The 48,545-nt window shown below is 64.9% G+C and carries 42 protein-coding genes and 3 riboswitches (1 of these 45 cut by a window edge); of the genes, 12 read left to right on the forward strand and 30 right to left on the reverse strand.

Annotated features, from left to right (window positions below):
* Positions 1–601 carry the 3' portion of a cobalt-precorrin-5B (C(1))-methyltransferase gene (locus tag ACFFP0_RS31830; RefSeq protein WP_377266241.1) on the forward strand. Its footprint begins 521 nt before the window's first position, so the window shows 601 of its 1,122 coding nt (coding positions 522–1,122); its start codon lies beyond the left edge, outside the window; its stop codon occupies positions 599–601.
* On the opposite strand, the gene cobM is transcribed toward ACFFP0_RS31830, so the two are convergent.
* The 3 genes from cobM to cbiE are packed head-to-tail and all read right to left on the reverse strand — an operon-like array spanning position 577 to position 3,058.
* Complete coding sequence (gene cobM, locus ACFFP0_RS31835; RefSeq protein ID WP_377266242.1) at positions 577–1,374, reverse strand: precorrin-4 C(11)-methyltransferase; 798 nt, start codon at positions 1,372–1,374, stop codon at positions 577–579. The two genes, ACFFP0_RS31830 and cobM, sit on opposite strands and share 25 nt — an antisense overlap.
* Positions 1,371–1,790: a cobalamin biosynthesis protein gene (locus tag ACFFP0_RS31840; RefSeq protein WP_377266243.1), complete on the reverse strand. Its 420-nt coding sequence runs from the start codon at positions 1,788–1,790 to the stop codon at positions 1,371–1,373. Before ACFFP0_RS31840 ends, cobM begins: the two co-directional genes overlap by 4 nt.
* Positions 1,769–3,058 carry a precorrin-6y C5,15-methyltransferase (decarboxylating) subunit CbiE gene (cbiE, locus tag ACFFP0_RS31845; protein WP_377266244.1) on the reverse strand — a complete coding sequence of 430 codons (1,290 nt, stop codon included), beginning with the start codon at positions 3,056–3,058 and terminating at the stop codon, positions 1,769–1,771. The genes ACFFP0_RS31840 and cbiE overlap by 22 nt, the downstream gene beginning before the upstream one ends.
* Here cbiE and ACFFP0_RS31850 point away from each other — a divergent pair.
* Positions 3,045–3,812: a cobalt-precorrin-6A reductase gene (locus tag ACFFP0_RS31850; RefSeq protein ID WP_377266245.1), complete on the forward strand. Its 768-nt coding sequence runs from the start codon at positions 3,045–3,047 to the stop codon at positions 3,810–3,812. The genes cbiE and ACFFP0_RS31850 overlap by 14 nt on opposite strands.
* Here the strand turns inward: ACFFP0_RS31850 and ACFFP0_RS31855 are convergent.
* From ACFFP0_RS31855 to ACFFP0_RS31885, 7 genes are read right to left on the reverse strand one after another with little or no spacing between them, the layout of a single operon-like run.
* A complete protein-coding gene (locus tag ACFFP0_RS31855; protein WP_377266246.1) occupies positions 3,788–4,552 on the reverse strand; it encodes a precorrin-3B C(17)-methyltransferase in 765 nt (254 codons plus the stop codon). The genes ACFFP0_RS31850 and ACFFP0_RS31855 overlap by 25 nt on opposite strands.
* Entirely contained in the window at positions 4,549–5,301 is a 753-nt protein-coding gene (locus ACFFP0_RS31860) for a precorrin-2 C(20)-methyltransferase (RefSeq protein WP_377266247.1), read from the reverse strand. Before ACFFP0_RS31860 ends, ACFFP0_RS31855 begins: the two co-directional genes overlap by 4 nt.
* Positions 5,298–5,927 carry a precorrin-8X methylmutase gene (locus ACFFP0_RS31865; RefSeq protein ID WP_377266248.1) on the reverse strand — a complete coding sequence of 210 codons (630 nt, stop codon included), beginning with the start codon at positions 5,925–5,927 and terminating at the stop codon, positions 5,298–5,300. The genes ACFFP0_RS31860 and ACFFP0_RS31865 overlap by 4 nt, the downstream gene beginning before the upstream one ends.
* The gene (gene cobG, locus ACFFP0_RS31870; protein WP_377266249.1) at positions 5,924–7,264 is read right to left on the reverse strand and encodes a precorrin-3B synthase; all 1,341 of its coding nucleotides are present in this window, start codon (positions 7,262–7,264) and stop codon (positions 5,924–5,926) included. Before cobG ends, ACFFP0_RS31865 begins: the two co-directional genes overlap by 4 nt.
* Positions 7,261–10,566, reverse strand: coding sequence for a cobaltochelatase subunit CobN (gene cobN / locus ACFFP0_RS31875; RefSeq protein ID WP_377266250.1), 3,306 nt, complete (start codon positions 10,564–10,566; stop codon positions 7,261–7,263). The genes cobG and cobN overlap by 4 nt, the downstream gene beginning before the upstream one ends.
* 38 nt (positions 10,567–10,604) lie before the next feature.
* Positions 10,605–11,642 (reverse strand): cobalamin biosynthesis protein CobW, encoded by a 1,038-nt coding sequence (cobW, locus tag ACFFP0_RS31880; RefSeq protein WP_377266251.1) that lies wholly within the window; start codon positions 11,640–11,642, stop codon positions 10,605–10,607.
* Positions 11,639–12,037, reverse strand: coding sequence for a DUF1636 family protein (locus tag ACFFP0_RS31885; RefSeq protein ID WP_377266252.1), 399 nt, complete (start codon positions 12,035–12,037; stop codon positions 11,639–11,641). Before ACFFP0_RS31885 ends, cobW begins: the two co-directional genes overlap by 4 nt.
* Before the next feature lie 107 nt (positions 12,038–12,144).
* Positions 12,145–12,353, reverse strand: a riboswitch (cobalamin riboswitch).
* A 93-nt stretch (positions 12,354–12,446) separates the two neighbouring features.
* A riboswitch (cobalamin riboswitch) is annotated at positions 12,447–12,644 on the forward strand.
* A 37-nt stretch (positions 12,645–12,681) separates the two neighbouring features.
* Between ACFFP0_RS31885 and ACFFP0_RS31890 the strand changes: the two genes are divergently transcribed.
* Genes ACFFP0_RS31890 through ACFFP0_RS31905 form a run of 4 tightly spaced genes read left to right on the forward strand, consistent with a single transcriptional unit; the run spans position 12,682 to position 15,722 of the window.
* Positions 12,682–12,858 carry a CbtB domain-containing protein gene (locus ACFFP0_RS31890; protein ID WP_377266253.1) on the forward strand — a complete coding sequence of 59 codons (177 nt, stop codon included), beginning with the start codon at positions 12,682–12,684 and terminating at the stop codon, positions 12,856–12,858.
* 12 nt (positions 12,859–12,870) lie between these two features.
* Entirely contained in the window at positions 12,871–13,635 is a 765-nt protein-coding gene (locus tag ACFFP0_RS31895; RefSeq protein WP_377266254.1) for a CbtA family protein, read from the forward strand.
* Complete coding sequence (gene cobO, locus ACFFP0_RS31900) at positions 13,632–14,246, forward strand: cob(I)yrinic acid a,c-diamide adenosyltransferase (RefSeq protein ID WP_377266255.1); 615 nt, start codon at positions 13,632–13,634, stop codon at positions 14,244–14,246. Before ACFFP0_RS31895 ends, cobO begins: the two co-directional genes overlap by 4 nt.
* A 3-nt stretch (positions 14,247–14,249) precedes the next feature.
* Positions 14,250–15,722: a cobyric acid synthase gene (locus tag ACFFP0_RS31905; RefSeq protein WP_377266256.1), complete on the forward strand. Its 1,473-nt coding sequence runs from the start codon at positions 14,250–14,252 to the stop codon at positions 15,720–15,722.
* Here the strand turns inward: ACFFP0_RS31905 and cbiB are convergent.
* Complete coding sequence (gene cbiB / locus ACFFP0_RS31910) at positions 15,706–16,671, reverse strand: adenosylcobinamide-phosphate synthase CbiB (protein ID WP_377266257.1); 966 nt, start codon at positions 16,669–16,671, stop codon at positions 15,706–15,708. The genes ACFFP0_RS31905 and cbiB overlap by 17 nt on opposite strands.
* A 5-nt stretch (positions 16,672–16,676) precedes the next feature.
* Here cbiB and cobD point away from each other — a divergent pair, with 5 nt between their 5' ends.
* On the forward strand, positions 16,677–17,702 hold the full coding sequence (gene cobD, locus ACFFP0_RS31915) for a threonine-phosphate decarboxylase CobD (RefSeq protein ID WP_377266258.1): 1,026 nt from the start codon (positions 16,677–16,679) through the stop codon (positions 17,700–17,702).
* Here cobD and ACFFP0_RS31920 read toward each other — a convergent pair.
* The 3 genes from ACFFP0_RS31920 to ACFFP0_RS31930 all read right to left on the reverse strand — a co-directional run bounded on the left by ACFFP0_RS31920 (position 17,699) and on the right by ACFFP0_RS31930 (position 21,607).
* Complete coding sequence (locus ACFFP0_RS31920; protein ID WP_377266259.1) at positions 17,699–18,685, reverse strand: P1 family peptidase; 987 nt, start codon at positions 18,683–18,685, stop codon at positions 17,699–17,701. The genes cobD and ACFFP0_RS31920 overlap by 4 nt on opposite strands.
* A 16-nt stretch (positions 18,686–18,701) precedes the next feature.
* Positions 18,702–20,243 (reverse strand): L-piperidine-6-carboxylate dehydrogenase, encoded by a 1,542-nt coding sequence (gene amaB, locus ACFFP0_RS31925; protein WP_377266260.1) that lies wholly within the window; start codon positions 20,241–20,243, stop codon positions 18,702–18,704.
* Between the two features lie 68 nt (positions 20,244–20,311).
* On the reverse strand, positions 20,312–21,607 hold the full coding sequence (locus ACFFP0_RS31930; protein ID WP_377266261.1) for an NAD(P)/FAD-dependent oxidoreductase: 1,296 nt from the start codon (positions 21,605–21,607) through the stop codon (positions 20,312–20,314).
* A gap of 99 nt (positions 21,608–21,706) precedes the next feature.
* Between ACFFP0_RS31930 and ACFFP0_RS31935 the strand changes: the two genes are divergently transcribed.
* Positions 21,707–22,630 (forward strand): LysR family transcriptional regulator, encoded by a 924-nt coding sequence (locus ACFFP0_RS31935; protein WP_377266262.1) that lies wholly within the window; start codon positions 21,707–21,709, stop codon positions 22,628–22,630.
* Positions 22,631–22,681: 51 nt separating this feature from the next.
* Entirely contained in the window at positions 22,682–22,918 is a 237-nt protein-coding gene (locus ACFFP0_RS31940; protein ID WP_377266263.1) for an Lrp/AsnC ligand binding domain-containing protein, read from the forward strand.
* 56 nt (positions 22,919–22,974) lie between these two features.
* On the opposite strand, the gene ACFFP0_RS31945 is transcribed toward ACFFP0_RS31940, so the two are convergent.
* The 3 genes from ACFFP0_RS31945 to purU form a co-directional block, all read right to left on the reverse strand.
* A complete protein-coding gene (locus ACFFP0_RS31945) occupies positions 22,975–23,172 on the reverse strand; it encodes a hypothetical protein (RefSeq protein WP_377266264.1) in 198 nt (65 codons plus the stop codon).
* Between the two features lie 423 nt (positions 23,173–23,595).
* Positions 23,596–26,238: an aminotransferase class III-fold pyridoxal phosphate-dependent enzyme gene (locus ACFFP0_RS31950; RefSeq protein WP_377266265.1), complete on the reverse strand. Its 2,643-nt coding sequence runs from the start codon at positions 26,236–26,238 to the stop codon at positions 23,596–23,598.
* A 75-nt stretch (positions 26,239–26,313) separates the two neighbouring features.
* Entirely contained in the window at positions 26,314–27,198 is an 885-nt protein-coding gene (gene purU / locus ACFFP0_RS31955; protein ID WP_377266266.1) for a formyltetrahydrofolate deformylase, read from the reverse strand.
* Between the two features lie 329 nt (positions 27,199–27,527).
* On the opposite strand from purU, the gene ACFFP0_RS31960 reads away from it, so the two are divergent.
* On the forward strand, positions 27,528–28,577 hold the full coding sequence (locus ACFFP0_RS31960) for a glycoside hydrolase family 5 protein (protein WP_377266267.1): 1,050 nt from the start codon (positions 27,528–27,530) through the stop codon (positions 28,575–28,577).
* 3 nt (positions 28,578–28,580) lie between these two features.
* On the opposite strand, the gene ACFFP0_RS31965 is transcribed toward ACFFP0_RS31960, so the two are convergent.
* From ACFFP0_RS31965 to ACFFP0_RS31985, 5 genes are read right to left on the reverse strand one after another with little or no spacing between them, the layout of a single operon-like run.
* Positions 28,581–31,007, reverse strand: coding sequence for a glycoside hydrolase family 2 protein (locus ACFFP0_RS31965; RefSeq protein ID WP_377266268.1), 2,427 nt, complete (start codon positions 31,005–31,007; stop codon positions 28,581–28,583).
* Entirely contained in the window at positions 31,004–31,987 is a 984-nt protein-coding gene (locus ACFFP0_RS31970; RefSeq protein WP_377266269.1) for a DUF1839 family protein, read from the reverse strand. The genes ACFFP0_RS31965 and ACFFP0_RS31970 overlap by 4 nt, the downstream gene beginning before the upstream one ends.
* Before the next feature lie 4 nt (positions 31,988–31,991).
* Positions 31,992–32,900, reverse strand: a complete 909-nt coding sequence (locus tag ACFFP0_RS31975) for an amino acid--[acyl-carrier-protein] ligase (RefSeq protein ID WP_377266270.1) — start codon at positions 32,898–32,900, stop codon at positions 31,992–31,994.
* Positions 32,901–32,955: 55 nt separating this feature from the next.
* Positions 32,956–34,137, reverse strand: a complete 1,182-nt coding sequence (locus ACFFP0_RS31980; protein WP_377266271.1) for an acyl-CoA dehydrogenase family protein — start codon at positions 34,135–34,137, stop codon at positions 32,956–32,958.
* Positions 34,137–34,388, reverse strand: a complete 252-nt coding sequence (locus ACFFP0_RS31985; protein WP_377266291.1) for an acyl carrier protein — start codon at positions 34,386–34,388, stop codon at positions 34,137–34,139. The genes ACFFP0_RS31980 and ACFFP0_RS31985 overlap by 1 nt, the downstream gene beginning before the upstream one ends.
* Positions 34,389–34,568: 180 nt before the next feature.
* A riboswitch (TPP riboswitch) is annotated at positions 34,569–34,701 on the forward strand.
* Between the two features lie 97 nt (positions 34,702–34,798).
* Between ACFFP0_RS31985 and thiC the strand changes: the two genes are divergently transcribed.
* Complete coding sequence (gene thiC / locus ACFFP0_RS31990) at positions 34,799–36,610, forward strand: phosphomethylpyrimidine synthase ThiC (protein ID WP_377266272.1); 1,812 nt, start codon at positions 34,799–34,801, stop codon at positions 36,608–36,610.
* Between the two features lie 740 nt (positions 36,611–37,350).
* Here thiC and ACFFP0_RS31995 read toward each other — a convergent pair.
* Both ACFFP0_RS31995 and epmA read right to left on the reverse strand, forming a co-directional pair.
* Complete coding sequence (locus ACFFP0_RS31995; RefSeq protein WP_377266273.1) at positions 37,351–38,397, reverse strand: lysine-2,3-aminomutase-like protein; 1,047 nt, start codon at positions 38,395–38,397, stop codon at positions 37,351–37,353.
* Positions 38,394–39,464, reverse strand: coding sequence for an EF-P lysine aminoacylase EpmA (gene epmA / locus ACFFP0_RS32000; RefSeq protein ID WP_377266274.1), 1,071 nt, complete (start codon positions 39,462–39,464; stop codon positions 38,394–38,396). The genes ACFFP0_RS31995 and epmA overlap by 4 nt, the downstream gene beginning before the upstream one ends.
* Before the next feature lie 187 nt (positions 39,465–39,651).
* Here epmA and efp point away from each other — a divergent pair, with 187 nt between their 5' ends.
* Complete coding sequence (efp, locus tag ACFFP0_RS32005; RefSeq protein WP_377266275.1) at positions 39,652–40,221, forward strand: elongation factor P; 570 nt, start codon at positions 39,652–39,654, stop codon at positions 40,219–40,221.
* Positions 40,222–40,314: 93 nt separating this feature from the next.
* Here the strand turns inward: efp and ACFFP0_RS32010 are convergent, their stop codons facing one another.
* From ACFFP0_RS32010 to ACFFP0_RS32035, 6 genes are all read right to left on the reverse strand, one after another.
* Complete coding sequence (locus tag ACFFP0_RS32010; protein WP_377266276.1) at positions 40,315–41,748, reverse strand: efflux transporter outer membrane subunit; 1,434 nt, start codon at positions 41,746–41,748, stop codon at positions 40,315–40,317.
* 132 nt (positions 41,749–41,880) lie between these two features.
* Positions 41,881–44,979, reverse strand: coding sequence for an efflux RND transporter permease subunit (locus ACFFP0_RS32015; protein ID WP_377266277.1), 3,099 nt, complete (start codon positions 44,977–44,979; stop codon positions 41,881–41,883).
* Positions 44,980–45,023: 44 nt separating this feature from the next.
* Entirely contained in the window at positions 45,024–46,229 is a 1,206-nt protein-coding gene (locus ACFFP0_RS32020; RefSeq protein ID WP_377266278.1) for an efflux RND transporter periplasmic adaptor subunit, read from the reverse strand.
* 168 nt (positions 46,230–46,397) lie between these two features.
* Positions 46,398–47,006, reverse strand: coding sequence for a TetR family transcriptional regulator (locus ACFFP0_RS32025; RefSeq protein WP_377266279.1), 609 nt, complete (start codon positions 47,004–47,006; stop codon positions 46,398–46,400).
* A 34-nt stretch (positions 47,007–47,040) separates the two neighbouring features.
* Positions 47,041–47,991, reverse strand: coding sequence for a phosphoribosylaminoimidazolesuccinocarboxamide synthase (locus tag ACFFP0_RS32030; protein ID WP_377266280.1), 951 nt, complete (start codon positions 47,989–47,991; stop codon positions 47,041–47,043).
* 49 nt (positions 47,992–48,040) lie between these two features.
* The coding region (locus ACFFP0_RS32035; RefSeq protein ID WP_377266281.1) for a hypothetical protein at positions 48,041–48,545 on the reverse strand (505 nt) is incomplete at its 5' end.

The following is a 48,545-nucleotide window of genomic DNA, read 5'->3' on the forward strand; positions in this document are numbered from 1 at the left end:
GATCCTCGGCACGACCGGGATCGTCATTCCCTTTTCCTGCGCGGCCTGGATTCACTCGATCTGGCGCGGCATCGACGTGGCGCGGGCCGCGGGCCTGGCGCATGTGGCCGGTTCCACCGGCAACACCTCCGAAAAGGCGGCGCAGGCGCATCACGGCCTGCCGGAGATCGCCCTGATCGACATGGGCGATTTCGTCGGCGGCATGCTGAAATACCTGCGGGGCCACCCGGTGCAGAAGGTGACGATCGCTGGCGGCGTCGCCAAGATGACCAAGCTCGCGCAGGGCATGCTCGACGTGCATTCCAAACGCGGCCTTGCCGATCTCGAAGCGCTGGCGAAAGTCGCGGCGGAAGCCGGCGCGGATGCCGGCCTGGTGGAGCGTATCGCGGGAGCGAATACGGTTTCGCATGCCTTCGCGCTTGCCGATGGAAACGGGCTGGCGCTCGGCGACCGGATTGCGGCGCTTGCCTGGAAGGCAGCGGCCAGGGCGCTGCACCACCCCGGGGTCGCGCTGGAAATCCTGGTCTATGATCGCGAGGGCCGGCTGGTCGGGCAGGCCCCGTTCACGCCGTCCGATCATTCGGAATCCTTGCCTGCCTGACCCTGTTCCGCTTGCGGCCAGCCGGGCCGGAAACGGCGTACATAGTCGGCATTGTAAAGCTGGCTCTCGACAAAATCGTCTGCGCCCAGGCCTTTGCCGACGAAAATGATCGCGGTGCGTTCGGCCGGTTCGGCAGCAAGCCTTGCCTCGATGTCCGCCAGCGTGCCGCGAATGATCCGCTCCTCCGGCCAGGAGGCGCGCACCACGATCGCGACAGGGCATTCCGGACCGTAGAGCGGCGTCAGTTCGGCGACGATCCTGCTAGCCGCATGAATGGCGAGGTGGATCGCCAGCGTCGCGCCCGTGGTGCCGAAGGCGGCAAGCGTTTCTCCCTCCGGCATTTTCGAGGCGCGGCCGGAAACGCGGGTCAATACGAGGCTCTGCGCCACCTCGGGAATGGTCAGCTCGCGCTTGAGCGCCGCCGCCGCCGCCGCAAAAGAAGGCACGCCGGGGGTCAGCGTATAGTCGATACCGTGTTTTTCCAGCCGCCGGATCTGCTCGGCCACGGCGCTCCAGACTGAAAGATCGCCGGAATGCAGCCGCGCCACATCCTTGCCGGCCCTGTGGGCGGCCACGTATTCGGCCTCGATATCGTCCAGCGACAGCGAGCCTGTATCGACGATCCGCGCGTTCTTCGGGCACCAGTCGAGCAATTCCTTCGGCATGATCGAGCCGGCATAGAGGCAGACGGGCGAGCGGGCGATGATATCCCGGCCGCGAACGGTGATGAGGTCGGCGGCGCCCGGTCCGGCGCCGATGAAATGCACGGTCATGCGCCGTCCTTCATGAACAATTCCCTTGAGCGCGCCAATGCGCAGGTGGCGCCATCGGCGATCAGCCGGGCGACGATGAGTTGCGATCCTTCTCCCGCCCGGGCCAATGCCGCGGCTTCGGAGAGGCTGGGTGTCGCGGTTCGGGCAAGGCTGTGTTTCGAAACGGTTTTCGTTCGGCCTTCGGCCTGTTTCAATACTGTCTCGTCGACAACATGCAGGGGCAGGGCCAGCATTTCCGCAAGTTCGAGAATGCCCGGTTCGTCACGCTTGATCTCGCCGGTCGCAAGGGCCGCAATGGATCGGCGTGAAATGCCTGCCTCCGCGCAGGCGGCATCGACGGCCGAAAGCAGCGCTCTCGCCGATGTCCCCTTGCGGCAGCCCAGACCCGCGACGATCATGGCTTCGTCCAGTTCCATCGGATGACCGGCATGGCCGGTTTCCAGCCGGACATGGCGCCGAGCGGTGCTGCGCGCGAAATCTCGACGCGGGTCAGATCGCCCCCGAGCCTCTCCCGTGCGGCAAGCAGGACCATTTCCATTTCCAGCGTCACGGCATTGGCGACAAGACGGCCGCCTGGTTTCAAAGCCTCGACGGCAGCATCGAACACGCCCGGTTCGCTGCCGCCGCCGCCGATGAAGATCGCGTCCGGCTGGGGCAGGCCGGCGAGCGCCATGGGCGCTTCGCCCACGACGATCTTGAGCCCCGGCACGCCGAAGGCGGAGGCGTTTCGTCCGATCCGCGCCGCCCGCCGGGCATCCGCTTCGATCGCGATGGCTCGGAGAGACGGATCGGCCAGCATCCATTCGATGCCGATCGAGCCGGACCCTGCGCCGATGTCCCAGAGCAGTTCGCCACGCCGGGGCGAAAGCGCTGCAAGCGTCAGGGCGCGGATCTCCCGTTTGGTGATCTGACCGTCATGCTCGAAGAGCGCGTCGTCCAGTCCGAAGCCGCGCGGCAGAATGCGCGCGTCCGCCTTGGCCGCCACCTCGATGGCGACGACGTTCAAGGTATTGATGTCCTGCAATGCAAATTCGCCGGCCCTGGCCGGCCGGATGCGCTCTGCATTGCCGCCCAGCGCTTCCAGCACGGTCATCCGCGAGGCACCGAAGCCGGTCCCGCAGAGCAAGGCCGCCAGTTCCGCCGGTCCTTTTTCATCGGAAGTCAGGGCGATGATCCGCCGGCCGGGATGCAGGAGTGGCCGGACAAGGTCGAGCGGACGGCCATGCAGCGAAACGGTTTCGATCTCCTGCAGCGGCCAGCCGAGCCGGGAAGCGGCCAGCGAAAAGGCCGAGGGAGCGGGATAGGACGTGAATTCATCCGCCGGAACCTGTCGCGAAAGCGTCGCGCCGACGCCGAAGAAGAAGGGATCGCCGGAAGCCAGCACGCAGACCTTTTGGCCGCGCAGCGTCATGACGTCGCGCATCGCCGCATCGAAAGGCATGGGCCAGGGCCGCGCTTCGCCGGCAATCAGGGGGGTTGCGAGTTCCAGATGCCGCCTGCCGCCAAAAACGACGGAGGCGGAGGCGATCGCCGCCCGGGCGTTCTCGCCAAGGCCCTTCACTCCATCCTCGCCGATGCCGACGATGGACAGCCAGCGGCTTTGCGCTAAAGGTCTTCCGTGCGCTAAAGGTTTTCCGGTTGATTCAGGAGACCCGGATTCAGGAAACAAGGTGAAACACTCCATCCTCATTCTCGGCGGCACGGCGGAGGCACGCAAACTGGCGGAAAGGCTCGCCGGCGATCCGCGGTTCGTGACCGAACTTTCGCTTGCCGGCCGCACGCGCGCGCCGGCCGAACAACCGGTGCCGGTGCGGATCGGCGGTTTCGGCGGCCCGCAAGGCCTGGCGGCCTATCTCGGGGAAAAAGGCATTTCGATCCTGATCGACGCCACGCATCCCTATGCGGCGCAGATTTCCCGCAATGCGGCGGATGCGGCAATGCTTGCCGATGTGCCGCTGGTGGCGCTGCGCCGGTTGCCCTGGCAGCGGCAGGCCGGCGATCGCTGGACCGAGGTCGACGGCGTCCCGCAGGCTGTCGAGGCCCTGGGCTCCGTGCCGCGAAAAGTGTTCCTGACCCTTGGCCGGCAGGAGCTTCTGCCTTTCGAGGCCGCGCCGCAGCACCAATACCTCGTCCGCAGCGTCGATCCCGTGGAGCCGCCGCTCGATATACCGCATGCGACCTATATCACGTCCCGCGGTCCCTTCGCGGAAACGGACGAGGCGCGGCTGCTCAGGGATCACGGCATCGAAGTGATCGTCGCCAAGAACAGCGGCGGGTCGGCGAGCTACGGCAAGATCGCCGCCGCCCGCGCGTTTGGCATCGAAACCGTCCTGATCCGCCGGCCGGACCTGCCCGACGTGCCGTCGGCCGAGACCATCGAGGACATGCTCGCATTGCTGGATGGCGGGCTCGATCATGGCCCGGAACCTTTGAAATAGCGGGGCGAATAGACGATCGGGCGTTTCCCTTCCCGTTCGATCAGTTTCGTTTCCACCGTTCCGACGATCACGCAGGTCGCCATGTCGGCCATGCCGCTTTCGGCCTGCGACAACGGGACGATGCGGATCGCCTCGTCCGGCCGTCCCGCCGCCCGGCCGAAAATGACCGGAACCTCGCCTGGAAGATGCCGGCGCAGCAGCGCCAGGGCATCGCCGAGCTGGTGCGGCCGGGCCTTGCTGACCGGGTTGTAGAAGGCCATGACGAAACCCGCGTCCGCCGCGGCGGCCAGCCGCTTTTCGATCACCGCCCATGGCTTCAGGTTGTTGGAAAGCGAAATCGCGCAGAAATCATGTCCCAGCGGCGCGCCTGCCCGGGCCGCCACGGCGAGCATGGCCGTTATGCCCGGAACCACCGAAAAATCGATATCGCGCCATTCGGCCGGGCCTTCGTCGATCGCCTCGCAGACGGCGGCGGCCATCGCGAAGACGCCGGGGTCGCCCCCCGATACGACGCAGACCCTGCCGCCCTTCGCCGCCATTTCGAGCGCGGCCCTGGCGCGGGCCAGTTCCTCGCGGTTGTCGGAGGCATGTCTTTGCTGGTCAGGCCTGAGGTCCAGGCGATCGATATATGGAAAATAGCCGAAAAAGTCCTCCGCTGCCGCCACTGCGGCAAGCGCTTCCGGCGTCATCTGGTCGGGATTGCCCGGTCCGAGGCCGACGACGGTGAGAGATCCGGTCATCCCGCTTCTCCGGGTCGCGTGCTCCAGCCGGGAACCAGCACGATGGAAAAATAGGGGGCCGGGCTTTCGTCCCGCTCTTCCAGCTTCTGCGCCGCGCCATTCGACATGGTGCCGCGCTCCACATAGAGCGCGCCGGAAAGCTTGCCGACCGAAGCCAGCGCACGGCGGATTTTCGGAAGGTTGCGGCCGACCTTCATGATCACGGCGCCGTCCGTGTCCGCCAGCCGCTCGACGAGTTTTTCCTCGGAAAGCGTGCCGGGCAGCACGCTCAGGATATCGTCGCCCTGCACCAGCGGCAGGCCGGTCATCGACCAGCAGCCGGACATGGCGGTGACGCCCGCCACGACCTCGGCCCGATACCGGTTCTGCAGGCGCACATGCAGGTGCATGTAGGAGCCGTAAAACAGCGGATCGCCCTCGCTGAGCACGACCACGTTCTTGCCCGCATCGAGACAGGCGGCGATATCCTCCGCCGAGCGGTCGAAGAAGTCGGAGATCGGGCCGCGATAATCCGCTCCGTCCTTGTGGGTCTCGGTGGTCACCGGATAGACGAGCGGCAGTTCCAGCGTGCCCGGCCGGATATGGGCTTCGACGATGGCGCGGCCGTTGCCCGTGCCGCCTTTCTTGCAGAAGAAGGCGATGACGTCGGCCTCGCCGATGGCGCGCACCGCCTTCAGCGTCAGCAGTTCCGGATCGCCCGGACCGGTGCCGACGCCAGACAGCCTGCCCTTGAGGATCGCCGCGTTCAAAGGCCCGCCCTCGCCAGTGCGTTGACGCAGGCCGCCGTCATGGCCGAGCCGCCCATCCGCCCGCGCACGACGGCATAGGGAATGCCGAGCGTCGATTCCATCAGTGCTTCCTTGGATTCGGCCGCGCCGACGAAGCCGACCGGCATGCCGATGATCGCAGCCGGACGCGGCGCGCCGGCGTCCAGCATTTCCAGCAGGCGGAAAAGAGCCGTGGGTGCATTGCCGATCGCCACGACCGCGCCTTCCATCTCGTCCCAGAGGTCGAGGGCGGCGGCGGAGCGGGTGTTGCCGATCGTCCTGGCAAGCTCGATGGTGCGGCTGTCGCGCAATGTGCAGAGCACGTCGTTGCCGGCCGGCAGGCGGGCGCGGGTAATGCCGTGCGCCACCATCTCGGCGTCGCAATAGATCGGCCTGCCGTCATAAAGCGCGCCGCGCGCGTGGGAGACGAAATCCTTCGAGAAACGGAAATGTTCCGCGGCCTCCACAAGCCCGCAGGCATGGATCATGCGGACCGCGATCTCGGCCTGCTCGGAGGAAAAGGCCGAAAGATCCGCCTCTTCGCGGATGATTGCAAAGGACCGTTCGTAGATGGCATCGCCTTCGCGGATATAATCGTAGCTGTTCATGGTCGTCCCGGTGTGGCTGCCGCAGCCAGCCTCTCCGGTCCCAACCGGGCCAGGCAGGCAGCGGAATTCTCTCCCTTGCGCCGCTCGGCCCGAACGAGATCGGCGATACGGCGAAGAGAGGCGTTGGTATCGGCAAATGCGACGGAGGCAAAGGGCCGGTCGGCAGCTTTGCCCTGTCCGATCAGGGATGTGCCGTCGCTCGTGCCGCAGAGCGTCAGTGCGGAAGGCTCCGGATGGGCGCAGCCTTTCGGGCAGCCGGTCACATGCAGCTTGAACGATCCGTCGAGCAGATCGGCGCATTGCGTCGCGGCGTCGGCGGCGATGTCGTGGGTGGCAACCCTTGCGGAACTGCAGGCCGGGCTTCCGGGGCAGGCGGCGATATGGCTCCGTGGATCGGTTCCGGAGGTTACGAAGCCGCGGCGGCCGGCGAAAACGGCCAATGCCCTGCAGGCTTGGCGCGCCCCGAAGAAGAGAAGCGAATGATCGAGCGTCGGTTTCAGGGATCGGATGCCCAGTCGTTCGGCCTCGGTGCAAAGCGCGGCAAGGTTCTCCGCCCCCGCCTGGCCAAAGGCCGGACCGATGCCGACGGCGTGAAGGCCATCGGAAAGGGCAAACAGGCCGAAGGGCGAGGCCGGAGCCCCGGTCCCGGCCGTCACCAATCCGGTGCCTGAAAAAACGGGCTCTTCATTTGCCGGGAGGCCGTCGCCAAGGTCGCGGCCGCGCGCCCTGGTTCCCGCCGAAGCCAGCCGGCCCAGCAGATCGAGCGCCGCATCGGCTGCCTGTGTTTCACGTAAAACATTGAAAACACGTCCGGTCGCTTCCGTGCCGCCGAGCAGCAGCTTCCATTCCCGGGAGTTGACAGCCGTCAACCTTATGTCCGCGAGCAGATCGGAAAGCCGTAACCGGCCGCGCCCGTCGACGACGACCGCCATTTTCGGCGCCAGTCCCCCGATACCGCGGGCGCCCTGCCGGATCGCTTCGGCGAGCGGACACGGATCGGCGATCTCGGCATCGTCCATGCCGGCGAGCGGCGGCGTCTCCACGGCAAGCCCCTCGCGCAAGGGCAGGTTCAGGGCGCGGACATCGGCATCCAGAAGAGGCGCGGAGGTTTCCGTCAGGCCCCGGACCTGAAGATTGCCGCGGGCGGAAATATCGAGCATTCCGCTGCCGTGCCTCCGGGCCAGGCGGCAAAGCTCCGCCAGTTGCGCGGGCGTGATCGTATCCGTCAGGGCAACACGGGCAAGCAGCCCGTCGCCGGTCATCATCGGCGTGGAAAGCGCCGGGCAGGCGCCGCGTCTCATGTCCAGAGCCTCGTGGTCGAGCGGGAGCGCGGTCATGCGACTTCTCCCCGCTTGCATTCCCGGGCCAGCATTTCGAGCTCGGCATCAACCGCGTTGCGGCGCGGATGCCAGAGACCTCGGCGGAGCGCCGAGCGGAAACGCTCGCCCATGTAGCGCGCGCCCTCCGGGTTCTGGGAGAGCAGGAAATCCCGCACTGCCTCGTCGCCGAGATAGGCGTCGTAGGTGGCGTCGATCAGCGATTGCGGTATGGCATGGGTAGTTTCGGCAAAGCCGATCAGCCTGTCGACGGTCTCCACCAGTTCTGCCGCACCGCGCGGGCCGTGGCGCATCTGGCCGGCGATGAAGCGCGGGTTGATGGCGCGGGCGCGCACGACGCGCGTCACGGCCTCGGAAATCGAGCGGGCCTTCGGCTTCTGCGGGTCTGTCGTGTCGAGGGCGATCACATCCGCCTTCCCCCCGAGTGCAGCCACCGCCGCCGAAAAGCCGCCGATGAAGGCGACATCGGCCGAGCCGTCCAGAAGGTCGCGGCCGGGATCGTCGCCGGTATGGACCAGCAGGTCGGCATCCTGCACGCGTTCGGCAAAGCGCCCGGAAGCCATCGACGTCATGCCTTCCGCTCCGCCGAAGGCATGACTGGTGGCGTCGAGGTAGAGACGGCCGAGCTCCTCGCGCCGATCCCAGGTGCCATCGGCGAGTTTTTCTTCCAGGCCGGAACCGTATGTGCCGGGCGCCGAACCGAAAATGCGTGGCGGCACATGGCCGCGTTTCCGCGTCTCCTCGGCAAGCGGATTGTCGCCCGGCGCTTCCTCCCGGGCGGCGATGGCGCGCATCGCGGCATCCAGCAACGCGATCAGCGCCGAAAACATGTCGCGGAACAGGCCGGAAATGCGCAAGGTCACATCGACGCGCGGGCGGCCGAGGCTCGCCGGCGGCAGCACCTCGATGCCCGTCACCCGGCCGGTTGCCGCATCCTGTACCGGTTTTGCGCCTATCAGGGCCAGAACCTGCGCCACCTCCTCGCCGCCGCTTCTGAGCGAGGCGCTGCCCCAGAGGTCGAAGACGAGGCTTTTCGGCCAGTCGCCATGATCCTGGCAGTAGCGACGGAGAATTTCGTCGGCGCCCCGCTTGCCGAGTTCGAACGCGGTCGGAGTTGGCAGCGTGCGCGGATCGCTGGCGAAGAGATTGCGGCCGGTCGGCATCACGTCGCGGCGTCCGCGCGCCGGCGCGCCCGAGGGGCCGGGGCGGATATGCCCGCCATCCAGCGCATCGAGCAGGGCCTGCCGCTCGGTTTGCGCACTGGCAAGGCGCAACGGGTCGTCGTCGCCGTCCGCTGCCTCGCCGAAGATGTGCTGGCCGTCCTTGATGGCAAAATCCTTGAGGTCGCAGAGGAAGGCGTCGACGCGGGCCAATGCCGTATCCGGATCGTCGTCGCGGGAGACGCCGGCTTCGGAGGCCAGCCCCGTCTCGCGGGCCGTTTCGACGATCAGCTTTGCCAGCCGGTCGCGGCGGCGGCGGTCGAGACCGTCGGCCTGGGCGTATTCGTCGACCAGCAGCTCAAGCCTCTTCTGCTCTTCCGAAAGGCCCGCGCCGGTGAGGACCGGCGGCAGATGGCCGATGGTGACGGCGGAAATCCGCCGCTTGGCGACCGCTGCCTCGCCCGGATTGGAGACGATGAAGGGATAGACGACCGGCAGGCCGCCGGTGACGATTTCCGGGAAGCAATCCTTCGACAGCGCCACCGTCTTGCCCGGCAGCCATTCGAGCGTGCCGTGCGCGCCGACATGCACCGCCGCGTGCGCCTCAAGCGTATCGCGCATCCACTGGCCGAAGGCGATCAGGGCATGGCGCGGGGGCAGGTCGGGGCTGTGGTAATCGGCGCGGCGGTCGGCGTTGCGGCCGCGATCGGGCGCCAGCGCCACCGTGACATTGCCGAATTGCGCGGCCCGGAAGTGGAAGACGCCGTCTTCCGCATTCTCGTCGGTTTCCGGCGGACCCCAGGCGGTTTCGGCGCCGGCCGCCGGCCGGTAGGCGGAAAGCGGATAGGCCCCGGTTCTCCGGTCCAGCAGGTCGAGAAGGTCTCGCGCGGTCGCCGGAATGCCGGAGATGGAATAGCCGGCTATGGAAAGCGCGCGCAACATGGACAGCACGCTTTGCGGTACGTCCAGCCCGACGGCATAGCCGGTGCGGCCCGGTGCGCCCGGATAATCCGGCATCAGGATGACGATCTTCCGTTCTGCGCGCGCGGCAAGCTTCAGGCGCAGGAAGGCTGCGATGCGGTCGGCCACCTGTTCCAGCCGGTCGGGTTCGGGCCGGTTGACCAGACTGGCGGAATTTTCGCCTGCCTTGAAGGAGATCGCGCCTGCCAGGATGCGGCCGTCGAGTTCCGGCAGGACGACATGCATGGCGAGATCGGCGGGGTTCAACCCCCGGCGGCCTTCCATCCAGCCCTCGCGGCGGGTCGTGGCGACGACCGCCTGGAAGACCGGCACGCCAGCCCGGTCGAAGATCGTTTCGCCCTTGTCGTCCGTGCTGCTGGCAAAGGCCGTCGTCGTAATGATCGCGGCGGGCTTGAGGCCTGTTACGGCCTGTTCGACGAAGGCGACGGCATCCGCATCCTTCAGGCCGCTGACGAAGATCGGCAACGGTGCCAATCCGCGCTTCGCCAAAGCCTCGAACAGGGCATCGACCGGCGCGGCATCGTTGGCGAGCAGCATGGAACGATAGAAGAGGATCGGCAGGCGCGGCGCGCCGGATGCGAAGCCGGCCAGCAGGTCGTCGGCCTCGACGATACCCCGGTCCGGCCTGTAGAAACCGGTTTTCGGCATCGGCAGCGCTTGCGCCAGGGCTTTCGTTTCGCCTTTTGCCAGTGCGGCAAGACGAAGGGCGAGCAGCCGCATGTTGTCCGGCCCGCCCTCGCGGAAACAGGCGAGGATGCCGGCAAGCACCTCTTCCGAAACCGTCGAGGCCCCGGCCAGCCGCTCGTCGCGGATGCTGCATTCGCCGGGGAGCAGGGCCAGGGCGATCCTGTTCCGCTTCGCCAGGCGCGACAGTTCGTCCACCCCATAGGCCCAGCGGTCATAACCGCCGAGGATGCGGACGAGGATGACCTTGGCATGGACTGCCGTCTTTTCCAGCCACAGATCGACCGACATCGGGTGACGGAGGTCGGAGAGGTTGGTGAGGGCGAGGTCCGGCCGATTTTCGGCCCATGCCGCGGCCACGCCGTTCAGGTCGCTGCCGGAAAAGGACAGCACCACCACATCGGCCGGCGACTGGTTGAGGTCGACCGGTTCGATCAGGTCGTCCAGTGACGACGATGTGGTGGCGAGTATGTGCATTCCTTTTTCTCTGCGGGCCTTTTCTCTACGGGCCTTTGTCAGGCGGCCAGCATCCTTTCGATCGCCGCGCGGTCGATGCCCTTTTCGCCGATCACGACGAGGCGGCTCCGGCGGGTTTCGTTCGCGCCCCAGGCACGGTCGAAATAATGGTTCACGCGCGATCCTACCGCCTGGACCTGCAGGCGCATCGGCTTGTTCGCGACTTCGACGAAGCCTTTTATGCGCAGAACGTTTTCTGCCTCCGCCGTCTCGGAGATACGCGCGGCCAGCGCCTCGGCATCCGCCACCGCCGGCAGGTCGACGACGAAACTGTCGAAATCGTCGTGGTCGTGGTCCAGCTCGTCGTCGTGATGGGTCTTGCGGTTCTCGATGTCGTCCTCGACGGCGAGGCCGAGGCCGATCAGCACGCCCGGATCGATTGCGCCGTTTGCGGCAGGCACGATTTTCACCGCCCGCGGCAGATGCGCCTGAACGCGGCCCTTGGCGGCGGCGAGCGAAGCCTGGTCGAGAAGATCGGTCTTGGTCAGCACGATCATGTCGGCGCAGGCGACCTGATCCTCGAACACTTCCTCGACCGGATCGTCATGATCGATCGAACCGTCGGCCTCGCGCTGGGCTTCCAGGGCGTCGTGGTCGTCGGCGACCCGGCCCTCGGCCAGCGCGACGCCGTCCACCACCGCCACCACGCCGTCCACGGTCACGCGCGCCTTCACATCCGGCCACTGGAAGGCCTGGACGAGCGGTTTCGGCAGCGCAAGGCCGGAGGTTTCGATGAGGATATGGTCGACGCGCGGTTCGCGGGACAGGATCTGGTCGATCGCCGGCACGAAATCGTCGGCCACGGTGCAGCAGATGCAGCCGTTGGCGAGCTCGATGATGTTGTCTTCCGGGCAACTCTCGATGCCGCAGCCCTTCAGCACCTCGCCGTCGATGCCGACATCGCCGAATTCGTTGACGATGATCGCCAGCCGTTTGCCGTCCAGCTTCTCGATCAGGTTGCGGATCAGCGTTGTCTTGCCGGCGCCCAGGAACCCGGTGACGACGGTGCAGGGAACGCGGCCGAAAGAGACGGTCATGATGGCATGTCCTCGTGATGATGGAAGGGGGGAATGCGGGCCGTCATGCCCTTGCCGCGCAGGCAGGCGGGACGGCCGCGAAGAGGAAGGAAACCGCGCTCGTCGCCGGCGAGCATCATCGCGCCGGCGACGATATCCTCGACGTTTTCAAGCGACAGATGGCCGAACACATAGGACCAGCCGGAACGGTGGTTGAAGGCCGCGCTCGGGCTCTTCTCGCAATTGGCGAGGCAGGTGACGGGCCTGACGGCAAGTGGCCTGCCGGCTGCCGCAGCCTTCAGCGCCTCGATCATCGCCACGCCCGGACGCACGTCGCCATCCGTTTCGTCGCGGCAATTCGTGCAGACGAAGATCGTCACGTCGATATCGGGATCGTTCCTGTGCTCGTCACTCATCGTCTGGCCGCGTTACCGCCGGGATATCTCAAGATCGGGGCGCGGAACAGGAGGGGCAAGCCGCCTGCGGTGAATGAGCGAACCTCTCCGGAGCACCCCGCCCGGCGAGCCTTGTTGTCCAAACGGCAGGTCTCCTGGCTCGCGGGTCGCCGCCATTTGCCTGCCTTCCCGGATCGCTCCAGTGGCTTTTCGGCAGATGGCTCGCCGCCTACAGTTGCGGGGGCAGCCGCGGCATTGATCCGGATAGAAGGATCGCACCGCATTCTCTCTTAGCCCCTTCCGTTGCCGGAAAAGGACCGTCTTTCTTCAACTACGCCCGGTCGCAGGCCCGTGTCAATGGAGACAGTGGGGAGACGGCGGGGGAGACGGTAGGCGTCGCAAAGGCGATTGCCCGTGCGGCAAATTCGTCTATAGTGACCCTGCCTACGGTGCCCGAACGGGCCTTGAGAGGGAATGCGGTGCGACGGCTCCTGCCGTCCAGCCCGCGGCTGCCCCCGCAACTGTAAGCGGAAAGTCTTCGTCCATCATGCCACTGGAGCGATCCGGGAAGGCGGGCGAGGGCGCCTGATCCGCGAGCCAGGAGACCTGCCAGAGGCGACTGGAAACTTGAACGACCCTCGGGTGGAGGGTGAAAGGACATAACCATGGTTACGAAATCTGCTGCCACCGCAGTCAGCGTTTCCACCTCGAAGATCATTCCCCTCAGCATGACGGCGCTGCTGGGCCTTTTCGTCGTCGGCTTCGTCGGCTTCTCGCATATGGAAGTCGTGCATAACGCCGCGCACGATTCGCGCCATTCCTTCGCATTCCCCTGCCACTAAGGGGAGTTTCCCATGTCGTTGTTTCGTAACATCGTCTTTGCGGCGGTGATCGCCGGGCTGTTGTCCGGATTGCTGCTGACCGTGATGCAGAGCTTCTCCACCGTCCCGCTGATCCTGCAGGCGGAGACCTATGAAAACGCCGCTCCCGAAGCCGGCCACAGCCACGAGGCTGCGCCGGCTGCCGGTGCAACGGCGCCGGCCGCTGCGGACCATCATCACGACGAGGAAGCGTGGATGCCGGCGGACGGTTTCGAGCGTTTCATCTACACCGCGGCCGCGGACGTGCTGGCCGCCATCGGTTTCGGCCTCGTGATGATCGCGGGTGCGGAAGCGCTGGGCGGTTTCGGAGGATGGCGCGGCGGCCTGCTGTTCGGCATCGCGGGTTTCCTTACCGTCAGCCTTGCCCCCGGCCTCGGGCTGCCGCCCGAACTGCCGGGCATGCCGGCGGCGGAACTCGGTCCTCGCCAGATCTGGTGGGTTTCGACAGCCGTCTGCACGGCCGCCGGCCTCGGCCTGCTTGCCTACACGCGCTCGGCCGTGCTGGCGGCGCTGGCGATCGTTCTGCTGATCGCGCCGCATCTTGTCGGCGCGCCGCTGCCGCCAAGCCATGAAACGGCCGTGCCGATCGAACTGCACGCCCGCTTCGTCAATGCGGTCTATGCCACGAACCTGGTTTTCTGGGCGGCGCTGGGCACGCTTGCCGGCGTGATCCGCGAAAGATTTCGCGCCGGCGAGGATGTTGCCGTGCGTTCTTCCACGGAGCTGGCTTCGCGGTGAAGGAGATCGACGAAACATCCGCCGAACGCCATCGCGCCAAGATGGCGAACCGCAAGGCGGTTCAGGATGCGGAAGTGGCCGGGAAGACCCTCGAAAAGGGTCTTCTCATCGTCCATACCGGTCCCGGCAAAGGCAAGTCCACCGCCGCTTTCGGTCTGGCGCTGCGCATGCTCGGCAACAATCGCCGTGTCGGCGTCGTGCAGTTCATCAAGGGTGCCTGGTCGACCGGCGAGCAGCCCGCACTGGCCACCTTCGGCGACCGTGTCGTGTGGCATACGATGGGCGAAGGTTTCACCTGGGAAACCCAGGACCTGCAGCGCGACATCGCGGCCGCCGAAAAAGCCTGGGAAAAGGCGCTCGACCTGATGGCGGACGAGACGATCGGGCTCGTCATCCTCGACGAGCTCAACATCGCGCTGCGCTACGACTATCTCGACCTGGACAAGGTGATCGCCGCGCTTCAGGCCCGCAGGCCGGACCTGCATGTGGTCGTGACCGGCCGCAATGCCAAGCCGGCGCTGATCGAGGCGGCCGACATGGTCACCGAGATGACGCTGGTGAAACATCATTTCAAGGCCGGGGTGAAGGCTCAGGCCGGCATCGAGTTCTGAACAATGGCCGCGATCGGTTTCGCTCGGGCGCTGATGTTTCAGGGAACGGGTTCGGATGTGGGCAAGTCGCTGGTCGTGGCTGGGCTTGCCCGCGCCTTCACGCTGCGCGGACTGAGGGTCCTGCCCTTCAAGCCGCAGAACATGTCGAACAATGCGGCGGTGACCGCGGATGGCGGCGAGATCGGCCGGGCGCAGGCGCTTCAGGCGCGCGCCGCGAAAGTGCCGCTCAGCGTCCACATGAACCCGGTACTGCTCAAACCGCAGAGCGATGTCGGCGCGCAGGTCGTGGTTCAGGGCAGGGTCGAAGGCAATGCCGGGGCCGCCGAATATCAGCACCTCAAGCCGAAGCTGATGCCGCGCGTGCTGGAAAGTTTCGAGCTGCTGCGGGCAAAGGCCGATCTGGTGCTGGTCGAAGGGGCAGGCAGTGCTTCGGAGATCAACCTCCGCCAGAACGACATCGCCAATATGGGCTTTGCCCGCGCGGCGGATGTGCCGGTCGTGCTGATCGGCGATATCGACCGGGGCGGCGTGATCGCCAGCCTCGCGGGCACGAAGCTGGTGCTTTCGCCGGACGACGCGGCGATGATCCGGGGTTTTGTCGTCAACCGTTTTCGCGGCGATCCGGCGCTGTTTGCCGAAGGCATGCGGATGATCGGCGACCTGACCGGCTGGCGGTCGATCGGGCTGCTGCCGCATTTTGCGGATGCCGCCCGCCTGCCGGCAGAGGATGCGCTTGGCCTGAACGGTCCTTCCGCCTGCAAACCCGGTGCCAAGATCCGCGTCGCGGTGCCGATCCTGCCGCATATCTCCAATTTCGACGATCTCGATCCGCTGGAGGCCGAGCCGGAAGTGGAGCTTCTCCGCGTTCGGGCCGGGCAGGCCATTCCCGGCGATTGCGATCTGATCCTGCTGGTCGGATCGAAGGCGACGATTTCCGATCTTTCAGCGTTGAAGGACGCGGGTTTCGACGTCGATATCGCCGCGCATGCGCGGAGGGGCGGGCGGGTGCTCGGTCTGTGCGGCGGCTATCAGATGCTGGGGCGGAGGATTTCCGATCCGGAGGGGATCGAAGGGCCTCCGGGTTCTGTCGAGGGGCTCGGCCTGCTCGATGTCGAGACGGTGCTTTCCGGCGACAAGCGGCTGGAGGCGGTCTCCGGCACCAGTTTCGACGGCATTTCCCTGTCCGGTTACGAGATGCATGTGGGCCGGACGGCGGGGCCGGATTGCGCGCGGCCTTTCGCTACGGTCGGGGGCGGATCTGCGGATGGCGCGACGTCGGCCGGCGGCCAGGTCTGGGGCAGCTATCTGCATGGCCTGTTCGCCGATGACCGGCAGCGCTCCGCCTGGCTGACGCGGCTCGGCGGCCCGGCGTCGGGTCTCGACTACGAGGCGGGTGTGGACGACGTGCTCGACCGGCTGGCAGCGCACATGGAAAGGCACCTCGATCTCGATGGACTGCTCACGCTTGCCAGATGATCCACGCCAGAAGGCCGAAGAGGCCGATCAGCAGGCCATCCGCCACGCGGGCGAGTTTCAGCGCACGAAGGATGTCGTCGCGGGTGAGTTCCGGGCGGCCGCCCTCGCCCATGAACCGCGCTTCGATCATCTGCCCGCCATAGCTTCGCGGGCCGGCGAGCGCGATGCCGAGCGCACCGGCCATCGCCGCTTCCGGCCAGCCGGCATTCGGCGAGCGGTGATGCCTCGCATCGCGCAGCACGGCCCTGATCGCATTTCCCGGCGAAGCCCGGTCGATGAAAAAGGCCGCCATCACGAACAGCAACGCGCTCAGCCGCGAGGCCGGCAGGTTGATGAGGTCGTCGAACCGCGCCGCCGCCCAGCCGAAGGCTTCATGGCGGGGGGAGCGGTGGCCGATCATGCTGTCGGCGGTGTTGGCCGCCTTGTAGGCCGCGCCGCCCGCAAGCCCGCCAACACCCATCCAGAAAGCCGGAGCCACGACGCCGTCGGAAAAATTCTCCGCCAGGCTTTCGATCGCCGCGCGGCAGACGGCCGCCTCGTCGAGCTTTTCAGGATCGCGGCCGACGATCATCGAAACCGCCTTGCGGCCTGCTTCGAGCCCGCCCTTCCTGAGCGCATCGGCGACGGCCTCGACATGGCTTTCAAGGCTTTTCTGGGCGGGCAGGCTGGCCGCGGCGAGAACCAGCAGGATCGGCCCGAACGGCAGGACGAGCAGGACGCGTTCCGCCATCAGCGCGGCCGCGGCCGTCACGCCCAGCAGAACAGCCAGGGCCAGCACGCCCATGCGCCTGCGGGCGGCGAAATCGTCGGTCTCGCGGTTCCAGCCGGCATCGAGCCGGGATATCAGCTTGCCGATCCAGGTGACCGGGTGGCCGATACGCCGGAAAAGCCAGTCCGGGTATCCGAAGATGCGCTCCACGATCAGCGCGAAAAATGCAAGAAGGAACATTAGCGGTGGCAGGCCCAGAAAGTCGGCATGAAGTTGGTGGTCCGATTGCGCATGGCGGCAATCTTTCCCGCGCTCGGGCGCTGTTTCCGCATGCGCCCGAACCCTGGATCGATCTTTCCACCGGCATCAGCCCCTATTCCTATCCGCACTCGCCCATCCCCGGCAATGCCTTCGCGCGACTGCCGGAGCCGGCTTTGGCACAGGAACTGAAATCCATCGCGGCCAATGCCTATGGCGCGCCGTCGGCGACGCATATCGCAGCAGGACCGGGCACGCAGATCCTCCTGCCGATCGTCGCCGGACTGATGGGCTCGGGCGTAAACCGGGCCGGTGTGCTGTCGCCGACCTACGCGGAACATGCCCGGGCCGCCCGCCTTTCCGGACTTGACGTCACCGAGACGGAAGATCTCGAGCGGCTCGCGGCTGGGCGGCTGGCGGTCATTGTCAATCCCAACAATCCGACCGGCCGCGTCATTTCGAAAAGCGACCTGCTCGCGCTGGCCGCCCTGATGCGCGCCAAGGGCGGTCTGCTGGTCGTCGACGAAGCCTTCATGGATGTCTCCGACGCCGAGAGCGTTGCGGATGCGGTGGAGGAAGGCGGCCTCGTCGTCCTTCGATCCTTCGGCAAGTTCTATGGCATGGCGGGTCTGCGGCTCGGTTTTGCAATGGCTCATCCGGATATCGTCGGAAAGATCGAGGACCGGCTCGGCCCGTGGGCGGTTTCCGGGCCTGCATTGCATATAGCTGGCGAGGCGCTGGCCGACGACGGCTGGCAACGCGCGATGCGGACGACGCTGAAGGCGGATGCGGCGCGGCTCGACGGACTTCTGGCCGCAGCGGGCGTTCCGGTCGCGGGCGGTACGTCGCTCTTCCGTTTTATTCGCGATGCCCGCGTGCAAACGCTTTTCCGGCATCTCGGCGAGGGCGGTATCCTTGCAAGGCGGTTCGAAGAGCGGCCGGACGATCTGCGCATCGGCCTGCCCGGCAGGGACGATTGGGCAAGGGTTGAGGAAGCGCTGAAAACTTTTTAGCCGGCGAATGTGTCGCGCCAGGCCGGCTGTGCATCGGGCACCGGCAAGGCCCTCGCTTCGTAGACGCCTCGGGCGACGGCGCGGGCCGTCACCAGTGTTGCCAGATGGCAGAGCTCGGCAAACGCGGCCATGTCGCCCAGGGGTTTCGCGCCGGTCGCGGCCGAAAAGATCGTGTCGCCATCGCCCGGCAGATGCGCAGGCAGCACGGCGCGGGCGAGCCCGTCATGCGCCATGATCGAAAGCCGGTGCGCCTGGGCCTTGGTTAGCACGGCGTCGGTGGCGATGACGCCGATTGTCGTGGCTTTCAGGCTGACGCCCTTCATCCGCAGGGCCGAGTGGTCCCCGGTGAATTTTTCCGGCAGGCCGAGGCCGCCGAACTCGCCAGCCCGTTCGAAGGGAGCCGCCCAGAAATGCGGGCCATCGCCTACCGTCGCGGAGCCCATGGCATTGACGGTGAGCAGGGCTGCGATCGTGTGGCCCGCCGACGTCGTCGCGCTGGCGGAGCCGAGCCCGCCCTTGAACGTGGCCGTGGTGGCGCCCGTGCCGGCGCCGACGGTCCCGAGCGGAAACGCGTCCTTTGCCGCCGCCTTGAAGGCGTCGTAGCCCATGTCGCGATAGGGCGAATGCAGGCCCCAGTCCTTGTCGCCGCCGTTCAGGAGATCCATGAGGATCGCCTGCGGCACGATCGGCACGCGCACCGAACCCACCTGGAAGCCGCGGCCGATCTCGCGCAGCCCCGCCTGCACGCCGCCGGCCGCATCGAGCCCGAAGGCCGAGCCGCCGGAAAGCACGAAGGCATCCACCGCCTGCACTGTCATGGACGGGTCGAGCAGGGCCGTATCGCGTCCGCCCGGCGCGCCGCCGAGCACGGAGCCGGAGGCGATCGCCGGCTCGTCGAAGACGATCGCCGTGACCCCGGAACCCAGCGCAAGGTCGGTCGCGTGGCCGACGGCCACGCCTTCGATATCGGTCAGCAGGTTCACGGGCGGCACCTCGCGGTCACTCGATGTCGAACCTGACGCCCTGCGCCAGCGGCAGGGTGCGGCCGTAGTTCAGCGTGTTGGTGGCGCGGCGCATATAGGCTTTCCAGGCGTCCGAACCGGATTCGCGTCCGCCGCCGGTTTCCTTCTCGCCGCCGAAGGCCCCGCCGATCTCGGCGCCCGAGGGGCCGATATTGACGTTGGCGATGCCGCAATCCGAGCCGCGGGCGGAGACGAACGTCTCGGCCTCGCGCATGTCATTGGTGAAGATCGAGGAAGAGAGGCCCTGCGGCACGTCGTTATGCAGTTTCAGCGCCTCGTCGAAGCTCGAATATTTCATCACGTAGAGGATCGGCGCGAAGGTTTCCTCCTTCACCGGTCCGGTCTGGGCCGGCATCTCGACGATCGCCGGACGGACGTAATAGGCATCGGCCGCCTCGTTCTGGTGAACGCGCTCGCCGCCGGTCACCTTGCCGCCTTCCGAGCTTGCGGCGTCCAGGGCATCCCGCATCCTGTCGTAGGCCGCCTTGTCGATCAGCGGGCCGACGAGGTTGCCGTTTTCGAGCGGCGAGCCGATCGTGACCGACTGGTAGGCCTTGGTCAGGCGCGGCACGAGCGTGTCGTAGACGCTGTCATGCACGAAGAGGCGGCGCAGCGTCGTGCAGCGCTGGCCGGCCGTGCCCATGGCGGCGAAGGCGACGCCGCGCAAAGTCAGGTCGAGATCGGCCGTCGGGGCGACGATCGCGGCATTGTTGCCGCCGAGTTCGAGGATGGAACGGGCGAAACGCCGGGCGAGACGCGGGCCGACGGCGCGGCCCATGGCGGTGGAGCCGGTGGCGGAGACCAGCGGCACTTTCTCGTGGTCGACCAGCACTTCGCCGATCTCGCGGCCGCCGATCAGGAGGGTCGAAAGGTTCTTCGGCGCCGTGCCGCCCTCGGCGACGAAACGGGCGAGCGCCCTGTCGAAGATCGCCTGGGTGGCGAGCGCCGTCAGCGGCGTCTTTTCGGACGGCTTCCAGACCGTGGAATTGCCGCAGACGATGGCGAGCGCCGCATTCCAGGACCAGACGGCGACCGGAAAATTGAAGGCGGAGATGATGCCGATGGCGCCAAGCGGATGCCAGGTCTCCATCATGCGGTGTTCGGAACGCTCGGTGGCGATCGTCAGGCCGTAGAGCTGGCGGGAGAGGCCGACCGCGAAATCGCAGATGTCGATCATTTCCTGCACTTCGCCGAGGCCTTCGGACGTGACCTTGCCGACCTCGATCGAAACGAGGCGTCCGAGCGCGCTCTTTGCCGCGCGCAGCTCCTCGCCGAGCAGGCGGATCAGTTCTCCGCGCCTGGGGGCCGGCACCAGCCGCCATTCGAGAAAGGCCTCGTGGGCCGCCTCGATCGCTTTTCCGGCGTCCGCGGCGCTGATCTCCGGCAGCCTGCCGATCCCGGACCCGGTGACCGGCGAGCGGACCGCAAGCGTTCCCCCGGTGTAACTCCCGGGCTTCACGCCGAGATTGCCGAGGATATCTTTCACTTCGGCGGCAAGATCGAGAGTGGCAAGCGTCATGTCTGTCTCCGGGATGGACTTTCGGTCAATCTACAAATCGGCGGCGGTTTGACAATCAGGTCGTGTCGTCAGAGCCGCTCGCCGGTGAAATGGGCGATCTGCGCGCCCGCCTCGTAATAGGCCTCCCTGATCGAGCGGAAGGCGGGTTCCTGCATGTCGGTCAGCGGCAGCGGCAGGTCGGCTTCGGGCACGTCCCCGAGGATATGCCGGGCGAGGAGCCTGCCGAACGCCGTGCCCGGCGCGATGCCGCGGCCATTATAGCCGGAAAAGCCGACGACGTTGTGGCCGAACTTGTGGAAGCGTGGCAGGGCGTTGCCGGTCATGCCGATCTGGCCATACCATTCGGCTTCGAATTCCAGCTTGTCTCCCATGGGGCCGAGCTGCGGGAAAAGCCGCTTCAGCGAGCGTCTGGCCCAGTTCCTGTGGATCGCCGTTCCGGCGCCGCGCAGCGCGCCGACCGAACCGAAGACCAGTCGTCCGGCCTGGTCCATGCGGAAGGAGGAGAGGATATCCTTCGTGTCCCAGCAGCCCTCGCGGCCGGGAAGGATGGAACGGCGCAGGTTGTCGCCGAGCGGCCTGGTCGCCAGGTTGAAATAGGGCAGGTAGACCTGTTCGCGGCGAACGCTTTCCCACGGGCCCGTGCTGTAGGCATCCGTCGCGACGATGATCCAGTCGGCGGAAACCTCGCCCCCCGCGGTCCTTACGAATTTGCGGCCGTTCGTCTCGCCGGTTTCGATGACCGGGCTGCCGGTGTGCAGTCTCGCGCCGGCCATGACCGCGGCATGGGCGAGACCACGGGCATAGGCGAGCGGCTGCAGCGTGCCGGCGCGCATGTCGAGCAGCGATCCGGCATAGGCGCCGGAGCCGATGCGGCGTTCCGTCCCGGCAGCGTCGAGCAGGGTCACGGGAGCACCGCGCTTCTGCCATTGGCGGGCGCGCTCCTCCAGCTCCTTCATTCCTTCCGGCCCGACGGCGCAATGCAGCGTTCCGTTCCGCTCCAGCTCGCAGGCAATGCCGTGTCTGTCGATCAGTTCGCGGACGAGATAGGGAGCCTGGCCCAGAAAATCGAGCAGCTTTTCGCCGTGATCCGGCCCGAGCTCCTTCGTGAAATCGTCGGGCATGACCCACATGCCGGCATTGATGAGGCCGACATTGCGGCCGGCGCCGCCAAAACCGATCTCCGCCGCCTCCAGCAGCCGGACGTTCACGCCGGCCTCGGCCAGATGCAGCGCCGCCGACAGGCCCGTATAGCCGCCGCCGACAATCGCGACATCGGCGGAAGCAGGCTCCTCCAGCCGCGGCGTGAGGGGCGGATGGGGCGCGGTCTTTTCCCACAGGCCGTGAGAGCGGGGATCGTTCAGCATGATGGATTGTCCGGAAGCGTCACTCGCAGACTCTTTACAGGGGCCATTTATCGATGAATATCGACATGTTCTCAACAGGTCATTCGCTGGAGGAATGACATGCTGCCGCCCCGCCGTTTCCTTCCCTCGTTCTCGCTGCTCTCGGCTTTCGAAGCGGCGGCGCGCACCGGCAGCGTCACCGCAGCGGCAAACGAACTCGGCCTCACCCAGAGCGCTGTCAGCCGCCAGATTTCGGCATTGGAAAAACAGCTCGGCGTGGCGCTTTTCCTGCGCGAACGGCAGACGATCCGGCTGACGCTTGCCGGCGACGCCTATGCCCGCGAGGTGCGGGAGGCCCTGCGGCGCATCTCGAATGCCTCGCTCAACCTCAGGGCCAATCCTTCCGGCGGCACGCTGAACCTCGCCATCCTGCCGTTCTTCGGCACGCGCTGGCTGACGCCGCGGATCGGACGTTTTCTCGATGCGCATCCTGATATCGTCGTGAACCTGACAACCCGGCTGGAACCGTTCGATTTCCGGTTCGACACGCTGGATGCGGCAATCCATTTCGGTGCGGCGCGCTGGCCGGGCGCGGCGCTTACCTTCCTGATGAACGAGGAAGTGGTGCCGGCCTGCAGCCCCGGCTTCAAGAACCGCTACCACCTGGAAACGCCGGCGGACGTCCTGAAAGGGCCTCTCCTGCATCTCAACACGCGGCCGGATGCGTGGGAACTATGGTTCACCGGCAACGGGGTCCGGTTCGATGCGTTGCACGGCATGCTGTTCGACCAGTTCATGACCATGGTCGAGGCGGCGGCGGCCGGGCTCGGTGCAGCGCTGCTGCCGCGTTTCCTGATCGACCGGGAACTGGAGCAGAGCCTGCTGGTGCCGGCGGTCGAGGCACAGGTCCTGGAAACCGGGCAATACCATCTTGCCTATCCGCCCGACCGCGCCACTTATCCGCCCCTCGCGGCCTTCCGGGACTGGCTCGTTGCGGAGATCGACCGGGACCGGCTTGCGAACGGAAGTCGTATCGGCCAATAGTCGGCATCGCCATCATGATCACAAGGCGATCCGATCGACGGGAAAGATACCATGAAACCCATTTTCGTGCAGCTCCGCTGCAAGCCGGGCAAGACCTACGAGGTGGCCGACGCCATCTACAAGACCGAGCTCGTCTCCGAACTCTATTCCACCAGCGGCGACTGGGATCTTCTTCTGAAGATCTATATCAAGGAAAACGACGAGATCGGCCGGTTCGTCAACGAGAAGATCGCCGCCATTCCCGGCATCGAGCGCTCGCTGACGACGATCACCTTCACCGCCTTCTGAGCGGCAGTAAAAAAGCCGCCCGAAGGCGGCTTTTTGGTGCAATTGTCAAAATAGTCTCAGACATGCGCCGTCGGCGCAATATTGCGCGAGCGAACGAGGTCGCGGATCGCGACGCGCACGTCATCGGCGGAATCGAAACGTTGTTCGTCCAGGTCGATGACGTGGAATTTCACGGCGATGAACTTCAGCCGATCCGCGTCCGGAATGACAATACCGACGGGTTCCCCGCCGAACTCAATAACTTGCTTCTGCATGGCAGACTCCCGCAATGGCTGCTTCGACACAGCTCTGGCGAATGAAATTTTCAGGAACGATTGAACCGAAAGCGTTACATTCGACAGCACGGAAGGGAGCAGCGATCCGTGCCGATCAGTTTGGACGCATCTTCACCGAAGGCGGCGACGCGAACGGATTTAAACATTGTCACTCTCCCTTTTGGTGTTGCGCAAAAATCGATCGAAGCCATCCGATCGAACGAGGACGAACTGTAAGTGAGTCCCACAGTGCGATCAACGAAAATCGGTATAACTAGAATTTTTTTCCGACCGATGACAGGAACAAGGCAGAATTGTGAAATTTCATTCGCGAATTCATGGCCACCGTCCATCTGCGTCTAAATAGGTTGCTTTCCCACCGACGCAAGAACCGGGCCTGGAAATTTCCGGCCCGGGGCAGGTTCAACTTTCCGAGAGGATCGCTTCGAGGCGGGCGATCAGAAGATCGGCGCTTTCACGCGAGAAGCAGAGCGGGGGCGCGATCATGAGCCTGGCATGGCCGCCCGGGGCGGTGAGGATGCCGTTTTCTCCGAGCGCGTCGTGAACGGTTCTCGCCGCGGCATCGCCTTCGAATGCAAGGGCCAGATGAAGCCCCGTTCCCCGCACCGCCTGGATCGTCGGATGGCGGGCTGCAAGCTCCTCGAGGCCGGCTTTCAGGTGATCGCCGACAAGACGGGCGTTGTCCCGGAGCGTTTCCTCGTCGCATATGTCGAGGATGGTCGACGCGGCCATGCAGGCCACGGGGCCCGGCCGGTCCGCGACGATATCCAGGGAGGCGGCGATCGTCTCGCGGGTGAAGAGAACGGCGACGTCCTCGCCGGGAAAACCGGCCAGGACGATGTCGGGCGCGAGATTCGACGCTTCGAAACCCCAGGCATGGTGGCCCGGTCTTCCCCAGCCGGTCGATGTCTCGTCGACGATGAGGAGGCCTCCGGTGCGGGCGAGTGCGTCCAGCGCATCCGGAAGGCGGTCGTCGGGATGCGGAGGAATACCGGCAAGCAGCAGTCCCGCCTTGTCGCCTTCTTCAAGCGCCGTTGCCGCGCCTTCCATACTGTCGGCGCAGACGACCGCCGTATCGTTGGCCGACTGGGGGGCGACGCCGACAATGCCGTTCCGGGCGGCATGGGTGCGGGCAAGGTTCAGGGCGTGATCGAGGACATCGTCGTGGCGCCGCACCACGAGCATGGTTTCAAGCCCTTGCGGCGCCAGATCACGCAGGCGCCGCGAAAGCGCCTCTTCCGCTTCGGAAGGGCCGGAGAACGGCGTGTCCAGAAGCAGGCGCTGACGGTAGATCGCCACCGCGAGGCCGGGATGTCCATGCCCGACCAGAGGGGCGTTTCCGGTGAGGTCGAGCAGCCCGTGGCCGCGGGCGTCGAAGAGATGTTCCTTCCAGCCGCGGACGGGCCGGTCGGGGTGTTTCGGAGCCGGCGCGTCCGCTTCGATGCTGAGCAGGACGGCAGGCGACGGGCAAAGCCTGGACCACGTACCAGCCCTGCCGGGCGCGCAGAAGAGGGGCGGGACGAGGTCCGGATCGCGGCAGAGGCGCAGGCGCAGGCCGCCAACGGCGTTTTCCGCGCCGGCGACCGTGCCGAGCGTCTCGCCCGCACCAAGTTCCGTATCCTCATCGAGCGCGCAGTCGAGGCCTTCGACATGCAGCGCCAGTTCGCGTCCGGCAAAGACGAGTTGCGGGCCTGCGCTTTTCAGCGTTCCGGCAAAGGGCGCCGTCGCCACGGTGCCGGCCGGCACGCAGACGTCGATATGGAGCGCGAAATTCTCGGCCTCCTCCCCGGGGCCGGTCGAGGCTTTCGAAAGGCGAAATTCTCCGTAGCGGGTGCTTCCGCGCCCGGTTTCCCAGGCGATGCGGGCGAGAAGCTTCCAGTCGATTTCCGGATCGGCCCAGTTGCCGCCGTAAAGCAGCGGGCTCGCGATGCCGAGATCGACGAGCCGGATCGTCTCCGGGTCGATGTCCGGCAGAAGGCGGCCGATATCCGGCAGGGGTTTCGCCATCCCCGTGGCGTCGAGGACGGCGGCCAGCACCAGCGTCGGGGAAACGGAGGTTGCCGCATCGAGCACGGCGCGCCGCTTTTCGGTTTCGGCCTGCGCCTGGTGATCCTCGGGAAACCGGACCCGCCTGTTTTCGGCCTTGGCCGCCAGTATCCCCGTGCGGGCGACCGTGAGCGGCCAGAGGGCTTCGAGTTCGGCCAGGGTGAGGGGGTGTATCTCGTGATAGGCGCGGACGGCCGGAAGCAGGGCGAAGGGATCGCCGTCGAGATTCGCGAGCATGTAGGCGCAGGTATTGGCGAAGCCCGCGACGAGCCAGCCCCTGGAAATGCCGGTGAAATCCGTCACTCCGGTCGGAAGCCAGACGCCGTCCGCCACATCGCCGACGACGGCGTCGGCATCGAGGTTCTGGTGCGTGGCGGCGACGCGCAGGCTGCCGCCGAGCGGCTGGATGCGCCGCAATGCCGTGACCATGACCTTCGCTATGACATCGCGCACCTCCTGGTCCGAGACTGAGGAGAGCAATGCGACCGTCTGCGGGCCTGCCTTGCGCAGGTCTCCTTCCGGCTCGCGCTCCAGGGTGGGGTGTTCGAAATCCTGCAGGCTTCTGGCCAGCGCGGCGGAGATCGAGCCGAAGGCGGCGACGGTCCGGCCGGAGGGTCTCTCATCCGCCGGCGGGGCAATGCCGTCGATGAAGGTCAGGAGACGGATGCGCCGGTCGGCTCCGCCGAGCGGCAGGACGATCGTGTCCGTTCCATCCCTGGTCACCACGGGTTCGGGAACGCGCGGCCCGTCCGGTTCGCGCAGGATATGGCGCATCAGGGCATGTTCCGCCTCGATGTCCTGAAGCGGCGCGTCGGCCCGCGCCACCTTCAGGAGATAGCGCATATGGCCGTTATCGATCAGAAAATAGGGATTCTGCCGGCCTTCGATCGGGAAAACCTGTCCGGAAAGCCCGTATTGTTCCCGCAGGACATCCTCCACGGAGTCGATCGGAAGATCGTTGGAGGAAGGATCGATGAGATCGGGCTGGATATCGGACATAAACCTCTCCGGAAGGGGCGCTCCCGAAGAGAATAGTGCGGCGAAACCGCGCGTCCATAGGGCTTTTGACTGAACCTAGCCCATGCGCTCTGATGCATATGAGCCCGGGCTTGGGGGGAAGACGACGGTGCGGTTGCCGTTGATGAAGGTGCGGTGGTGGATATGGGCGTGGATGGCGCGGGCCAGCACCTGGCTTTCCACGTCGCGGCCGAGCGACACATAGTCGTCGGGCGACTGCGCATGGGTGATGCGCACCGTGTCCTGCTCGATGATCGGGCCTTCGTCGAGATCGGCCGTCACGTAATGCGCCGTCGCCCCGATCAGTTTCACGCCGCGCTGGTAGGCCTGCTTGTAGGGGTTGGCGCCCTTGAAGCTCGGCAGGAAGGAATGGTGGATGTTGATGATCCTGCCCGACATCTTGCTGCACAGGCTGTCCGACAGGACCTGCATGTAGCGGGCGAGCACGATCAGCTCGGTTCCAGTCTGCTCGACCACGTCCATCAGCTGCGCCTCGGCCTGCGGCTTGTTCTCCTTCGTCACCCGGATATGGTGGAAGGGGATGTCGTTGTTGACGACCAGCTTCTGGTAGTCGAAATGGTTGGAGACGACGCCGACGATGTCGATCGGCAGGGCGCCGATCTTCCAGCGGTAGAGCAGGTCGTTGAGGCAGTGGCCGAAACGGGAGACCATCAGCAGCACCTTGATGCGGTCCTCCGCATCGAAGATCTCCCAGTCCATCGCGAACCGGTCGGCGACCGGCTTGAACTCCCCGACAAGCGACGGACGTTCGGCGCCCTCTTCGGAGATGAAGCTGACGCGCATGAAGAACCGACCGGTGTCCAGATCGTCGAACTGCGACGAGTCAATGATGTTGCAGCCCTTCTCTGCCAGAAAACCGGATATCGCTGCGACAATCCCGCGCGTTGTCTTGCACGATACCGTCAGTACATAGCTCTTCATCGGAAATCTCCCTCCTCCGCCATTGAGTGGCCATTTCGTGTATACATAAAAATCATGCTGGACAATATCCAGCCTTTGCGAAAAGGAAAAATGCCTATCCAGGGCCGGAAGCGATGTCTTCATGTGTACAGAATCCATCCGGGTTGACCTTATATAGCATTTCCGTTCATTCGCCGAGCTTAATGCCTGCCCGTCGAAACTCCGTTCCCTTTGCGTCGTCGGGACGCGCATCGCCGCCGTTTGAACCCGTTCGTGCCCAACAGGTCTTGACCGCGGGATCAGGACCTAAATGTTATTGCCAGATTCGGCGCTTCGGATTGGAGAACACGGTGGAACAGACGTCCCGGAAATTGGCGCGGCGGAGCGGCCGGTTGCTTGGCGCGCTGGCCTGCCTCGCGCTGGCCGCCGCGCCGGCGCGGGCGGAGACTGCCTGCCTGAGGGGAATCAACCTCGCCGGTGCGGAATTCGGAAAACTCGGCGACGAATATGGCGAGGGATATGTCTATCCTTCCGGCAGGACGATCGACTATTTCGCCGGCAAGGGCTTCAACACCGTGCGCCTGCCGTTCCTCTGGGAAAGGCTCCAGCCGCAGCTTTACGGCAAGCTCGACCCGGCCGAGATCAAGCGCCTGCGCGACACCGTGAAGCTCATCCGCGCGGATGGCATGGCCGTCATCCTCGATCCCCATAACTACGCGCGGTTTCGCGGCGACCTGATCGGCTCGGAGGCCGTGCCGCAAAGCGCCTTCGCGGATTTCTGGCGCCGTCTGGCGGTGGTCTTCGCCAAGACCGAAGGCGTCGCCTTCGGGCTGATGAACGAACCCTACGATATTTCCGCGGAAGACTGGCTTTCGGCCGCCAACAGCGCGATCGGCGCGATCCGCCAGACGGGGGCCGGCAATCTCGTGCTCGTGCCCGGCACAGCCTGGAGCGGCGCGCATAGCTGGCTTGCCGGCGACTACGGCACGCCGAACGCGTCGGTCATGCTCGGAATTTCCGACCCGCAGGACAATTACGCCTATGAGGTCCACCAATATGCGGATGCGGACTTTTCCGGCAAGAATGCCGAATGCTCGCGCGCCATGGATGCGGTGAAGGCGATCGGCGATGTCGCCGGCTGGCTGCGGGATCATGGCCAGCGCGGGTTCCTCGGCGAATTCGCGGTTCCCGCCGACGAGGAATGCCAGTCCGTCCTCGACGACATGGTCAAGGCGGTGGAAGGCGGCGGCGACGTCTGGCTCGGCTGGTCCTACTGGGCAGGCGGCGACTGGTGGCCGGAAGACGAACCGCTCAACATCCAGCCCGGGAAGAGCGGCGACCGGCCGCAGATGGCCACGCTTTCCCGCATCTTCTCGGAACGGTCCGCTTGTAATCGGTGAGGGTCAGAAGCGTGCGACGCGATCGCTGCCGAGCGAGCGGACGAGACCGGTTGGCCGCCCCGCAGTCTGGTTTTCCGCAACCAGCCTGATCCGCTTCGGCGTTCCCGGCGCGAGATGAAAACGGTTGTCGGCAGCGCGATAGCCGGCCACGTCGATCGCCACCGACTGGGCAAGCACGTCGGTGGCAAGTTCCAGCCAATATCCTTGCGCATCCTCGCCGAGGGCCGTTGCGACAGGGGCGTCGTGCATTGCCGCCGACCGTCCGAGCGGGAAATGAAAGGCCTCTGCAAGCGGCTCTCCGGTTTGCGCATCCTTCAGCTTCACAACGGTGACGTCATGGGAGGGCGGGCCGAAACGATAGGCGTAGTTGGTATCGAAGAATGCGCCGAAAAGATCGGTGCAGGCGATGCTTTCCTTTCCACGCGCGGCAAGCGTGAGATCGCGCCGGCCGGAAACGACCGGCATCTTTCCGTCGCGCAGGCACGCCACTTCCACGACGACCGGCACTTCGGCCGGCGTTTCGTTCAGCACATGGATATCGAGACCGTTGGTGCCCTCGTCGGCAAGGATGACCTGTACGGGCCGGAAGGCGCGTTTCAGCGCAAACCAGGCGGGTTTGGGCCGGCCGCCGGCATCGACGACACCCCAGCCGGGACCGGCCATGACATCCTGAAAGGTGAAGACGAGTGCACCGTTGCAGGAAGAGCCCGGCCGTCGCCACTCCGCGAAGGTCGCCTCCATCACCTCGCCCGTGGCGGCGCGGGAGAGTTCGAGGTAGCGGTCGAAATCGTCCTGCCGGAGTCTTTCCGGGTCCACGCCGTAAAGCGCGCCGAGATAGTGGTCCCGCACGTCCTCGAAATCCCAGTCGGCCCCGGCGTCGCGTGGAATGCCCGCCTTGCCGGCGGCGAGCCTTTCGGCGTCGGAAAGGTTGGAGAAGGCGAGGCATTCGGCCGCGAAACGGATCTGCGCCCGGCGGGCGTCGTCGAGCGGACGCCTGTAGGCGCCGACGCCGTAATAATGCGCGACACCCGCATTGGGGTAAAAGGGCAGCGCGCCGCCGGAGGGTGAATTGGCGACGTAGGGCAGGTCAGGCCGATGTCCGGCGGCAAGGCCTGCGAGGATCTCCCGGCAAAGCGGGCCTTCCCAGATGCGTTCCGGCAGGCCCAACATGGCGCCCTGCTGGTAGATTTCGCTGCCGCCGCAAAGGATGGCGAGCGAGGGCGAGGCTTGCGTCGCCGCCAGGAACTGCCCCACTTCGGTTTTCACGTGAATCACGAAATCCGCATCGGCAGCCGGATAATCGAAATTGGCGAACATGAGATCCTGCCAGACCATCAGTCCCAGCTCGTCGCAAAGCGCGAAGAATTCCGGGCTTTCGTAGGCCGCGATGCCGGGAATGCGGATCATGTTCATGCCCGCTTCCTTCGCGAGCTTCAGCCACGGCTCGTAGGCTGCGCGTTCGCCCGGAAGCTTCACGACGTCGGCGGAAGTCCATATCGCGCCGCGACAGAAGGTCTTCTCGCCGTTGACGATCAGCGCGAAATCGCCGCCATCCGCGCCGCGATCGACCGAGACATCCCGGAAGCCGGTGCGGGCAAGCGTAAGTTCCTCGTCGCCGGTGCGCAGCGTCACGTCGTAAAGAGTTGGCTCGCCGTGGGTGTGCGGCCACCAGGGTTTTACGTCGGGGAGGTGCAGTTCGGCCGAATATCGTCCTTCGGCGACGGTGAAGGCCGCTTCGCGCCCGTCGCAGACGAGGCGGAAATCGCGGCGGGTATCCCCGCAGGCGAAGCCGACTTTGAGGATGCCTGCGCCGCCCGTGAACCGTGGAGTGACGGCAAGATCGGCAATCCGGTTCGCGCCGGGCCGGATCAGCGAAACCGGCCGCCATGGCCCGACGGCATGCACGTCCGGGCACCAGCCCGGCATGAAGCCGAGCGCGGTGGTGCGGACAAGGCGAAGGCCCTGGTTGTTCATCAGCCGGGGTCGCCAGCGGGCGCGGGGACCGGCTTTTTCCAGATGCGGTTTCAGGGCGCGAAAGCAGATCGACAGCGTTTCGCGGCCGGTCAGTTCCACCGGCACGTCATGGCTTTCGAACATGCTTTCGGAAGAGAGGATCACACGATCGTCGAGAAAGACCTCGGCGATCGTCGCAAGGCCGGCGAGACGAAGGACGGCAGGCCCCGGCGTCTCGTCCGTCAGCGGTCGGCGATACCAGACGTCCCTGTCGATCAGCGGTTCCGGATTGCTGCGGTCGAACCGGCCGGCCGCCTCCAGTGCTGCGGCTACCGTGCCCGGCACGGTAGCCGGGATGGCGTCGGGGTCGCCGGGAAGGTCGCCCGGCGTGGCGCAGGCGCCGGGTGCGGTCAGCACCAGCGACCAGCCATCGGATAGATGGCCGGTCCCGGTAATTCTCTTCCGAGGAGCGCTCACGCGGCCTCGCGGCTCTGGCCGAGCGTCAGCGCCAGGTCGGACATCAGGAGATCCCAGGCTTCCACGGCCGGATCGAGCGCATTGGCGAGCGGCGAGAACTTCTTGCGGGTCACGGCGCGGGCAAGCTGGAACTGGGCCGATTTCGCCACTTCCGAAATCTTCAGGGCGTGTTTCTCCGCCTCAGCAAATCCCCTGCCGTTCAGCCAGTCGAGATGGCTCGCCAGCAGTTCGAAGTTCGCGCCGACCTGCCGGAGCGTGTTGAAGGCGTATTTGTGGAAGAAGCCGAAATCGCGCTCCGCCACGCGCTCCACCTGGTCCGGAAAAACGTCCGCAAAGGCGCGGATCGGGTTTTCCCCCGGCCGCCGGGCATAGTGGTGCCGCAGCAGCTTCCATGCCGTCTCGCGGGTATCCCTGGCATCGGAGGAGGCCCCGGGGAATTTCACGAATTCCGTATAGGGCAGGAAGGGCTGGGTGTCGGGGGCTCCGTTCATCTGGAACAGCCCGTCGAAATCCTCGCCGGCGAGGCGGAAGAAACCGCCGTTGTGGAAATAGTCGATCTCCCGGCCCTCAAGATCGAGCCGGTTGATCGCCACCGTCGTCTTGCCGTGTTCCTGGCGGTAGGCGACGCCCCGCGTATCCGGCAGGTAGTAGCTGTCGAGCTCCATCAGCGTAAGGCGATCGCGCGCGATCTGCTCCAGCACATGCTGTTCCGGCCTGTCGAAGATCGCCAGTTCCGTCACGCGGATGCCGTAGAGCGTTTCGAGGTCCTCCAGCGGCACCTTGAAGAAGGTGAACTGGTCGCCCTCGAAATCCTGGGTCAGGGTGAAGCCGAGCATCGCTTCGGGAGGCAGGTTCTGCGCCGAAAGCACCTCGATCCAGAGGTCGACATAGCAGTTTGTCTCCGGCCACATGCGCTCGGCCGCATGCAGGGCATGCGGCGCATGGCTCGCCGGATCGAGAGCGGGAAAGACCGCCTTCATCGTTTCAACCCCAGAGGACCGCGCGGACGCTTTCCGGCCATGCCTTCACGTCGAGGCCGTGGGTGTGGAAGAGCGCGAGCGCGATGCGCTCCAGGCCGAAGCCGACGCAGGCCGTATGCGCCGTCGAGCCGTCTTCCAGGTAGAGGCCCCATTTCTGGCCGAACGCGTCCTGATGGTAGTTGAAGCTCATGCAGGCCGTCGGCTTGGTGGTCGAGGTGATCGGGATCAGGAGCTCGAACTTCAGGTTCTGGTCGCGCTGGTTGTTCGCGAGCATCTTGCCGGCGCGGCCGAAGAACGGGTCGTTGGCGATGTCGATCGAAACGTCGAGGCCGACCGACTTCATCATCTCGACGCCGCGGTCCATCCAGCGCTGGCGGAAATCCGTCACATGCTGTTCCGTGCCCATGCAGACATATTCGCGCATGCGGAAAAGCTGCTGGCGGGCCGGGTCCTTGGAGGGTTCGTGGCGGAAGCAATAGCTCTGCAGGTCGAAGAGGCCGCCTTCGGCCGGCAGCCTGCCGCGGCGCGCGACCGTCGGATAGAGCGGGTAGCATGCCGCCGGCGTCAGCACGATGTCGGTCGCCTCCTGGCCCTTGGTCCAGTCCTCGCCCACTTCCATGCATTTCAGCAGGCTCATGTGGTCGAGCTCGCTGCCGCAGAAGGAGTGCACCGTTCCGGCGAGCTGCGGGAAGCTCTTCATATAGCCGCTGGTCTCGAAGAATTCGCGGTTCATGCCGGGCGGAAACCGCATGGCCTCGGCGCCGTCGCCGCCGCCCACCTTGTCGATCAGCCGCTCGAAGGCGGCGATGATGTCTTCGAACCGGCCGCTGCGGCCGTAAAGTCCGTCCACGCCGGTCTCGATCAGAAGACCCGCATCGAACAGGCGGTCGAGGAAGGAAACTTGCATATCCATTGCTTCACCTCATTCAATTCATTTGACGGGCAATAATTCATTTAACGGGCGGACGTCAGCCGAGCAGGCTGGTGTCCGGTTTCTGCACGAGCAGCATGGTCGACGTGTTGCCGAGGATGCGGTCGTTGGAAATCATCAGCTGGGCGGAATGGGCGTCGCGCAGGTGCCGGCCGAGGCTGTAGGGCGTGCCGTTCTTGTAACCCATGATGCCGCAGATGATCATGGCCTGGTTGATGATCGTCAGGATCGTCTCGGAGGACGCGAGCTTGACGTTGTTCATGGCGATCGAGAAGGCCATGGACGAAAGCTGGTCCGGATCGGCCTTGGCATCCGCATAGGCCTTGAGGCCCGAGAGGATGTTCGCCTTGAGGAGCTGCAGCAGGTTCGAGGCCTCCGCCAGACGGATCGCGCCGGGCGGCTGGGCGCCGCTCGCCTTGCGGGCGGCGGCGCGGACGAAAGCCTGGGCGCGCAGGACGGCATCGGCCGCGATGCCGTACCAGACCGCGCTCCACAGCAGGTGGGAACTTGCGAGCATGGACTGCGCGGCGATCTCGGCGAAAGGCTTCGGGAAAATCTGGGCAGCCGGCGCCTCGCCCTTGAACAGGAAGCCGTCGGAGCAGGTGCCGCGCATGCCGAGCGTGTCCCAGTCGACGGTCTTCTCGAGCGTGTACTGGTTCTTCCTGAAGACGGTCATCACCTGGTCGCCGGGTGCCGCGTCCGCGCGGGCGCGGGAGGTGATCATGATCGCATCGGCATGGGCGCCGTAGGAGATCACGGTCGCATCCTTCTGCAGGCGACAGGTGGCGCCGTCGATCTCGATCGCGCAGATGGAGTTGCGCAGGTTTCCGCCGATGCCGGCCTCCGTGGTCGCCGAGGCGACAAGCAGCTGGCGGGCGCAGAGCTCGCGCATGAAGTCCCCATGCCAGGCGCTGTCGGCGCTGTGTTCGACCAGGCTCGAAACCTTGATCTGGTGCATGGCGAAGACCATGGCGCTCGCGGCGCAGGCCTGTCCCATGATGGAGCAGACCTCGGCCATCTCCTGCATGGAGGCGCCTTCTCCGCCGAAAGCCGCGGGAATCTGGATGCCGAGCAGCCGTTCGGCCTTCATGGCGTCGACCGCCTCGTGCGGGAAGCGACCTTCCTGATCGACGCGATCGGCGAATTCCGCGGCCACGGCCGCAACGCGATGGGCGCGTGCTCCGAGCGTCATGTCGGAGGCAAGGGCGGGAAGGCTCATCAGGCGGCCTCTTTGGCTTTCAGGATCTGGGATACCGTTTCCTCGATCGCCGAGATGCTGGCGAAGGACTTGCGGTTCAGCAGGTTATCCGGGAACTCGATGTCGAAAGCCTCTTCCAGGCCCAGCATGAGTTGCACGGATGCGAAGGAGGAAAGGCCTGCCGCATAAAGATCGGCGCCATCCTGCAATTCGGTCACTGCGACCGGAAGGTTGCCAACCCGCGCCAGCAGTTCACGAATGGTCTCGTTCATCTCGACGTCTCCCGATGGTCTTGGAACTCTGCGTTCATCGCTGGCGGCATGTTTAGTTGAGAAAGCATAAGATTCCGGTAAGAAACATGCTGAAAATCGGGCTGCGGGATTCGCTAAAATCCAATCGATCGCGCCCGCCTTTACCGGCTTGACAGATGCGAGGCCCCGGTTTTTGATGGCGATATTCACCAGGGGGGTCCCGGCAAGGGGCTGAGATACTGCTGGGCAATCCAGGCTTTGCCTGTTGCGGCGCAGTGACCCGTTGAACCTGATCCAGTTCATACTGGCGTAGGGACGGTGCAAGCGCTGACGGCATGCCGGCGGAATTCCGCCTTGCGCCCGATGGCGTTTTTTCATCATTCCAACACTGGAACTGGGTCTCCAAACGTCAAACCCTGGAGCCTCGAACCATGAATATTGCCACGTCCAAGCTCGCGCCGGTCGTCACCACCGGCCCGCTTCCCGCCTCGACGAAAGTCTTCAAGCCCGGCAACCTCCATCCCGGCATCCGCGTGCCGATGCGCGAGATCGCGCTGCATCCGACCTCCGGCGAGCCGCCGGTGACCGTTTACGACAGTTCCGGCCCCTATACGGACCCGGCGCATGTCGCGGCCATCGAAAAGGGGCTGCCGCGCCTGCGCGAAAGCTGGGTGCTCGCGCGCGCCGATGCGGAAGCCTACGAGGGGCGGATCGTCAGGCCGGAGGACAACGGCTTTGCAGCCGGCGATCGCCTCACACCGGAATTCCCGATGAGAAACCGGCCGCTGAAGGCCAGCGGCGGAAAAGCCGTCACCCAGCTCGCCTATGCGCGGGCCGGCATCATCACTCCGGAAATGGAGTTCGTCGCGATCCGGGAAAACCTCGGCCGGCAGGCCGTGAAAGAGGCATTGGAAAGAGACGGTGAAAGCTTCGGCGCCCACATTCCGGATTTCGTGACGCCGGACTTCGTCCGCCGGGAGGTCGCCGCCGGCCGGGCGATCATCCCCGCCAACATCAACCATCCCGAGTTGGAGCCGATGATCATCGGCCGCAATTTCCTGGTGAAGATCAACGCCAATATCGGGAACTCGGCCGTTACGTCCTCCATGGCGGAGGAGGTCGAGAAGATGGTCTGGGCAATCCGCTGGGGCGCCGACACGGTCATGGACCTGTCCACCGGCCGCAACATCCACAACATCCGCGAATGGATCATCCGCAATTCACCCGTCCCGATCGGCACCGTGCCGCTCTATCAGGTGCTGGAAAAAGTGAACGGCATCGCCGAGGACCTCACCTGGGAAGTCTATCGCGACACGCTGATCGAACAGGCCGAACAGGGTGTCGACTATTTCACCATCCACGCGGGCGTGCGGCTCGCCTATATCCCGCTCACCGTCGACCGCGTCACCGGCATCGTCTCGCGCGGCGGTTCGATCATGGCGAAGTGGTGCCTGCATCATCACAAGGAAAGCTTCCTCTACGAGCATTTCGAGGAAATCTGCGACATCTGCCGCACCTATGACGTGTCCTTCTCGCTCGGCGACGGTCTGCGTCCCGGCTCGATCGCCGACGCCAACGACGCCGCGCAGTTCGCCGAACTCGAAACGCTCGGCGAACTGACGCAAGTCGCCTGGGCGAAGGACTGCCAGGTGATGATCGAGGGCCCCGGCCATGTGCCGATGCACAAGATCAGGGAGAACATGGACAAGCAGCTCACTGTCTGCGGCGAAGCGCCCTTCTACACGCTCGGCCCGCTGACGACCGATATCGCGCCGGGCTACGACCACATCACGTCGGGCATCGGCGCGGCGATGATCGGCTGGTTCGGCACCGCCATGCTCTGCTATGTGACGCCCAAGGAACATCTCGGCCTTCCGGACCGCAACGACGTGAAGACCGGTGTCGTCACCTACAAGATCGCCGCCCATGCGGCCGATCTCGCCAAGGGCCACCCGGCCGCGCGCATCCGGGACGACGCGCTCTCCCGCGCCCGTTTCGAATTCCGCTGGGAGGACCAGTTCAACCTGTCGCTCGATCCGGAAACGGCGCGATCCTTCCACGACGAGACGTTGCCGAAGGAAGCGCACAAGGTGGCGCATTTCTGCTCCATGTGCGGCCCGAAATTCTGCTCCATGCGGATATCGCACGACATCCGCGCCGAGGCGCAGAAGGAAGGGCTGGAGGCCATGGCCGCGAAATATCGCGAGGGCGGCGACCTCTACATGCCGGTCGGGAAGGAGTGAGGGTCCGCCGCATAAATGGCGTGCCGTTTCCGCCCCCTCTGCCCTGCCGGGCATCTCCCCCACAAGGAGGGAGATCGGATGGGAGCACCGGCTTCCCCAAACAAGCAGCCGTTCTACTCGGGAGGCGCTTGAGGGGCGGGAAGGCCATGCCGCTTGTGATCTCCCTCCTTGTGGGGGGGAGACGCCCGGCAGGGCAGAGGGGAGCGCTATGAGGCAAATCAAGGCCTTGAGAGAAATCGGCCAGGAAAAACGCTGCCGTTCATCCCCGCCCTTTCGCGTCGTGTCTACAATCCCCTCGCTTCCGTCGCCGGAGTGTTTCGCGAGACGTTCGCGGGCAGGCGGGAGCCGGCGCTTCCATCGGAACCGTAACGTGCGGGGACGGTGGAAGAGGTGAAAGCCATGGGAGCGGAACGGGAAACCGGACTTCTCCCTATCAAGCCTCCCCCTGGCCGCCGGGCCGGGTTCGGTTGAGCCGTCCAAGTGGCAAGGTTTCCCGAAAGGAGACCGCGAACGAAGCCATGCAGCGAGGCGAGATGATCACCTGTAGGGGCCGGAAGCCCCGAGAGAACGCCGAAGGCCACGCGAATGCGGAGCCACCTTATACAAATCAATCGAGGTTCCGCATTCGCGTGGGCTCTCCGATCAGCGTAGCGTCCTCAAAAGCGGGAACCGGTTTTGGGGCAGGGTGCGGGAGAAAAACATGACACGGGCAAGACCTGCCGCGTGAATGCCGTCGCTCGTCATCCCGGAGGATAGACATGCTCCTCGCCGCGGAAATCGCTGACCGAATAACACCCGCCTTCGCGCCGCACCGCGCTTTCGCCGATCGCGGCCTTGCCGTGGCCGCCCGGAATATCCAGCACGTAGGTCGGCTGGCAGAGGCCGGAAATGTTTCCGCGCAGGGCCGAGACGATCTTCTGGCCCTCGGCGATGTCGAGGCGGAAATGGCCCGTGCCCGGCGCAAGGTCGGGATGATGCAGGTAATAGGGCTTTATCCGCGTCTCGACGAAGGCCTTCATCAGGTCGCCCAGCACCGCCGGGTCATCGTTGACGCCCTTCAGCAGCACCGTCTGGCTCACCATCGGGAAACCCGCATCGATCAGCCTTGCGCAGGCCGTGCGGGCTGTTTCGGTCAGTTCGCGCGGGTGGTTGGCATGCAGCGCCACATAGATCACCTTGCCGCTTTCCTTCAGCGCCGAGATCAGCGCCTCGCCGATGCGGTCGGGCTCGACCACCGGCACGCGGGTGTGGAAGCGGACGATCCTCACATGCGGGATGTCGGCAAGGCCGCGCATGATCGCCGCAAGCCGCCGCGGCGAAAGCACAAGCGGATCGCCGCCGGTGAGGATCACTTCCCAGATGTCCGGATGCTCGCGGATATAGGCGAGCGCGGCCGCCAGCTCGTCGGCGGCAAGCGTGCCGTCGCCCTCGGGGCCGACCATTTCGCGGCGGAAGCAGAAACGGCAATAGACCGGGCAGATGTGCACCGCCTTGAGGAGCACGCGGTCGGGATAACGGTGCACGATGCCCTTGACCGGGCTGTGCGCATGGTCGCCGATCGGGTCGGCGCGCTCTTCCGGCGTGGTCCGCAGCTCGGCCGGGTCCGGCACGAACTGGCGCGCGATGGGGTCGTTTCCGTCGGTGCGGTCGATCAGCGAAACGACCGCCGGCGTCAGCGCGATGGCGTAGCGATCCGCGACGGCGCGGATGCCGGAGAGCCCTTCCGGCTCGACCAGGCCGGCGGACACCAGTTCTTCCGGGGTTTTCAATGAGCGTACGGCATTCATCCGAACACCTCCGCGACCGGTGCCCACATCACCTGGTCGACGCGCGTTGCGCCGGTTGCCAGCATGGCGAGGCGATCGAAGCCGAGCGCTGCGCCGCTCGCTTCCGGCATGATCGCAAGGGCCGCGAGGAAGTCCTCGTCGATCGGGTAGCGTTCCCCATAGATGCGCGCCTTCTCCGCCATCTCGTGTTCGAAGCGGCGGCGCTGCTCGCCGGCATCGGTCAGTTCGCCGAAGGCGTTCGCCAGCTCGACGCCGCAGGCGTAAAGCTCGAAACGCTCCGCTACACGCGGGTCATCGGCGGAAGGCCGCGCCAGCGCGGCTTCCGAAACCGGATATTCGCAAAGGATCGTCGCGCGGCCCTGCCCCAGATGCGGCTCCACCTTCTCCACCAGCACCTTGCTGAAGAGATCGGCCCAGGTATCGTCCCTGGCGAACCGGATGCCCGCTTCTCTCAGCCCCGCGGCAAGAAGGTCGCGATCGGTATCTCCGCCGGCGGCGACGGATGCGAGCAGGTCGATGCCGGCAAAGCGGTCGAAAGCTTCGGCCAGTGTGAGGCGTTCCGGCGCGGCGAACGGATCGGTCTCCATGCCGCGGAAGGCGAAACGCCCGGTCTTCATGGTCTCGGCCGCGAGCGCCAGCATGTCGGCGCAATCGGCCATCAGCTGCTCATAGCCCTCGCCGGCGCGATACCATTCGAGCATGGTGAATTCGGGGTGGTGCAACGGTCCGCGTTCGCGGTTGCGATAGACGTGCGCGAAGGTGAAGATGCGCTTCTCGCCGGCCGCAAGCAGCTTTTTCGCCGCGAACTCGGGAGAGGTGTGCAGGTAGAGCGGCGCCCTGCCGCCATCGATCGCGATCGCTTCCGTCGCAAAGGCGTGCAGGTGCGTTTCGTTGCCGGGCGAGACCTGCAGCGTCGCCGTGTCGACCTCGATGAAATCGCGGGCGCCGAAAAAGCCGCGCACCGCCGCCTGCACCGCATTGCGGCCCATCAGGAAGGGCCGGCGGTCCACATGGCTCTCCGGCATCCACCAGGGCGAGCGGGATATGGCGGGTCGAGACGAATTCATTTACGGCTTTCTTCGCCGGTTTTCCCCGGCAAGGCTTCCACTTCGCGCGATTTTAGGGTAGGTGCGCCCGGAAAACAGAGATTGAATCCCGAGGGCGGTCCCGGGGCCGTCCTGCGGGTCGGCTATCGCCCGGTCCTCTACGACGCATTTTCGGCAGTGACAAGCCGGTAGGCACATAAGGAATCCCATGGTCAAGATCATCGCTTCTTCTGTCCGCAAGGGCAACGTTCTCGAAGTCGACGGCAAGCTTTATGTCGTCCTGACGGCCCAGAACTTCCATCCCGGCAAGGGCACGCCGGTCACGCAGGTCGACATGCGCCGCATCGTCGACGGCGTGAAGGTGTCGGAACGCTGGCGCACCACAGAGCAGGTCGAGCGCGCGTTCGTGGAAGACGTGAACTTCCAGTATCTCTACGAAGACGGCGAAGGTTTCCACTTCATGAACCCGGCCACCTACGATCAGGTGGTGGTCAGCACGGAAACCATGGGCGACCAGAAGGCCTATCTCCAGGAAGGCATGACCTGCATCCTGTCGATCCATGAAGGCGTGCCGCTGGCGATCGAATTGCCGCGCCATGTGACGCTCGAAATCGTCGAGACCGAACCGGTCGTGAAGGGCCAGACGGCGTCTTCCTCCTACAAGCCGGCGATCCTGTCGAACGGCATCCGCACCTCGGTTCCGCCGCATATCGATGCCGGCACCCGCGTCGTCATCGCCACGGAAGACAATTCCTACGTCGAGCGCGCCAAGGACTGATACCGGTCATCCCCGGCTTGCCGGCCCATGATAAAAAACCTCCGGAGCGGTTGCTCCGGAGGTTTTTTCTTGTCTGCGGTAGATCGGGTGAACTTACTTCTTGACCACAACCGAAGCGACCCTGGTGTCGGCCTTGCCGAAGGCATAGCCGCCGCCGATCGCGACGTTGAGGGAAACGTAGTCCTGCGCGACCTGCTGCACCGCCTGGGCGAGGCTCGCCTGCGCGGTCGAGACCTGACGCTGGGCGTCGAGCACGTCGAGCAGCGAGGAAGCGCCGTCCCGGTAGCTCGCGGTCGCGAGCTGCAAGGCTTCCTGGTAGGACTTCACAGTGTTCCGGTAAGCGTCGACCGTGCGGCGGTCGCGGGCCACGGCGGCCAGCGCGTTCTCGACTTCCTCGACCGCGTCGAGAACGGTTTGCTTCCAGGCGAGATAGGATTCGCGTGCCGACGATTCGGCAATCTTCACATTGCCCCGCAGGCGGCCGCCGTCGAAGATCGGCAGGCTGAGCTGGGGACCGAAGGACCAGGTCAGCGAGCGCGTATCGAGGCTGCCGGCGATGGCGTTGTAGCGCGGCGTGATCGAACCGCCGAGCGTGATCGACGGGTAAAGCTGCGCTTCGGCCACGCCGATCTGCGCCACGGCGGACGCGAGCTGGCGTTCGGCCGCGCGGATGTCCGGACGGTTGCGGATAAGATCCGCAGGAATGCCGGCCTTGGTATTGAAGCGGGCGACCGGCTGGTGCGCGCCCTTCTGCAGCTCGGTTACCAGCGAGGAAGCCGGCAGGGCGAGCAGCGTGGCGATGCGGTGGGCGGAGCGGTGGAACTGGGTTTCCAGGCCCGGAATTTCCGCCAGTGTCGAGTTCACCAGACCTTCGGACTGAACCACGTCGAGGCGCGAGGCCGCACCGGCTTCGAGCTGGAGCTTGGTGAGGTTCAGCGTTTCGCGCCGCGATTCGAGGTTCTGGCGGGCAATCGCGATGCGCTCCTGATAGTAGCGGACGTCGATATAGGCGGCCGCGACCTGCGAGATCAGGGACAGGCGCGCAACGTCGGCGCTGGCATAGGCCGCGTCGAGGCTGGCGAGCGCGCCTTCCTTCGACCGGCGATAGAGGCCGAACAGGTCGAGGAACCAGGACGCATCGAGATTGCCGGACGTGACACTCGTCCTGACGTCGGAAGCCGAATCGGGGCTCGTATTGGTCTTGCTGGTCGTATTGCCGCCGGAAACGGTCAGGCTCGGCAGGGCGCCCGCGCCGGCGACGATCACGTTGGCCTGCGCGGAATTGATCCTTTCCAGGGCCTGCAGAACGTCAAGGTTCTGGCCGAGGCCGGTCTGGACGTAGCCGTTCAGACGACTGTCATTGAAGGCCTTCCACCAGGCGACTTGCGACACGTCGCCGTTGCTGGTGGCGCCGGCTTCGGCAAATTTCCCCGGCAGGGCGATTTCCGGCGCCTTGTGGTCAGGGCCGACGACGCAGCCCGAAAGCAGGAGCATAGTGAGAGGAGCGACAACACGAATGGATAACATTTTTCTGTCCCGGTGCCCTACAACGCATGGAAGTCAGGCACGCAAGGCCGCTTCCGATTGTTCCGTCAGGAACGATTCGCGTGTTCCTGACGGCATTAAAAATCTAATTCGTTAACGAACGTAATCTCTATCCTACCGTTTTTCACGGTTTGATAACCGTCTAACGACAACAAAGAAGGAGGGAACGAAGAAAATTCCGAGGAGTGTTGCAGAAAGCATACCACCCAGCACTCCTATCCCGATCGCATTCTGCGCCGCGGAGCCGGCGCCGGTCGCAATCGCCAGCGGAACGACACCCAATATGAAGGCGAGGGAGGTCATGACGATCGGCCTCAGGCGCAGCCGGGCTGCCTCGAGCGTCGATTCGACCAGGCCCATGCCGCTTTCCTGCCGGTCCTTGGCGAATTCCACGATCAGGATCGCGTTCTTCGCCGCCAGGCCGATCGTCGTCAGCAGGCCGACCTTGAAGTAGACGTCGTTCGCCTGCCCGAGGAAATGCGCGGCGGCGAGCGCGCCGAGCACGCCGATCGGAACGGCGAGAATCACCGAGAAGGGGATCGACCAGCTTTCATAGAGTGCTGCGAGGCAGAGGAAGACGATCAGGACCGAGAGCGCGTAGAGCATCGGCGCCTGCGAGCCCGAAAGCCGTTCCTGATAGGAAATGCCCTGCCAGGCCACCGAATAGCCGCCCTCCATTTCCGAGACCAGGCGCTCGACCTCGTTCATGGCGTCGCCGGAGCTGATGCCCGGCGCGGTCGATCCTTCCATGGAGAATCCGGTCACGGCATTGAAGGCCGAGATGGACGGCAGGCCGTTCACCCAGGTCGCTTCCGTGAAGGAGGAGAACGGAACCATCTCGTTCTCGGAATTGCGGGCGTTCCAGTATTTCAGGTCCTCCGCCTGCATGCGATAGGGCGCGTCCGCCTGCACATAGACCTTCTTGATCTTGTTGTTCAGCGTGAAGTCGTTGACCCGGCTGCCGGCGAAGATGGTGGTGAGCATGGAGTTGGCGTCGGGGATGCCGACCCCCATGGCGCTCAGCTTTTCCTGGTCCAGCAGGAGCTTCACCTGGCTTTCCTGATCGCGGTCGTTGCTGCGCATGGCCGTGATCTTGCTGCCGCCGTTGGCGGCCTGCACCAGTTGCTTGGAGGCATTCACCAGCGCTTCGGAACCATGGTTGCCGCTATCGACGAGATACATGGAAAAGCCGCTCGAATTGCCCATGCCCTGGATCGCCGGCGGCAGCAGCGGGAAGACCTGCGCTTCGCGAAGGGTGAAGAAATAGCCCATGGCGCGCTGAACGATCGCGCCGGCCGCGAGCTTCGGGTCCGTGCGTTCGTCGAAATCCCGCAAGCTTGCAAAGACCAGTGCGTTGTTCTGGCCGGCTCCCGTGAAGCTGAAGCCGTTGACCGCGAAGACGTCCTGGACGCCTTCCTTCTCCTGATCGAGATAGTAGTTCTCGACCTTTTCGATCACCTTGGCCGTCTGGGCGCTGGTCGCGCCGTTCGGAAGCTGGATGATGGTCATCAGCACGCCCTGGTCTTCCTGCGGAAGGAAGGAGGAGGGAAGCCGCGTGAAGAACCATGCGCAACCGCCGATCACGATCGCGAACATGATCATGACGCGAAGCGGGCGCTTCAGGAGGTAGCCGACCGAGCCCACATAGCCATGCGTGGTCCGGTCGAAACCGCGGTTGAACCATGCGCCGATCCCGCGCCCCTTCTTGTGATGGTCGATGGGCTTCAGCATGGTGGCGCAAAGCGCCGGCGTGAGCACGATCGCCACCACGGCCGACAGCAGCATCGCGGACACGATGGTCACGGAGAACTGCCGGTAGATGATGCCGGTGGAGCCGCCGAAGAAGGCCATGGGAATGAAGACCGCGGTCAGCACGAGCGCGATGCCGACGATCGCGCCGGTGATCTCGCCCATCGATTTTTCCGTGGCTTCCAGCGGCCCGAGGCCTTCGTCCGCCATGATGCGCTCGACGTTTTCCACCACGACGATGGCGTCGTCCACCAGCAGGCCGATGGCCAGAACCATGGCGAACATCGTCAGGGTGTTGATCGAATATCCCGTCAGCGCCAGAATCCCGAACGTTCCGAGCAGGACCACCGGAACCGCAATCATCGGAATGAAGGTCGCCCGGAGATTCTGGAGGAAGACGAGGAGCACCACGAAGACGAGCACGATGGCTTCGATCAGCGTGTGGACGACCTTGTCGATCGATAGCGAAACGAAGGGCGTGGTGTCATAGGGATAGATGATCTTGACGTTCTGCGGCAGGGCCGGCGCGATCTCGGCCAGCTTGGCCTTGACGCGGTCGGCCGTATCGAGCGCGTTCGCGCCCGTCGCGAGGTTGACCGCAAAGCCCGAGGCAGGCTGCCGGTTGGAACGGGAGCTGGACGAATAGCTCTCCTGGCCGATCTCCACGCGTGCGACATCGCTGAGGCGGACGTTCGCGCCGCTGGTGTCGACCTTGAGGATGATCCGCTCGAATTCGGGCACCGTCGTCAGCTGGCTCTGCGCCGTCATCGTGACGTTGATCTGCTGGCCTTCGGCGGACGGCAGGCCGCCCACCGAACCCACCGAGACCTGGGTGTTCTGCGCCTGGATGGCGGACGTGACATCGGCCGGGGTGAGCTGGAATTTCCTGAGCTTGAAAGGATCGAGCCAGATCCGCATCGCATAGGCCGAGCCGAAGGAGTTGATGCTGCCGACGCCTTCGAGACGTTTCACCTGATCTTCGATCTGGGTCGAGAAAATGTCGCCGAGATCGGCGGACGAACGTTTGCCGTCGCTGGAAACGAGCGCGCCGACGAGCAGGATGCTGGAGGTCGACTTGGTGACTTCGATGCCCAGATCCTGCACGATGGAGGGCAGTTGCGACGTCACCAGCTGGAGCTTGTTCTGCACCTGGACCTGGGCGATATCGGCATCCACGCTGTTGTCGAAGGTCAGCGAGATGCTGGCCTGCCCGGTCGTGGAGGACGACGTCATATAGGTGAGGCCATCGAGCCCGGTCATCCCGTCCTCGATGATCTGCGTCACCGTCTTCTTGACGGTGTCGGCGCTGGCGCCGGTATAGGAGGCGGAAATGCGCACGGTGGGCGGAGCGATTTCCGGATATTGCGAAATCGACAGGGTGTTGATGGCAAGAACGCCACCGAGCATGATGACGATGGCGATGACCCATGCAAAGATCGGCCGCCGAATGAAGAAATGGGACATGACCTAGTTCCTGATCACGATATTGCCGGGCATGCCGCGAGACATCACGATTTGGGTGCCGGAGATCCGCCGGCCGCGGGCTTCTCGATGACGAAGCCCTTGGAATCGATCTCGGCAGGAACGGGATTGACGGTGGCGTTGTCGGCGATCCACTGGAAACCGTCGACGATGAGCTTGTCTCCGTCGCTCACTCCGTCGGTGACCAGCCAGTTGTTGCCGGAAAGCTGGCTGCTGCGGAAGGTGCGTGTTTCCACCTTGTTGTCCGCCGTCACGAATTTCGCCGTGAGCTCGCCATTCGCGTTTCGTCCGGCCGCGCGCTGGGGGAGGAGGTAACCCGTCTCCCTGCCCACCGTGATGGTGGCGCGCACATAGGTTCCCGGCAGGATGAGATTGTCGGGATTGTCGAACAGCGTGCGTATGGAAACCGTGCCGGTGGTGGTGCTGACCGCCATTTCCGACATGTCGAGCTTGCCGATGTGAGGATAGTCGGAACCATCCTCCAGGGTGAGGCGGATTTCGGTCGTGTCGTCGTTTTCCTTGCGCTGCAGCTTTCCTCCGGCGATCGCCGCCCTCAGGCGCAGCAGGTTCACGCTCGATTCGTTCAACTCGATGTAGATCGGGTTGATCTGGCGCAGCGTCATCAGGGCGTCGGCCTGGCTTGCGGTGACGACGTTGCCGACCGAGAATTTCGTGGCCGAGGTGACGCCATCGAAAGGCGCGCGGACCTCCGTAAGGCCGAGATTGATCTGAGCCGTCTGCAGTGTCGCACGCGCCTCGGAAACGGATGCCCTGGCCTGGAGCAGGGTGGTGCGGGCGTCTTCATATTCCTTCTGCGACGCGCCGCTGTTGGCCAGCCGCTCGTAACGCTGAAGATTGGCTTCGGCTGCCGGAACGCTCACCTCGGACCGTTCCAGCGCGGCCTGGGCCTCGGCGAAGGAGGCGAGATAGGTATCGTCCTCGATCTTGTAGAGAAGATCGCCCGCCTTGACGAAACTGCCCTCCTTCACCGCGATCTGCTTGATCACGCCGCCGACCCGCGGCCGGATGTCGGCGGACTGGAAGGCCGCCGCCCGCCCGGAAAGGACCGTGGTGAGAGGCTGCTCGGATTTCTGCAGGGTCACGACGCTGACCGGCTGGGGCGGACGCTGGGGAGCCCCGGCCGCTCCCTGGGACTGCTGCTGGCCTGAATCGCTGCAGGCCGCGAGCGCCACGGAAAAGAACAGGGGAAGGATCAGTCTGCGTCCGGTCATGGCGTCATCCAAGGCAAAACATCTGGGTGGTTGCCGCGGCAAGACATATTATGCCGGGGCGGAGGTCGGAGAAGGTAACCCGTCTTCGGCGGTCAGAACAGTGGCGGTCCGGAAAGGACGATTCGGTCCATGTTCTGCCGGTTGAAAAGTGACGTAAGTCAATAATCGTCACTTTTCAAGTGGATTTTGCAGCGCAGCATTCACAAGTCCGCAAAGTCCCGCGCAGCGTTCCCGCAATTCCATCTCGTCCGCCGCGGCCAGGAAGACGGGGTGCAATACGCTTGCAAAGGCGGCTGCGACATGGCGGCCGGCCGTCCCGGGGTCCTTGCAATGGTAGACGCCGTCTTCCGCGCCCTTGCGGATGAGATCGTAGAACAAGCCTTCGAGAAGGCTCTTGTAATGCCGTCCGCTCGGCAGGTCCGTTTCGGACATGACGAAGATCATTTCCAGGAAGTACGGGTTCTCGCGGATATCGCGAAGATGCGCTTCCATCAGCTTGCGCACGACGAGCGTCAGCCGCTCCGGCGCGGGAACGGGCTCATCGAACGTGTTGAAGCGGCCGATCATATGGTTGACGTGCCGGTCGCAGATCGCATCCACCAATGCGCTCTTGGAATGAAAATGCTTGAAGACGTTCGCCGGCGACATGTTGAGCACATGGGCGATATCGGCGATGGAGGACTTGGCGATGCCCTGTTCCCGGAACAGCGTTTCCCCCGTGCGCAGAATATCCTCCCGCGTCTCTTCCGCCTTGCGTCTTGGTCTTCGTACCTTCATCGCCGGAAATATGCCGATAAGCCTCCGATGCCAGTCAATGCTTCTCGAAATAGGGTTCCAGGTTCTTCCGGATGCGGTCCAGCACCGTCCCGCCGCTGGTCTCCGGTACAAATATCTCTCCGGTGATCGTCTCATAGGCCGTGCGGTAGACCCTGGCGGTTTCCTCGATCAGTTCGACCGGGATCGGCGGGATATCGTCCTTGTACGGATCGCAGCGCTCGACGACCCAGGCCCGGATGAAATCCTTGTCGAAGCTGTTCGGCCGCCTGCCTTGCCGGAACGCCTCTTCGTAACCGTCGGCGATCCAGTAGCGGCTGCTGTCCGGCGTATGGATTTCGTCGGCCAGAATGATATTGCCCGCGGCGTCCGTGCCGAACTCATACTTGGTATCCACCAGGATCAGGCCGTGCTTTGCCGCAAGTGCCTGACCGCGGGCGAAAAGGGCCAGCGCATATCGGGAAAGCGTTTCCCACTGCCCGGCCGTAAGCAGGTTCCGGTCAACGATCTCCCCTGGCGTCAGGGGTTCGTCATGACCGCCATCGAAGGCCTTGCTGGTGGGAGTGATGACCGGTTCGGGCAGGACCTGGTTGTCCTTCAGCCCGTCCGGCAGGTCGAGCCCGTACATTTTCCGCTCGCCCTTCTTGTAAAGGGTGAGAAGCGAGGTGCCCGTGGTGCCGGCGAGATAGCCCCGCACGACAATCTCGACCGGCAGGATGTCGAGCCGCTTGCCGATGACCACGTTCGGGTCCGGATAGGAGATGACATGGTTGGGGCAGATGTCCCGGGTGGCCTCGAACCAGTACCGGGCGGTCTGGGTCAGGACATGGCCCTTGTCGGGGATCGAGGTCAGGATGCGGTCGAAGGCGCTCAAGCGGTCCGTGGCGATGATGATGCGGCTGCCGTCGGGCAGGTCGTAGTTCTCCCTTACCTTGCCGCGATAATAGTTCGGCAGCTCGGGAATGAAGGCTTCGGAAAGAACGCGCACGGGACCCACTTTCTGGAGAGTTTTCGAAGTCCTCTCGCTATCGCATGTTTTAACGCAGGTACACAAGAACGGGCAAAAACCGCATCCGCCGGGCTGGCGCCGCCAGGGCGGCCGCAGGGCGTTCGGAAAGAAGCGCGTTAACGATTGTTAACGGCTCCGAGATGCCCATGAATTCATAATTCATATTATTTTTCAATTGGTTGTAAGATTCTCGATCTTTTCTCGGAAACCCCTGTTGACTTGATATTGTGGTAGCCTCTATAAGCCGTGTCACTGACGAGGGCGGCGGCGCTGCTGGCGACGAAGTTCCTCGTTCTGGAGAAATCGCGAGATTTGCTCCTGCAAAATCACTGAGAAGTTGGCTGGAATGCTGATGGGGCCGGGTTACGGTTTGGCTCTGTGATGGATGACGTGATTGGCTTTTGTGTCGGTTTCGTCGGTTATTTGACAATTGAATATTGGAAGAAAGAGAAACGTGGTCGGCGGTGTTTCGCGGGGCTTTTATCGAAGCCTCATTTGAAGACACAGTGACGGTCACGTTTTGATATGAGAAC

The organism is Neorhizobium puerariae (assembly GCF_042429745.1).
GTDB classification, from domain to species: Bacteria; Pseudomonadota; Alphaproteobacteria; order Rhizobiales; family Rhizobiaceae; genus Neorhizobium; species Neorhizobium puerariae.

What these genes read in the sequence shown, in the direction of transcription:
- cobM (WP_377266242.1), bottom strand. Translation starts at nt 1,374, where the DNA reads ATGACCGTGCATTTCATCGGCGCCGGACCGGGCGCCGCCGACCTCATC.
- efp (WP_377266275.1), top strand. Translation starts at nt 39,652, where the DNA reads ATGGTCAAGATCATCGCTTCTTCTGTCCGCAAGGGCAACGTTCTCGAA.
- cobW (WP_377266251.1), bottom strand. Translation starts at nt 11,642, where the DNA reads ATGACCGTCTCTTTCGGCCGCGTTCCCTGCACCGTCGTCACCGGGTTC.
- cobG (WP_377266249.1), bottom strand. Translation starts at nt 7,264, where the DNA reads ATGACCGCGCTCCCGCTCGACCACGAGGCTCTGGACATGAGACGCGGC.
- ACFFP0_RS31970 (WP_377266269.1), bottom strand. Translation starts at nt 31,987, where the DNA reads ATGAAGGCGGTCTTTCCCGCTCTCGATCCGGCGAGCCATGCGCCGCAT.
- amaB (WP_377266260.1), bottom strand. Translation starts at nt 20,243, where the DNA reads ATGACGCTTGCCACTCTCGATCTTGCCGCCGAAGTGAAAGATATCCTC.
- ACFFP0_RS31940 (WP_377266263.1), top strand. Translation starts at nt 22,682, where the DNA reads ATGAAACCCATTTTCGTGCAGCTCCGCTGCAAGCCGGGCAAGACCTAC.
- ACFFP0_RS32025 (WP_377266279.1), bottom strand. Translation starts at nt 47,006, where the DNA reads ATGAAGGTACGAAGACCAAGACGCAAGGCGGAAGAGACGCGGGAGGAT.
- cbiB (WP_377266257.1), bottom strand. Translation starts at nt 16,671, where the DNA reads ATGTTCCTTCTTGCATTTTTCGCGCTGATCGTGGAGCGCATCTTCGGA.
- ACFFP0_RS31840 (WP_377266243.1), bottom strand. Translation starts at nt 1,790, where the DNA reads ATGGAACTGGACGAAGCCATGATCGTCGCGGGTCTGGGCTGCCGCAAG.
- ACFFP0_RS31985 (WP_377266291.1), bottom strand. Translation starts at nt 34,388, where the DNA reads ATGAACGAGACCATTCGTGAACTGCTGGCGCGGGTTGGCAACCTTCCG.
- ACFFP0_RS31885 (WP_377266252.1), bottom strand. Translation starts at nt 12,037, where the DNA reads ATGAGTGACGAGCACAGGAACGATCCCGATATCGACGTGACGATCTTC.
- ACFFP0_RS31905 (WP_377266256.1), top strand. Translation starts at nt 14,250, where the DNA reads ATGGCCGCGATCGGTTTCGCTCGGGCGCTGATGTTTCAGGGAACGGGT.
- cbiE (WP_377266244.1), bottom strand. Translation starts at nt 3,058, where the DNA reads ATGGAGTGTTTCACCTTGTTTCCTGAATCCGGGTCTCCTGAATCAACC.
- ACFFP0_RS31980 (WP_377266271.1), bottom strand. Translation starts at nt 34,137, where the DNA reads ATGAGCCTTCCCGCCCTTGCCTCCGACATGACGCTCGGAGCACGCGCC.
- epmA (WP_377266274.1), bottom strand. Translation starts at nt 39,464, where the DNA reads ATGAATTCGTCTCGACCCGCCATATCCCGCTCGCCCTGGTGGATGCCG.
- purU (WP_377266266.1), bottom strand. Translation starts at nt 27,198, where the DNA reads ATGAAGAGCTATGTACTGACGGTATCGTGCAAGACAACGCGCGGGATT.
- ACFFP0_RS31935 (WP_377266262.1), top strand. Translation starts at nt 21,707, where the DNA reads ATGCTGCCGCCCCGCCGTTTCCTTCCCTCGTTCTCGCTGCTCTCGGCT.
- ACFFP0_RS31975 (WP_377266270.1), bottom strand. Translation starts at nt 32,900, where the DNA reads ATGGATATGCAAGTTTCCTTCCTCGACCGCCTGTTCGATGCGGGTCTT.
- ACFFP0_RS32015 (WP_377266277.1), bottom strand. Translation starts at nt 44,979, where the DNA reads ATGTCCCATTTCTTCATTCGGCGGCCGATCTTTGCATGGGTCATCGCC.
- ACFFP0_RS32020 (WP_377266278.1), bottom strand. Translation starts at nt 46,229, where the DNA reads ATGACCGGACGCAGACTGATCCTTCCCCTGTTCTTTTCCGTGGCGCTC.
- ACFFP0_RS31930 (WP_377266261.1), bottom strand. Translation starts at nt 21,607, where the DNA reads ATGCTGAACGATCCCCGCTCTCACGGCCTGTGGGAAAAGACCGCGCCC.
- ACFFP0_RS31945 (WP_377266264.1), bottom strand. Translation starts at nt 23,172, where the DNA reads ATGCAGAAGCAAGTTATTGAGTTCGGCGGGGAACCCGTCGGTATTGTC.
- ACFFP0_RS31865 (WP_377266248.1), bottom strand. Translation starts at nt 5,927, where the DNA reads ATGAACAGCTACGATTATATCCGCGAAGGCGATGCCATCTACGAACGG.
- ACFFP0_RS31855 (WP_377266246.1), bottom strand. Translation starts at nt 4,552, where the DNA reads ATGACCGGATCTCTCACCGTCGTCGGCCTCGGACCGGGCAATCCCGAC.
- ACFFP0_RS31995 (WP_377266273.1), bottom strand. Translation starts at nt 38,397, where the DNA reads ATGAATGCCGTACGCTCATTGAAAACCCCGGAAGAACTGGTGTCCGCC.
- ACFFP0_RS32010 (WP_377266276.1), bottom strand. Translation starts at nt 41,748, where the DNA reads ATGTTATCCATTCGTGTTGTCGCTCCTCTCACTATGCTCCTGCTTTCG.
- ACFFP0_RS31895 (WP_377266254.1), top strand. Translation starts at nt 12,871, where the DNA reads ATGTCGTTGTTTCGTAACATCGTCTTTGCGGCGGTGATCGCCGGGCTG.
- thiC (WP_377266272.1), top strand. Translation starts at nt 34,799, where the DNA reads ATGAATATTGCCACGTCCAAGCTCGCGCCGGTCGTCACCACCGGCCCG.
- ACFFP0_RS31890 (WP_377266253.1), top strand. Translation starts at nt 12,682, where the DNA reads ATGGTTACGAAATCTGCTGCCACCGCAGTCAGCGTTTCCACCTCGAAG.
- cobN (WP_377266250.1), bottom strand. Translation starts at nt 10,566, where the DNA reads ATGCACATACTCGCCACCACATCGTCGTCACTGGACGACCTGATCGAA.
- ACFFP0_RS31950 (WP_377266265.1), bottom strand. Translation starts at nt 26,238, where the DNA reads ATGTCCGATATCCAGCCCGATCTCATCGATCCTTCCTCCAACGATCTT.